Source organism: uncultured Cetobacterium sp., from assembly GCF_947072685.1.
Taxonomy (GTDB): domain Bacteria; phylum Fusobacteriota; class Fusobacteriia; order Fusobacteriales; family Fusobacteriaceae; genus Cetobacterium_A.
Genome location: NZ_CAMTIK010000020.1, coordinates 1 through 41,388 on the forward strand (window position 1 = coordinate 1; position 41,388 = coordinate 41,388).

The window sequence follows — 41,388 nt, forward strand, 5'->3', positions numbered from 1 at the left end:
TAGATTTTACAAAACTAAAAAAGCTGACCTCTATGGTCAGCTTTTCTCACTTTACATCCACTCTATTTAAATGCACATCCATCTGCGGATATGGGATACCTATGTTCTCTTTATCTAAAACCTCTTTTATTCCGTTCAAAACCTCTTTATAAACTGTCCAATAGCATTCATTCGTTGTCCAGCCTTTCAAGGCGATATTTATTGAACTGTCCGCGTACTGATCCACATGGCTATACACCACTGGATTTGTTAAAACTTTTGGATTCTCCCTCAAAAGTTTTTCTAAAGCTTCCCTAGCTACATTTAAATCTGCATCGTATGAAACCCCCACTATAAACTTCAATCTTCTCAGTGGCGTTTTAGTATAATTTATAACTTTATTTGAAACTATTAACCCATTAGGAACTATTACCAAATCATTGTTATGGGTTCTTATTGTTGTTGAAAATATATCTATATCATGAATATATCCCATTTCAGAAGCTATATTCACCTCATCTCCAACTTTATATGTTTTAAATATCAATACAATTAATCCCCCTGCAAAGTTTGAAAGATTATCTTTTAAAGCCAAACCAACACCGATTCCCAAAGTTCCAAAAAATGCTAGTAAACTGCTCTCCTTAACTCCCATTATCAACAAGCAAAATGTTATTAAAATTGCATGTAATCCAATATTTAATATCGATGTTATAAAACTTCTTAAAGATTCATCTATCACCTTTTCATTTGAAGCTTTTCCAAACATCGGTGTTATCTTTTTTACTGCTTTTAAAACTACATAATAGATAACTATACAGATTATTAATTTAATCATAAAAAATACGATATCAACTGTAAAATTTACAAAAATATTCTTCCCCATAAGTTTTTCAATAACCTCTTCTAAAAAACTTTGTGATTGCACATCCATTCAAAACTCCTCCATATTTTAAAGCCCTCTTCTGGGTTTTCCCAGTAAATATCCTTGAACATAGTCCACTTCAATCCTTTTTAAAAATTCAAGCTCTGACTCCTCTTCAATCCCTTCGGCTACAATTTTTAAATTTAAACTTTTTATCATTCTTGTGAGAGCTAAGTAAATCGCCTCTCCTTTTTGGGAATCACCCTTTAAAATCAATATCAAAGATCTATCAAATTTCACAACATCTATTGGTAAAGTTGTTAAAAGTGCAACTGTTGAATGCCCTGCTGTAAAATCATCTATTGAAATTTTTATTCCCAACGATTTTAAACGGTTTAATTTTTTAAGTATATCCTCTATATCCGCTAAAATCATACTCTCTGTTATCTCAACCTCTATATATTCACCCGAAACTTCATATTTTGTGAGTAAAGACTCTATTTTTTCAACAGCATCTCCTCTTTTAAAAGTTTCTGCTGAAAAATTAAATGATATTCTAAAATCTGATAAAACAGAATTTCTCATCAAATAACTCTTCAAATATTTGATTGTTTCCTCCGCCATCTTGTAATCTATTCTATGGACAATTCCAATCTCCTCTGCCAGTGGAATAAATTCTACAGGTGATACAAATCCCAACTCTTTGCTCTCCCATCTAGCCAAAGTTTCAGCCCCTGAGAGCTCACCTGTCAAAACTTTATATTTAGGTTGAAATACAGGATGAAATTCATCTTTTATAGATTCTTTTAAATATTGTTTTATCCTCTCTTTTCTATCAGTTTGATTTATAAAATCTATATTGGCTTCCTTAACCTTATATATCTTGGATTTTTTAGCATCATACATCGCCATATCAGCATACCTAAAAGCATCCTTCATCCCTATATTTTTATCTTTAATGAAATATCCCAAACTAAATCCTACATTGTTTCTTTTTATTATAGGTATGTTTCTAAACACTGTTTCAATCTCTTTAAGTTTTTTTTCAAACTCTTTATTTTCTGCAAATATATAAAATTCATCCCCAGATATTCTAAAGATATAATCTCTTTTAAATACACTCTTTAAACAGTTTGAAAAAGCTACTAAAACTGCATCTCCAACCTCATGACCATAAGAATCATTTATAACCTTAAACTTATTCAAATCAATTACAACCGTTATTCCAAAGATATAATTTTTATTCAAACAAAACTCTTCAAACACTCTTCGGCTCAAAAGTCCTGTTAAAGAGTCTTTTAAAAGTTCTTTATTCTTTCTCTGTTGTTTTATAATTCTATAGGATTGTATAGTTAGAATAAATAGTACCAAAATTAATATCGACAATATATTGTTATATTTTATACTTTTTTTCTCCATCATTTCGAGTTCATAATTTTTATTCTGTATCTCTGATTTTTTCAATATTTCTTTCTTATCAACAACATTATCTATAGCCTTGTTGATAATATCTCTCAAAATATAGTCCTCTTTTTTTAAAGCTAAGTTTATAGGGACCACCTCTAGTAGTTCTAGAGTATATTTTATTTTCTCCAAATCATTTAACTCAAATACAGCTACAGATGATATTTTACGCTCTTTTAAATCCTTAAGCATGCTCTCTCTATCTGTATATGTAATCACAGCGTCATCTAAAAAATATTTTCTGACAACAATCTCTTCAATTCCGTCCTTAATTACCCCTATCTTGTTGTCACTATTTTTTCTCAAGTTGGAAACTATATAGGTATTTAAATCAAATAATTTCTTAGTAAAAATATGTTTTTTCTCTCTTTCACTATCTCTAGACATGGGGATAACATCTATAAAGCCATTCTCAAATTTAGTGTATTTTTGCTTCCACTCCTCATCGACAATTGATTTATCCACAAGTAATACATCCATCCCTTTAAATAATATCGATAGTAGATTGGGAAGAAGCCCCTCATATTGCCTACTTTTTATGGAATAGTAGCTCAATACTCCTGAGCTCTCATAAGTTATCCCTATACTTTTTAATCCCTTTAAGTATTTTTTTTCCTCTTCAGTCAAAGATTTATAAAAATTCTTTTGAAATAGATTAATTTTTTTATCTTCAATCCATTTATTTATAATTTTTTTATATCTCTCATCTAGGGCTCTATTTATTATTGGTATTAATTTTTCATATTTTTTAGAAACTGCCATTGCTCTATCTGGCAATCTTCCAATCTTCATCTTATTTTCTATATCTAAAATATTGTGTTCAGACTCCAAAAAATAATAATCTCTATATGGGAGGTTATCCTCTATAAAAACTTTTTTTATATCCAAATTATTCTCTTTTAAAAACAGATCTAAATATTGAATATATATTGATTCTTTGGTCAAATAGAGAACTTTATTTTTTATATCCTCTCTACTGTTTATTTTATTTGTTTTTGAAGCTATATACAGACTTTCTCCAAACAATGGTTTTGTAAAACCAACAAACTTTTTTCTTTCTTTTGTTTGGGTTAAAACATTTAAAATATCTGTCTGTCCATTTTTAAAATGAAGATATACCTCTTCCCAACTCCCTTTTTCAACCTTTATATTCAGCTGAAGATAATTTTTTAACATATCCTCTATTATATCATTTAGTGAGACCCCATTAACTTTTTCATCTGTGAAATCATTTTTTAATACTCCTACTCTTATCTCTTGTTTTCTAAAACTATCTAAGATTTTTTTTTCTTCCTCATTTTTAGAAAGATATACTGTTTCTGCAAATGTTATCTGTGAAAAAATAATCAATAGTAACAAAAATTTTAACATGCCCCCTCCATATTCTATACTTGTTGTTCTGTGTAATTTTGCGGAATTATCCCCTTAGATTTCCACTCCTCCATCGGAACTACAATCTCTTTTATTTTTCCATGTCGAATATCCAAAATCCATCCATGGATTCTAGGATATTTTCCACTCTCTATTCTATTTTTTATGATTGGGAGTTCAAAAATATGTTTCAGTTGCTCCAAAACATTTAGTTCAGTCAACCTATCTATTCTTCTCTCCACACATTCAATTTTATCTAACTCCTCTCTATTTTCAAGCTCTATTTTTTTTATCGGCATCAACCAACTTGATATAACAGAAGAGTTCGTACACTTCTCGTGGGCCGTTCTTATTCCACCACACTCGTAGTGTCCCGATACAATTATATGCTGAACCTCAAGTTGCTCGACAGCATACTCAAGTGTCGCTAAAAAATTCATATCATTTCCAAAAACTTGATTTGCTATATTTCTATGGATAAAAAAACTTCCTGGTTCACTCTGAGTAAAAGTGTCTATTGGCATTCTACTATCTGAACATCCTATGTATAAAAACGGCGGTTTTTGTCCCTTAGATAAATTTTTAAAATAATCTTTATCCAAAGATAGTTTCATCTCTACCCATTCTATATTTTCCTTTAATAAATCATCATAATTTTGCATTTTTTCCTCCTCAATTAAACTAGAGTATTATTCTATATTTTACTCTATTTTATTTATTTTTTCTACTTTTAAAGCATGTTTTTTAATTAAGTTTCATATGTGGAACAATTACACACAATATACTCTTGTTTATATCTCTATTTTTAACTAGAATTAAACAAAAATATCAACTTTATATCGGGAGGATTTTTATGTTAAAAAAACACAAAATTATAGATAGCATTTTAGAAACTGGGGTGGTTGCTGTTGTTAGAGCAGAAAACCTAGAAGAGGCTAAACGTATTTCAAATGCTTGTATTGCTGGTGGAGTTAACGCTATTGAAGTAACTTACACAGTTCCTGGAGCAACTGAAGTTATATCTGAACTTTCTAAAGAGTTTCCAGGGGATGATTTTATAATTGGTGCTGGAACCGTTCTTGACAGCGAGACTGCTAGACTAGCTATTTTAGCTGGAGCTAAATATATCGTCTCTCCTGGATTTGATGAAGAAACTGCAAAACTTTGTAACAGATATGCTGTTCCATATATGCCCGGATGTATGACTATCACAGAGATGATTAGAGCTATGGAACTTGGGTGTGACATCATCAAACTTTTCCCTGGAAGCGCTTTTGGACCTGATTTTATAAAAGCTGTTAAAGCTCCACTTCCACATGCCAACATTATGCCTACTGGTGGAGTTTCTTTAGAGAATGTTGATAAATGGATTAAAAATGGGGTTTCTGCTGTTGGTGTTGGAGGAAAACTTGCCACTGGTCCGAGTTCTGAAATAACTGAAACTGCTAAAGCTTTTGTTGCAAAAATTAAAAAGGTTAGAGAGGAGATTTAATCATGGGAAAAATAGTTACTCTCGGAGAGATCATGCTTCGTCTATCCACTGAAAACAATAATCGTTTCATACAGAGTAGCTCTTTTAGAGCTGACTATGGTGGGGGAGAAGCCAATGTTGCCATTTCTCTTGCTAACTTTGGTATTCCAACTGAATATGTTACAAAACTTCCAAACAACCCTCTTGCAGAGTCTATTTTTAGATATCTTAAAGGGAATGGTGTGCAAACTAAAAATATTGTCATCGGTGGCGAAAGGTTAGGGACTTACTACCTTGAAGTTGGAACAAGTATCAGAGCTTCATCTGTAATTTATGATAGAAAGTTCTCATCTTTTTCAACTTTAAATTTTCAGGAATTGGATATAGACAATATATTTAAAGATTGTGATATATTACATCTCTCTGGTATAACACCCGCTCTTTCTGAGAACTGTAATATTTTGATGGAACTCATCATTAAAAAAGCAAAATCTTTGGGGATTCTTATAAGTTTTGATTTTAATTATAGAAGTAAGCTTTGGTCTCTACAGAAAGCTTCAAAAGTTTTGACAAGCTATCTCCCATATATTGATATCTGTTTTGCTGGAAGTTTAGATGCAGAACATATAATGGCTTTGGGTTCTAATAAAACTCTACTGGAATATTACAAGGAGATTGTTTCAAAATATCCCAATATCAAATATCTACTTTCTACTAAAAGAGAGACTCACTCTGTTAATGAAAACTCTCTGACTGGATTTATATTTGAAAATGGAAACCTTCTATCTTCTAATAGATATAAATTTCAAATAGTAGATAGAGTTGGGGGTGGGGATGCTTTTGCTGCCGGTGCTCTTTGTGCGATATATAATGGCCTGTCTTCTCAGGATATTGTTGACTTTGCAACTGCTGCTTCAGTTTATAAGCATACCATCAGAGGGGATGCCAATCTTGTTTCTAAAGATGAAATTCAACATATTATAAAAAATGGAATTTCAACTGTTTCCAGATAGCAGTTCCATATATGAAAAAAAGCTGATTTAAGATTTTCTATCTTACAATCAGCTTTTTACTTATTTTAAAACCTATTTAAATCCTCTTCAACAGTTGAAATTGTTCCAATATTAAAGTTTTCAATCAAAACTTTCAACACATTTCCAGATAAAAATGCTGGAATTGTAGGTCCTATATTGATATTTTTAACTCCTAAATGAAGCAATGCAAGTAAAACTATCACAGCTTTTTGTTCGTACCAAGCTATGTTATAAGCTATTGGCAACTCATTGATATCATTTAATTCAAACACCTCTTTTAACTTTAAAGCTATCAATGCAAGTGAGTATGAATCATTACACTGCCCAGCATCCAAAACTCTTGGAATTCCACCAATGTCCCCTAAATTTAACTTATTGTATTTATATTTTGCACATCCTGCCGTTAAGATAACTGTATCTTTTGGTAAATTAGCTGCAAATTCTGTATAGTAATCTCTAGATTTCATTCTTCCATCGCAACCTGCCATAACATAGAATCTTCTTATAGCTCCACTTTTAACTGCATCTACAACCTTATCTGCCAAAGCAAAGACTTGATTATGAGCAAATCCACCAACAATCTTTCCAGTTTCAATCTCTGTTGGTGATTTACAAGTTTTAGCTAATTCAATCACTTCTGAGAAATCCTTTTTTCCACTCTCGTCCTCTTTAACTCTCGTCCAACCTGGGAATCCTGTCGCATTGGTTGTAAATACTTTCCCTTCATATGAAGCCCCAGCTTTTGGAGGCACTATACAATTTGTTGTAAAAATAATCGGTCCATTGAATGTTTCAAACTCTTCTTTTTGTTTCCACCAAGCATTTCCATAGTTTCCAACCAGATGTGAATACTTCTTTAACTCTGGATAGTAGTGAGCCGGTAACATCTCTGAATGAGTATATATGTCTATACCTGTTCCTTCTGTTTGCTCAAGAAGTTGAACTATATCATTTAAATCATGACCAGATATTAAAATCCCTGGATTATTTTTTACTCCAATACTCACCTCTGTTATCTCTGGATTTCCAAATTTACTAGTGTTTGCTGAATCTAGAAGTCCCATAACGTCCACTCCAAATTTACCAGTTTCTAAAGTGAGAGCTATCAATTCATTTACAGACAAAGTGTCATCTAAAGTTGAAGCAAGCGCTCTTTCAATAAACATAACAATCTCTTCTTTTTCATATCCTAAATTAACAGAGTGCTCATAGTATGCAGCCATACCTTTTAACCCATATACAATCAGTTCTCTCAAAGATCTTATATCCTCATTTTCTGTAGCTAAAACTCCTACAGATAGAGCTTTCTCATTCATATCAACAACTGTATCAACCATAAATGTCACTGCATCGTGATCTTTTAATCTTTTAATTTCAATATTTTTTTCTTCAATTTTATTTTTTATTATATCTCTAATTTTTATTCCCTCTAATATTTGAGCAGATATTGCATCATCGTCAAAATTTGCATTTGTTATTGTTGTGAAGAGAGAGTTTGTTATAAAATAATCGATCTCTGAATTCAATTTTTTCTCAATCTTTCTCTCTTCTAAAGATATATTTTCTCTATAGATTGATATTCCCTTCACCATATATATCAATAGATCTTGAAGATTTGATGTTGTCGCCTTTTTTCCACATACCCCTACAACAGAACATCCTTTATTTCCTGCTGTCTCCTGACATTGGAAACAAAACATTGGTATTTTCATATTTGACATATTTAAACTCTCCTTTTTTAGTATTCTATTGATTTATTATAGCAATCTTTTTTAATTTAGTATGTAACATATGTTACATACTAAATTATTTTTTTTATAAAAAAAGAATTCATAAATTTTTTATGAATAAATAAAAAACAAACAACATATAATAAGGAGGATGAATATGGGAATTTTATCTTGGATTATTCTCGGTTTACTTGCTGGTGCTCTAGCTAAATTTTTAATGCCTGGAAGTGACAGTACTGGACTTGTTGCCACTATGTTACTAGGAATTGTTGGGGCTCTTGTCGGAGGATTTATCGGTGGAATAATTGGATTTGGCTCTGTTCACGGATTGAATATCGGTAGTATTATAACTGCAACTTTGGGTGCGTTTGTCGTTCTATATCTATTCAAAAAATTTAGATAGTAAAAAAGCTGAGAAAATCATTCTCAGCTTTTTTTATAAAAATATCTAACGATAATTATAATCATATTTACACTTTGTTTTAAATGGTATATTATATCTATATACATAAACTCCTATTTTTAAGAGAAAGGATAAAATATAATGAAAAAATTAGTTCCATCTATGGAAAAAATAGATAAGATCTTCAACTATCTTTATTTGAAAGAAAAAGCTACTCAATCAGAGCTTTCTAAAGCATTAGATATTCCTAAAGCGACTACCAACAGAATTTTATATACTCTAGTAACTATGAGTTATTTAAATCAACACGGTAAAGAATACACTTTAGGAAATAAATTTGAATATTTTGCCGACAAAAATCAAAAATATAATCTTATTAAAAATATATCCTTTCATTATTTAGAAGAGCTTTCTTTAAAATTTAAAGAAACTTTTAAGATAAGTGTTTTAGATAAAAATAAAATTAGAGTTATTGCCAGTGTTGAAAGTAATGATTTTTATAAAATTACTGTGCCGGAGAATGCTATTTTCCCTCTCCATGCTGGGGCAGCAAGTAAGCTTCTCATCTGTCAGCTCTCTGAAAAAAAATTAAACTCTCTACTTCCAGAAGCTCTACCTAAATATACTGAAAATACAATTGTAGATAGAGATGAGTTGAAAAAAGAACTTTTTAAAATAAATATAAAAAAAGTCTCTTTCGACAACATGGAACACTCCAATACTATATCTGCTGTGGCAACTCCAATATTTAACAGTCAAAACAAAATTATTGCATCCATCAGTTGTCCATTTTTTAGCAGCCATCAAAATGATGAACATATAAATGAGATTGTTAAAGCCATGAAAGAGATAGGAAACAATATATCTTTTACACTAAAAAACATTCCTCACTAAAAAAAATTAAAACTTTTGAAGGAAAAAACTAAATTCTTTGAATAATAAAAGCGAAGTATTTAAAATAAAAGTTTTTTAACTCAAAGGAGGATTTTTTTATGGAAAATAAAGATCTTGTATTTCAAATGAATAAATTTGTAGGGGACTTACATGTATTTAAAACTAAGGTTCACAATTTTCACTGGAATCTTGTTGGGGAACATTTCTTTGTAATTCATCCTATGTTAGATGGGATTATGACTGAAATTGATACTCAAATTGACAGTGTTGCTGAAAGAATCCTTATGATTGGTCATAGACCTTTCGGTTCTTTAGAGATTTATTTAAAGCATACAGTTTTAGGTGAAGCTGAAACTAAAGCTTATACTGCTAAAGAAGCTGTTAAGCACATTCTTGAAGATTTTAAACTTCTTTTATCTGAGATAAATATTATTTTAAAAATTGCTGAAAAAGAGGATGATCAAGAAACACTTACTCTTATGACAGATATTGCTGCTTTGTATCAAAAACATATTTGGATGTTTGGTGCTTGGTTAGCATAGTTTAATTAACTCCTTCCTAAATTAAAATTCCCTCTAAACCTGATTAGAGGGAATTTTTTTATCAATTAAAACTCAAAAATAATTTTAAGAGCACAAACTGGAGGAATATAATGAAGAGAAAATTATATATTCTTGGAATCATTTTAACTGTTTTGATATCAATTCTTTTTTTTCTTTTTTTTAAAAAAAATATTATTCCAGCTATAAAGATAAAAAAAATTGATTATACTGAAAAAATTCTTGTTACAGGGACTATCCAATCTAAAAAATTTTCTACTCTCACTTCCGGAGTCAATGGTATTGTTGAATCAATATATATAAGAGAGGGTGAAAATATCTTGAAGGGCGACGTTATAGCTAAACTGGATACCCAAGAAATCGAAGCTGATATTGCTCGAAGTAGAGCTCTTTACAAAAAATCTATCTACGATTTAGAAGTAATAAATACATTCAATCTTGAAAATATAAAATCTCAACTCAAATCTGCTCAAATTAACTACGATATAGCAAAAAATGAATATCTAGATTTTCAAACTCTATTCGATAAAAAATATATCAACAAACTAGATTTTTATATCAAAAAAAATAATTTTATTAACAGCGAAACTCAATTAAAAAATATTGAAGCTCAACTTAAAAGCACTGAAGCTCAAGGTGCTACAAATAAGGTTGCAATTGAAAATGTTAACGCCGCTAAAAATGCTTTTATTTCACTCCAAAAGACTCTTTTAAAATACTATATTTTTGCACCTTATGATGGTTATATCATAGTCAGAAATGTTGAGGTGGGACAAACTGTTGCACCCTATACACCTATGTTTGAAGTTTCGTCTAGCAGTGATAAAATCGTCAGTATAAATTTAGACGAAAAATATATTGGTAAAGTATCTTTAGGATCTCCCATTAAAGTCTATCCATATGCGGATATAAAGAAGTACTCCACAGGAAATCTATATTTCTTGGGTATAAATATTGATAGCTCATTTGGAACTCTAGAGATTAGAGGTAATATTGAGACTCCACTTCCTGAGTTTGTTTTTAATAGTACCGCAAATGTAGTTATTGATGGGCAAAAATTTCAAAATAGTATTTTACTCCAAGACATATATACAGTCCTTAAAAAGGATAAAATTTTTGTTTATATTTTAAAGAACAACAAATCAAAACTAATCGAAGTATCTGGCACTCCTGTTATTGATGGTTTTATTATTACCGATGGACTTGAAGACGGGGATATTGTTCTCTCTCCCAAAAACCTTATAGAAGGAGTTAGAGTGAAACCTAAATTTGACTAACAAAATATATTGTTAAAGGATGATTAAAATGAGATATGAGTTTAGAATAAGTATTAATTTTATGACTCACAACAAAGGGCAAACAATATTTATAGTTTCTGCTATCGCCCTTGGAGTTGCTATTCAAATTTTTATAGCTTCTCTAATAGTTTCACTTCAAACCAGCCTTATTCAAAGAATTTTAGGTGATTCGTCTCATATATCTATTGAAGATGGAAATATGAGGGATAGGCTTCTTCTTTTAGATAACAGTCCCACTATATATGGTAATTTCTCTACAACACGAAACAAGATTCAAGATTTTTCTGATATAATTAACTATATAAAAAATTATGATGATGTTACAGTCGTTGTTCCAACTATAGAAGGTAATGCCATCTATAGCAGAGGTGAAAAAACTACTTCTCTAACTGTTCGGGGTATCGATTTAAAAAGTGGCGATCGACTCTATAATATAACTGACCGAACTGTTCGAGGGGTTCCTTTGATTGATTCTGAAAATATATTGATAGGAACTCGTCTTGCTAAAAACTATTATCTCAATCCTGGAGATATTATGCAGCTCACTCTATCTTCTGGAGAAATTGAAACTGTTCGAGTTGCAGGAATTTTTGATTTAGAAAACTCTTTTTCAAATAGTAACTTAGTTATTATGGATTTTGACCGTGCTCAAAGACTTTTTAATAAAAAAGGTTATGCTACTAATATAAATCTACAAATAAAAGATGTTTTTAAAGCTCCTAATTTAGCTGAAGATTTTCAAAAAAAATATCCTTATTTGGAAGTTATTCCTTGGACTAGAGATTCCGAGAACATATTAAAAGCTTTAAGATCTCAAACTGATACCAGTATCATAATTCAAGTGGTAGTTATGCTCGCAACATCTATGAGTATAGCCAGTGTCCTTCTTGTCACTGTACTTCAAAAGATGAAAGAGATTGGCATTTTAAAAGCTATGGGTGCCCTGGACAAATCAACTGGGTATCTTTTCATTATCCAAGGTACCTTAATTGGATTTTTAGGTTCAATTGTAGGAGTTGTTCTAGGTATCCTTCTTATAGAAATTTATGTTTTTTTTGCACAGCCATCTTTTGATATCCTTGTCCGTCCACAAAAATTAGCATTGATAATTTTTATATCGACAATAGCTGGAACTCTTTCTGGAATTATCCCTGCTAAAAAATGTATGAAACTGAGTCCTATAGAGGTGATAAAAGGTGAGTAATCAAAAAAATATAATCTTACAACTTGTTGACATTGATAAATCTTATGGTGATAAAGTTGTTACAAAAGTTTTAAACAATATAAATTTAACACTTTACGAAGGCGAATTTATTGCAGTTATTGGGAAAAGCGGAAGTGGAAAAAGTACACTTTTGAATATTCTTGGAGCGCTTGATAAACCCACTCGCGGAAGTATTTTATTCCGTGGAAAAGATATCTCTAATTTTTCTCGAGATGAGATGGCTAATTTTAGAAATCATTCCATTGGTTTTATCTTCCAATTTCACTACCTTCTACCAGAGTTTACCGTTTTAGAAAATGTTCTCATTCCCACTTGGATAAAAAGTGGAAATGATACTGAGGATCAAAAAGAAAAGGCTTTAAATATTTTGGAGTATGTAGGATTAAAAGATTATAGCGATAGAAACTCTTCCAATCTTTCTGGTGGACAACAGCAAAGAGTAGCTGTAGCTAGGGCACTCATAAATAATTCTGACGTTATTTTGGCTGATGAACCCACTGGGAATTTAGATTCTGAAAGTAGCAAACAAATCTACACTCTTTTAAGAGAGATCAATATTAAATTTAAGACCACATTTATTATCGTTACACATGACACTCGTATTTCTAGTCTGTGTGATCGTGTTATTGAAATAGTGGATGGGAAAATTGTTAAAGATGAATCTCAAACTCCAAAATTTTAATAAATTTTAATAAAAAAGTCCCTCACAGTGAAAATTGTGAGGGACTTATATTTTTAATTCATTTTAAATATCATATCAAATTTTTCATTATATTTAAGAAATATATCTACAACTTGGGGGTCAAAATGTTCTCCCCTTTCACTTTCAATTATCTCTATCGCCTTTTGGTGTGAAAACCCTTTTTTATAGACTCTTTCCTGTCTAAGGGCATCATATACATCGGCCAATGCAACAATTCTAGCTTCTAAAGGTATTTTTTCTCCCTTTAAGCCCACAGAGTATCCCTTTCCATTATATTTTTCATGATGGTAAAGTGCAATATTCTCCGCTATTTTTCCTACCTGCATTTTTTTAATAAGCTTGTATCCTAAAACCACATGATTTTGCATCTCATCAAACTCTTCTGGAGTCAATTTCCCTGGTTTTTTTAAAATTACATCCGATATCCCTATCTTTCCTACATCATGAAGAGAGGCATAAGTTGAGACCTCTTGAATAAATTTTCGAGAACATCCCAACATCTCCGCAATAAGCTTTGAATATAGATTCACTCTCAATATATGATTTCCTGTATCCTCATCATTTAATTCATTGGCTATCTCAAAGCTTTCTACCAAAGCTTTCGTTATTCTTTCAGCCTTATATTTTTCACCTTGTGCTCGAAGCAGTAAAAAGTACATGACAAAAATTATTATACTTGAGATTACAACTACTAAAAACATATATTTATAGTCTATATATGGGGTTTCATATATCTCAAAATGACTTGAAAGTATATGGAAAGCTGTTGTGTGATTGGGAAGTATTTTCTTTAAAGTTTTAGCCAAATAAATATCTTTCGGATTTATTCCAAATCCAACATTAGTTTTTTCATTGTAAAAACCTATGATTTTTATCTTTTTATCCAAATGTTTTCTTGATATCGATAGTGATGTTATTTTAAAATCTCCCATCAAAACATCTATATCTCTTTCTAAAATTGCTTTAAATGCTTCTTTATTTGTGTTGTATCTCACTACTTTTTCAGTACCATAGACCTCTTTAAAATCCAAGTTTAATTTTTCATGAGATACATATCCCAATTTTTTACCCGATAGTCCTTCATGTAGATCTAAGTTTTCAGAATCTATATTTGAAAACAGCGTTATATTGCTTTCATAATACGGTATAAAATATTCAGTTTTTTCTTCAAACAAGTGGTAATCTACCGCTTTTATATTATAGTCCTCACCCTCTTTATACGGCTTTAAAATAACTGGAATTTCCAATATTTTACTGAGTTCTTCCAATCTATCTGGTATATATCCAAAATATTTTCCATTTTTTTTATAAAAAAAAGACGGAATTTCATCCACAGCTGGCATCGATACTATAATCTCTTTATATTTTTCCTGTATGCACTTTATATTTTCATCATTCATCAATAGTTGTTTATAAAATATTGGTCTTTCAACTTTTAATGAATTCATAAACATTTTATCGGCAAATTTCTTTTGATACTTTTGAATAATACTTGCCAGTTCAGGCTCTTTTTTACTGACTATCATCTTTATACTTTTTTTCGCTATTTTATCTAGCATATGAAAATTATAAACTTTAAATACATCGTTGCTACTTTTCCCTAAGTAAGTATCAATTTCCCCTGAATTTAACTTTTCAAATCCATCATTTGAATTAACTACATACACTATTTTTTTTGTATTCCTATACTGTTTTGGATAATTTTTTTTGAAAAGCTCTTCCTCCGTGCTCCCCTCTATAATCCCAACTGTCTTTTCATGAATATCATTTAAATTTATACCCTTTATATCTTTTGTATAAAATCCTATATAATAGTTATTTAAAGTTGGTAGATATGTATAGCAGTTTTCTCTTTCTAAAGTTCTTGAAGCATTGATGACTATAGTTGCCTCATTCTTTTTTATACTCTCCTGTAATAATTTTGTATCCATATATCTAAAATTAAATCTAATTCCTGTATCCGCTTCCAAATATTTAAAAAAATCTTTTTGAACACCTCTAAAATTTCCCATACTATCCTTATATAGGAATATTGTCAGTGGTCGTAAAGAATCTACTTGATATACTCCACCTCTATTTTTAGAAATCCATGCTTTTTCCCCAATAGACAGGTCTATTGAAAACATATTTGTGAATGTAATAATAAAAATAATTAAAAAACTTTTTAACAAAATCTCACACTCCATTTTAATTTGAACATTTATTATATCATATTTTTTGTACAATAGAAATAAAAAAAGCCAAGATCACGAAGCTTCTTGGCTTTTACTAATTAAATCTAACTATTTATTTTCTAAATCAAATAATCTCTTGTTCATTTTTATCATTTTTTTTATTAACTCTCTCTCTGATAGAGCTGTCATAAGGTGATCTTGAGCATGAACAAAGACCATTGATAGTGGAACCTTCTGTCCTCCAGCTTCTTTTTGAATCATATCAGTTTGAACGTGATGAGCTTTTAACACTGCAGCATTACACTCCTTCATACACTCTTCAGCCTCTTCAAATTTTCCCTCTTCTGAAAAAGCCAGTGCTTGATGCGCACATCCTTTAGCTTCTCCTGCATATGCAACTATTGAAAATATTATCTCTTCTAACTCATCCTCTGTAAAATCTACCATTTTTTATCCTCCTAAAATTTTGCATTTTTCTACTCTATATGTTTTAGTTTTTTATTTTTATCTTAAATTTTTGCCATGGTTTTATACTATCTAAAAGACCCATATATTCAGATTTTATTTTCCCAACAACACTTGTTTTTCCTGTGTTTTTCATATCTTTTCTGGCGATATGTAACTCACCGGCATATTGTCCATAAAGTGATGATTCAATAAGAACATCCCCTTTTTTTATATTCACAGGGTTAAATAGTTCAAAATGGGTTCCCTTGTATTTCACTCTTGATTGTGTTGATCTAACAACATATTCTCCCACATCTCCACGTTGAAAATGTAGCTCTTTTTCCACTATAGCTCTTTCAACCTCTCCAACACCTTCATAAATTTCACACTCTAACTCTAACATCTCTTTATTTATCTCAGCAAGAGCCCTCAATTCATCCTCACTTGGAAAGCAATTGGATATGATTACAACATCTATTCCCTCATTAAAAAGCTCTCTACCTTGAACCTCAATAGGTAAATCTCTGTGCTCCTCTAGAGTACAAAGACCATCATTTACTGGCCAAGGACCAAACGTTCCTGTTTGAGCCGTTACAAAGGCTGCTGTTGTAAGTGAAAATCCTTTGAACCTTTTGTTGCAGCTTCTAAAATGTTCTCTTGAAAGTCCAGTATATCTATGTGGATAAAAATTATGACATCCAACTAATCTCTCTTGATTTGGCATATAATCTATGATTGTATTGACATAGTTCGTATCCTGACTCATATTAATCTCAACCACAAGCCCATGTTCATTGAAAGTCATTATACTCTCTTCATTCCCTGAAAATCCTAAATCTAACCTAACCCCATAAGCTCCAATCTCTTTAAAAAAAGATAAATCCTCATAACTTATTCCCAACTTATTAAAAATTGATGGAGCTACATCGACCATAACTTGCATTCCAAATCTGTTTGCGTGAGCTATTGTTTCTTTAAATTCATTTATTATAGCGTCTTTATCCCCTTCAACTGATAATAAACAAGTAAAAACTCTTCTATATCCATATTTTGCTGCCATCTCTATATAGTTTTTATTCTCTTCTAAAGTAGCGTGAAATGGATAGATTGAAATTCCTAACTCTCTCATTTATAACTCCCTCCTGAAACCTTTCGTTTCCTAGGTTTTACTAGAAAAACAAATTTAAGTCAAGAACTAAAATTTTGGGAATATTCAAAGTTATTTTTTCGTCTAATCAACTCAACACTTATAACTATTTATCTATTTCATATGAGATTAAACGGGCGAATTTATTTTTTTTCTTGTGTAGCATTCTCAGCAAGTTTATATATCTCAATTGTACTTTCTCTACCTTTATCTAGATATAATATCTCAATTTTATGTCTTTCATCTTTATATTGTAGCAGTTCCCCTATTTTCATATTTCTCAAAGTTTTTAAAAAATTGTAGTTGTAATAAAACTTACATTTTAGTAACTCTTTATAAAGTCTTGATTCAAATATAAATCTATTTGAAAAAATATCTGTAGTTTTGTTCACAAGAATATATCTCTCTTGAGTTTCTATATTTGGGTTTTCTTTCAGTGCTAAAGAGATAGCTTCATCTAAAGATCCTGAAATTCCCTTATCCAAATGATATAAATTATTTCTTACAAAATCTATCCCCTCTTTTAGCAGGGTCTCCTCTATAATTTTACTAACTTTTGCGATGGAATCCACTCTATCTCTAAGAGGCAACAAAAGACTATCTATCTCACTAGCTATAATCGGTGAAAGTTTATGATTAAAAACAAATTCAATCTCCATAATTTTACTCGTGAACCCTTCACTATTCTTTATTTTTTTATAGTCTATATTATATTTTGTAAGTTCGTTTATATCGTTTAAAGCTGGTCTCAAAATAGTTTTTTCAAAATCATAAAATCTCTCGTAGTTCTCTTGAGCTACACCTAAAAGCTCTTTCAATTGATCTCTAGTTAAAAGAAATTTTCCCTTAGTCCTATTTTTTATCATTGCTAAATAAAGTTGAAAACTTTTTTTCTCCTTGAATAGCAGTATTAAAAGCAGATCAATATCATCAAATATTCCACTTTCTTTCAAAGATTTTAAAGATCTCGATATATATATACGATACTCCTCTCGATTTTTCATATAGAAGTCAAATATTGAAAAAGATGAAAAAAATATCTCCTCTCCCTTTTCAATCAATCTCAAGTGTATTCTTCTCTTAGAAAATTTATCTAAAAACTCCTCTATCGAGCTCCTATCTTTTACTATATTTCGAAGTTCTTTTTCATTAAAAGTTATATGTTTTTCATTTTTACCTTTATATTTGTCTCTTATTACTTCCAAAAATTCTCTTTCTTTTTTATTAAGCTTTTTATCAGTATCTATAAAAATATCATTTTTAGAAAAATCAAATGCTGTTTTTTTCATTTTTTGTTCTCCTTTTTTAAGATTTTTTTAAGATTTTTTAAACTTTTTTAAAAAAAATAAAATTATTTTGTGATTTTTTCTTGATTTTTTTTAAAAATTAGACGATTTTATAACGCTTTTTTTTCGTCTTTTTTAAAGAATACAATATTTGTCTCTTATTTTCAAGTTTTTTTTATTTTGTTTTATTGTTATTCGACGAAAAAAGTCTTGTTTTTGTCAAATTTGACTTTTTTTAAAACACATTTTATAATAATTTCATAAACATATTGAAAAGTTAAAGTAAAAAAACTTCAGACTTTTAAAAAGGAGAAATTATTATGAAAAAAATATTATTACTTTGTTCTGCAGGAATGTCAACGAGTATGGTTGTTAAAAAAATGGAAGCTGCTGCTGCCGCTGAAAATATAGAAGTTAAAATTGATGCTGTAGGACTAGAGCAATTCCATGATCTATTACCACAATATGATGTATTCTTACTGGGACCACAAGTTAGATTTAAAAAAGCTGAGCTTTCTGCTCTTGCTGCCGCTGCTGGAAAACCACTAGACGTTATAGACACGATGGCATACGGAACTTTAAACGGAAAGAAAATTTTAGACTTTGCTTTAAATATGTCTAAGTAAAAATAAAGAATTTTTTTATAAAACGGGAGGATAACAAATGAAAAAATCACTTTACTTATTAGCTGCTTTATCATTATTAGGAACAAACGTTTTTGCAAAAGAGGTTGTGGCTACACCAATAACTTCAACTGAATCTAATGCTATCGCTGGAGAGATAACAGAAGAGAGAGTTAACGAAGAGACCGAAATTTTGACAATCGTTGAAGTTCCTGAAGATAAGTGGACTTTTGCTGGAAGAATGTATTTAGAAACTGAGGATTTTGATAATGGCTCTGCACTTAGATGGCAAGCGCCTGGAGAAGTTATTGGGGATGATGAGGATGGAACTTTCTGGGGGACTGGAATTTCAGCTTCAAAAGGAAAGCTAACATTAGACTTAAATGTTGAAAAAAGATTTGGTGGAGATTTAGGACTTAGCAGTACTGATGCTGAATGGGAGGCTACAAGAGTTGATTGGAAAGTTAGATACCAACTTTTTGCTAACCAAGGGTTCCATTTAAAATATAGAAATGAAGAAAGAACTAGGGATTACTCTAGAAATACATACCATTCTAACTGGACAAGAGATAGATATGAATTAGGAACAGACTTCAACCACTTCGATGGTCTATTAGCGGGATGGTTAGTTGCTGGTATTGATAAAGATAAATCTACTGAACTTACTGGAACTACAAGAGATAACGGTTGGTATTGGGAAGGAGATTTTGGACCTTCATTTAAGTTAACTGAAAAATTATCTTTAAATCCAACTGTTTATACTACTGGAGAATTCTATGACTCTTATGAGATGGTTGAAACTCAAATCAGAGTTATGATGCCATATAAAGCTACGGAAAAACTTACTATCATGCCTAGAATCAGATTTACTCTTGAAAGAACAGATGATGGAAAGTTGAATGGAGATTTCGTTAGAAATTATGAAAATAAAGCTGGATCAAGAGTTAGATATGAGTTGATGGCTAACTATATAATCAATGAGCAGTTCTCTACATTTGTTGGTGTTGCTTATGATGATAACACTAGAGATTATAAAAATGCTGATAAGTTTGGTGGAAACGAAGGTAAAAAAGATCTTGATATGTGGTGGTCATATGTTGGGTTAAACTATAACTTCAACTAAAATTATATAAACTCTTTATACAAATTATGGGGAGGGGAAATTTTTTCCTCCACCCCTTTCTGTAAAATTTGATATAATTAAATCAATTAAGAAAATGGAGGAAAATTATGAGTAAATTTATGAATTTAATTGAAGAAAAAATGATGCCCATAGCTGGAAAAGTTGGGCAAAATAGATATTTAAATGCAATTAAGGATGGTTTTGTTTATACGATGCCGTTCCTAATAATAGGATCTTTTATACTTTTGATAGTGAACCTACCTTTTACTGATCCTAGCAATGTTTTATATATGGAGTGGTACGCTAATCTTATGGGTGCTTTTAAAGCCGATTTAGTACAACCCTTCTACGTAAGTATGGGAATCATGTCCCTTTTTGTTTCTTATGGAATCGGTATGTCACTATCTAATAGTTATGGACTTAATGGTACAACTGGTGGATTCTTATCAATGTATGCTTTCTTACTTACATCTGCTAAACTTGATTGGTTACCTGTAGGTCAAGCAGAGGGTGCTAGTGCTCTATTCTTAATTCCTGACGGTGGATGGATGCCTGTTATGGATGCTAGATATTTGGATGCTAAAGGACTATTTACAGCTATAATTGGAGCTATTATCGCAATTGAAATTTTCAGACTTCTAGTTCAGAAAAAGTTTGTTATTAAACTTCCTGATTCTGTGCCACCTGCAATAGCAAAGTCTTTTGAACTTTTAATCCCGATTGTATTTGTTACTATAATCTTCCATGCAGTTAACATCTTTGCAATGAAGAGTTTAAATATTATGGTTCCTGAGATTATATTAAAAGCTTTTGCACCACTGTTAAATATGTCTGATTCATTGATCTCTGTAATCTTTATAATTATAATAACTCACCTTTTATGGTTTGCTGGATTGCACGGAACAAATATTGTTATAGCTATCATTAACTCAATCACTTTATCTAACCTTGCTGTTAATCAAGCTGCACTACAAGCTGGGGATACTTTACCTAAAATATTTGCTGGTGGATTCCTGGATGCTTATGTTTACATCGGTGGAGCTGGAGCAACTTTAGGACTTGCCCTTGCCATGTCTGTAAGCAAAAATGCACATATCAAATCAATTGGAAAACTTTCAGTTATTCCAGCTGTATTTAATATAAATGAACCTATTATGTTTGGAGCACCTATCGTGATGAATCCGTTATTATTTATTCCTTTCGTTGGAATACCAGTTTTTAACGCTTGCATTGCTTGGTTTGCGACAAAGTTTAATTTAGTTGGTAAGATTGTAACTCTTGTTCCTTGGACAACACCTGGACCTATTGGAGCGTTCTTAGGGACAAACTTCAGCATTACCGCTTTCCTATTAAGTTGTGGACTTGTAGGAGTTTCATTCTTCTTATACCTTCCATTCTTAAGAGTTTATGAAAAATCTCTTAATGAAGAGGAAGTTGTAGCTTAATATATAAACCTCACAGTTTAAAATATAAAAAAAGTGCTAATAATAAAACCCCTAAGGATTTATATCCCTAGGGGTTTTGTTATTTACAACTATTTCGTTAATTCTATAAATTCATCCTCTGTCAATATTGTAACTGTTTCTAGTTCTTGAGCTTTTTTCAGCTTACTTCCAGCATCTGCTCCAACTATAAGATAATCCAATTTTTTACTCACAGACGACATATTTGTTCCACCCAAAGATTCAATCAACTCTTTAATCTCCTCTCTTTTAAACTTTTCTAACTTTCCTGTAAATAGAAATGTTTTTCCAGAGAAAGGTCCCTCTCCAGAAGTATCTTTTTTCTTTTCTTGACTGAAGTTAATTCCATACTCTTTAAGCTTTTTTACAATCTCCATAGATTTTTCATCTCTGAAGAATTTATATACAGATTCGGCTACTTTCTCTCCAACACCTTCAATTTCTAAAAGTTCTTCTTTTGTCATAGATGAAAGCTTATCAATATCCCCACTCTTTTTAGATAGAACTGTTCCTAAGAATTTTCCCACAAATGGTATTCCAAGAGCGTAAAGAGTTTTTGAGTACGGTCTTTCCTTACTCTTCTCTATTGAGGCAAAAAGTTTCTCGACACTTTTTTCTCCCATCTTATCTAATTTCTTCATCTCTTCACCATATTTTGAAAGTTCATATATATCTGTTATATCTTGTATATAACCTAACTCTAGCATTCTTTCTACAATTTTACTTCCAAACCCACTGATATTCATTCCATCACGAGATACAAAATACTCTATGCTTCCCTGTATTATAGCTGGGCAAGTGGGATTAACACACTTTAAATCCACTAACCCTTCCTCTTTCTCCAAAAGTGATTTACAAATAGGGCAGTGTGTTGGCGGAACTACAATTTTCTCGCTTCCATCTCTCACTTCTTTTACAGAGCTCACAACTTGCGGTATTATTTCCGCAGCTTTTTCTATAAAAACACGATCTCCTATTCTTATATCTTTTCTAACTATCTCATCCATATTATGTAAACTTGCTCTTTTTACCCTACTTCCAGATAGTTCTACCTCTTCTAGTTCCGCTACAGGTGTAACTTTTCCTGTTCTTCCAACCTGCCAAGTTATCCCATTCAATTTTGTTGTTACCTGTTTTGCAGGAAATTTATATGCTATTGCCCATCTTGGACTTTTAGTTGTGTATCCCACCTCTTCCCAAAGACCTATATTATTTAATTTTAAAACCAATCCGTCTGTTTCATAATCCAATTTTTCTTTAGCTTTCTCCCAATATGCAATACGTTCTTCCATTATAGACATTGAGCTAATAACTTCTGCAATTCCTGTCGTTTTTATTCCAATTTTACTTAAATATTCTAAACTTTCTTTATGAGTTTTCATACCATGATCTTCAGGATCAACTAGATAATAAAAATATGCATCTAGCTCTCTTTCTTTAACAACCTCTGCATCTAGCTGTCTTAAAGTTCCACTAGCTGCATTTCTTGGATTGGCAAATATCTCCTCTCCATCTTCTAATCTTCTCTGATTAATTTCTTGGAATCTGCTTAAAGGTAATACAATTTCACCTCTTACCTCTATCGATATATTTTCTTTTAGATAGTTAGGAATACTTTTTATAGCTAAGATGTTTTCTGTCACATCCTCTCCCTCTATCCCATCTCCTCTTGTTACTGCTTTTACAAGTTGTCCATCTTCATACTGCACACTTATACTCGCTCCATCTAATTTTAGCTCTAAAACATATTCCAAATCTCTATGAGTTCCATCCAAGTTTTTTTCAACTCTTTCTGCAAAGGCAATTACATCCCCAATGTTATATGAGTTATTTAAACTTAACATCGGTTTTTTATGCACAACTTTCGTAAACTTTGATTCTTTCAAATTGCTCGCACCCACATTTACTGTTGGAGAGTTTAAATCTCTATATTCTGGATAATTGTGCTCTAATTCCTGTAGCTCTTTTAAAAGTACATCAAACTCCATATCCGATATCAAAGACTCATTTTTCGTATAATAGTAGTAGTTATAACGTTCTATCTCTTGCTTTAACTTCTCTATTCTTTCCTCAGGCTTTTCTTTTTCATCTATATCAAATAGTTTTAACACCTGTCTATCACCCTACCTAATTTTTTACTTAATTATACCACTTTTCTATTTACAATTTAAGCTTTTAATGGTAATAGATAATATGACAAAAATTTGTCAATTAAGTTCATAGGAGGATTTTAAATGGAGAACATTATTTTATCGCCAAGCAAATATATTCAAGGTTCTGGCTCATTAAAAAATATAGCTAAGTATGCCAATAAAAATGCCTTTATCATTGCCGACGAGTTTGTTATGAATCTCACCAAAGAGATTGTTGAAAAAAGTTTTCAATATCATAATTTAGAGGCTTTCTTTGAACAGTTTAATGGGGAATGCTCTAAAATTGAGGTCAATCGTTTAATTGATATTATGAAATCTAAAGATGTTGAAATGATTATTGGAGTTGGTGGTGGAAAAACTCTTGATACCGCTAAAGCTATTGGTTACTATTCTAATTTTCCTGTTTTAATCGTTCCTACAATCGCTTCTACTGATGCTCCTTGTAGTGCTCTATCTGTTTTATATACCGAAGATGGCGTATTTGATGAATACCTTCTTTTGCCCAATAATCCCAATATGGTTCTTATGGACACTGAGATTATAGCTAAAGCTCCTGCTAGACTCCTTGTCAGTGGAATGGGAGATGCTCTTGCTACATATTTTGAAGCTAGGGCATGTGAAAGATCTGGAGCTCTTAATATGGGAGGAGGACTCCCTACAAAAGCAGCTATTGTTTTAGCTAAGCTTTGCTACGACACTCTTATAGAGGATGGAGAAAAAGCACTGTTTGCTGCTCAAAAAAATGTTTGTACTAAAGCTGTTGAAAATATTATTGAAACAAATACATATCTCAGTGGGATTGGATTTGAAAGTGGAGGACTTGCTGCAGCTCATGCTATCCACAATGGATTGACTGTTTTAGAGGAGTGCCACCATCTATATCACGGTGAAAAAGTTGCTTTTGGTACCTTAGTTCAACTTTTTTTAGAAAATGCTCCACTAGAAGAGATAGATGAAGTTTTATTCTTCTGTAAAAATGTTGGTCTGCCTACGTCTTTAGAGGATATGGGAGTTACAACTATTGATCACAATAAAATTATGGAGGTCGCTAAAATTTCATGTGCTCTTGGTGAAACAATTCATAATATGCCATTTGAAGTTACTCCCGAAAAAGTTTTTGCTGCGATATTGGCTGCAGACAACTACGGAAGTTATTAATATAAAAATCCCACCACTATTGCAATAGTGGTGGGATTTTTATATATTTTTACACTTTATTAGGGACTAGAATGTTGCTTTCATTCCTACAAAAGCGAATGGTTGCCATCTCCAATCAGCAGCTGAACTTTGAGCTGTTCTATCCCAGTTTCTATACTCAGCAGCGATTCCTCCATTAACTGTTAAATACTCATTTACTTTATAATCATTTTCTAAAGCAAACTGTGCATATAAACTATAAGTTGTTTTTTCTGATTTAGTAATCTTCTTAGTATCCTTGTCTTGAGTGTATTTGTCATACTGACCAAATTTATACGGATCATATCCTCCCTCAAATTTTAGATCAAGTGCATAGTTTTCAGTTGCATATAGAGCAAATGTTCTATATAAATAGATCTCCCACTCGATGTTAAGTTCTTTATCCTTATTTCCTGTTAAATCACTGTTTGTGTGGAAATCTTGGTTATAGAAATTTTGGTTTATATAGATTGTACCGTCCCAAGTAAATCCTAGTGGTAAATTACCTGCATAATCGATATCCATACCGATAGTATTCATGTAGTTTCCGCCACCATTTGCAGGGAATGTGTGATATAATTTTGGTGCAAGTACTAATTTATTCAATAGTGCCCCTTGATTTTTGTACACTGTAAATCTTGCTTGATACTCTAAGTTTTGAGATTCATCCTCTTCATCTCTGTATTGAATTCTTGAAGTGAACCAGTCATTGTGCTTGTAATAAGCTCTCAATCTTGTTTCAGTTCCATCTCTTCCGTTATCTTTTGTAGAATCATTTCTTTCTAATTCACTGTAGTCTCTAATTCTTCCTTCTAATGAGAAGTTCTCTGTTGCTTGAATTCCAAAAGTTGTTTCAAGTCTAGAGTATTTATTTGATCCTCTATTCCAAGTATCTTGATTGTCATCTGGTGTATTTTGTGATTGAGTATTTCTTATGCTATCTCCTTGTCCCTCAGTATCTCCATATGCTCTGTACTGAACTCCTAAGTATCCACTTGGTCTAAACGACGGTGTAATTACTTCCACTACCTCTTCAGCTACAACTACAACCTCTTTTGAAACCTCTACAGGTGCTACCACTACTTCTTTAGCTTGAGCTGCTGTTCCAACTACAAGTAAAGATCCTAATAAAAGTGCTAATTTTTTCATAAAATCCCCTCCGAGCATAATTTAGTTTAGAGAAAAATTTTTTTTCAAGTAAAAATTCAATCCCCACATTAGTTAGTTTATACTACATTTTTGACAATTTGTAAACAATATTTTTCTAAGTAAATTTTAAAAAAACACTTTTTTTACAAACAATTCTTTTATTTATAAGGCTTTTTGAACATTTTAAGAAGAATAATATTTTTTTACATTATAAAATATTTACGCATAAAAAAAGACTTAAAATAACCAAGGTTAAATTTAAGTCTTTGAAATCTATTCTATCTCACTCTTTTCTCTCTCATCTAAATTATTTATATGATAGTTATAAAAAACATAGTTTATAGCTAAAAATGATGCCGAAAACTCAGCTTTATCTAAACTTGTATCCAATATAACTAATTTTTCATGTACCTCAGCTAACTGAAACTCCTGTAAATACATTTTTAAATAACTTATAAACAACTGACTTTTAAAGATTTTTCCAGAAAGAAAAAAAGTATCCAAAGGTAATAGATTATTATGATTTATAATAAGTATTGAAATATACTTCGCAACTTTTCTAAGAACTTTACACTCTAAAATCTCGCCCTTTTCGGCTCTTTCTATAAATTCATCAAACTTCATATTTTCATACAGAAGTCTTATACGCTCCGAATTATTATTTTCCTTTAAAATTTCTTTAAATAAATATTTTGGCGAAACCATTGTTTCAAAACATCCTCTTTTTTTACAGATATCACAATAAACCTCAGAGTTTGGCTCAACTATAAAATGTCTATTTCCCATCGATCTATAGTGACTAACTACTGGATTTATAAGTTTATTGTCCACTATAATTGAACTTCCCCTTGTATTAGCATATCTCACTAAAAAAAAGTTTTTATACTCTGGATTTAAAAAAGCTTCATAGAGAGCTAACGCCCTAATCTCACTCTCTATATAAACTTTTTTCTTTAAATGATATTTTACAAGTTTTTCAATTTTTGAAAACCTATCCTCCTTAAATAAAGATATAGAGTTGTCAGTTATAAAATCATTTGATACAACAATTCCCACTCCCAATATTTCATCTAGTGAAATTACACTGTCTTCAATTATTTTTTTTATCTCCAAAACTATAATCTCTGAAAAGCTTTCAAAATTATTTTTATAATCATTTTTTATAACAAATTTTTGAATAATTTCATTTTTTAGGTTTGTTATATTTATTTTTATTTTTTTTAACTCAATTAAAACACCTATAGAATAAAATCTCTCATAATTAATTAATAAGATATTTTTTTTACGACCATTTTCATCTATTTTTTTTTGCTCTAATAAAATATTTTCCGCAATAAGTTTTTTCGATATCTTTGTTAATGCTGCTGGAGAAACCATTATATTTTCTGCTATCTCTAACTTATTGGACCCCTCACTAGAATTAATAAATTTCAACAAATTGGTAATATTTTTATTCTGACTTTTTAAATCCATCCCCGTCTCCTTAATTTTTTTATTGACAAATAAACAAATTTGTTATATATTTTTACTAGATAAAACATTTTTTAATTAACTTAACATTTTTTTAAACCAAGTTAAAAAAATTATAAAAATATTTACTACTAAATTATATCATATTTTGATAATAAGGTGCTAAACTTATTATATAATAACCAATATCCTCCAGGTATTTGGTTAGAAACCCGTTTAAAGAGGAGGCATTCCCGTTGCCTCCTCTTTATATTTTAATTGCTTTTTTTTTTTATTTTTGATAAAGTTTTAAATAAGTAAATAGAAAAGGGGAGGCAACAATGAAAATAAGACCTATCGGAAAAAGAGTTTTGGTTAAACCTATCGCTATTGAAGAGAAAACTACTACTGGTATTTTACTTATTCAAAATAACGAGGAAAAAAACTACAGAATTGGACAAATCATCGCCCTCAGTGATGATGATGAAGTTTTAACTACTTTTAAACTTAAAGATCATGTTATTTTCTCTAAAAAAACTGGTATCAAAATTGAAAGGTTTGGAGAAAACTTCATTCTTTTAGAATTGGAAGAAATTTTAGGAATTATCGAAGACTAGTTATCTAACCATTAAAAAAAAGCCCACACTCAGTGCAGGCTTTTTTTGTTAAAACTCTTTTCCACCAGAAACTTTAATATCTACACTATATTTTTTTAAAGCTGCAACCGCACACTCTAAAGCTTTTGTTATAGTGCTAACTTCCATATAAGGCATATTTTTCTTATCCACAACTTGCTCCGTTATATATGGTACATGTATAAATCCACCTTTTATATCCAGTTTATTTTTAGATATATAATAAAGCAAAGAGTACATTATGTGATTACATACATATGTCCCCGCTGTATTCGAAACAGAGGCTGGAATTTTTACATTTTTTATCTCCTCTACAATCCCTTTTATTGGAAGAGTTGCAAAGTAAGCGTTCTCTCCATCCTCAAAAACAGATGTATCTACCGGTTGATATCCATCGTTGTCTGGAATTCTTCCATCATCCATATTTATTCCTACTCTTTCTACAGATATATCAAATCTTCCACCAGCTTGTCCTATACATATAACAGCGTCCGGTTTGTGCTCATCTATTCCCGCAAAAAGTTTTTCTGCCGATCTTTTAAAAACTGTAGGTATTTGTAATTTTATAACCTCGATTCCTTCTATACTATCCTTCATCGCTTTTACTGCTTCCCAAGCTGGATTTATACTTTCTCCTCCAAATGGATCAAATCCTGTTATTAAAACTTTCATAACTACCTCCTAATTAAAATGCTAATAAATACATCAACGCAATATGAATTATAAGAAGTGGTAACGCAACTCCCACTTGCTTTAGTATAACACCATTTTTATTCTTCATTTCCAATATTGATGCCGGAACAATATTGAAATTTGCTCCCATTGGAGTCAATAAAGTTCCACAATATCCAGCTGTTAATCCCATTGCACCAACTACTGCTGGATTTCCACCTTGAGCTATCACAAAAGGATATCCAATTCCTGCTGTAATAACTGCAAAAGCTGCGAAAGCATTTCCCATTATCATAGTAAATATTGCCATAGATAGGCAATATACTGCCACACCAGCTAAAATATTTCCTTCTGGCACTACACTTCCCATTATTCCAGCAATAACCGTTCCTACTCCAGCTTTAGCAAAAACTGATCCCAAAGAACCTAGCAGTTGTGGAAGAATAACTGTTGGCCCCATCTGTTGTAAAATTCTGCTTGAATCATATGGAATTTTATCCAGTTTTTCCTTTGTTACAACCATTGTTACACCAAGAGAGATTATAGCCCCTAGACCTAAACCTACAAGACCTCCTAGCTTAGTGAATTGAGCTATAGAAAAAGCTATAACCCCTATCAAACCAGCTGGAATAAACAATGTATTTCCTATTTTAAGAGCTTGCTTCTCTCTAAACTCATCCGTACTTGTAGTAAAAGTAGCCAGAGATACAGATTTAGTAGCACTCAGAACTCCCATAACTAAAAGTAATCCTCCAACTATTGCTGGATTCACATGTGGTCCACCTATAAATAAAAATCCAAATATCATCCAAAAAGCTGCCGATCCAAATCTTTTTGGATTTTTTTTATCTAAATATGAATATACTCCACTCACAAGTAAAACAACTCCGCAAAGTATATACATGATCTCTAATAACGTTTTAACATCCACTAATTTTCCCTCCTACTTTGCTCTTGATTTTTTTATCTCTTTATCCAAACGATAATATTGAATAAAAGCTAATACCAATGTCACTAACGCTACAGGTATTGAAGCTTTTGAAACCGCATAAGCCTGAACATCCACTCCTAACTCTTGAAGTGTTCCAACAATCAAAAGAACTCCTGATGAAGCTACAAATACATTTTGTCCAAAGAAATTTGCATAGTTTTCAGAGGCGTTTGTTATTCCCTTTAAATCCTCATCTAATTCATCGCTTACAGGTCCGTCCTTAGCTATAGCACCTTTTGCCATAGGATATATCAACGGTCTTATAAACTGAACGTGACCTCCCAGTCTCATAGATAAAACTGCTGCTAACATTCTAACAACAACATAGATCGATAAAACCTTTCCTGCTGTAGCTCCCTTCAATTTTGATATACAGATAGAAGCTCTCTCTCTCAATCCATTTCTCTCCAATATTCCTACAACTGCCAATGTTAAAAGCAGTAGTGTCATATATCTTGTTTGAACAAAAGCAGCTCCTAGAATACTTAAAACCTCTACAAAATCTATTCCCGCTACAAGACCTGTTGCTAGTCCAGCTATTAAGACAACCGCTATAGTGTCTAATTTTATAATAAATCCTATAAGTATTATCAATACCCCTATCAATTTAATCATAGTATCTCTTCCAACTCCTCTCTTTTAAATACATAACTTTTTCCACAGAAATGGCACTGTGCCTCAACTTCACCCTTTTCAGCAAGAATTTCCTCTATTTCACCCTTACCTAAAGTTATAATACCTTTAAAAAACTTCTCTTTGCTACAATCACAACTGTATTTTATCTCTTTTGAATCCAAAATTTCATAGTCCTCTATCAGCTTTTCATGTTCCTCATCGCTCATATCCTCATAGATTAGATGTAAAATTCTTTCTAAATCCATTCCACCTTTGAACAGTTCTGATACTCCTCTAATAGCAGCTATCTTTTTTTCTAATTCAACTATAAATGTTTCCTCAGCTCCAGGTAGAAGTTGAATCATATATCCACCTGCTGATTTTACTATTTTTTCATTCTCTAACTCCACTCCCAGAGCAATAACTGTTGGTGTTTGCTCCGAAGTTACATAGTAGTAAGCTATATCATAAGCTATCTCTCCACTCGTTATTGTTGAAACTCCAATATATGGATCTTTCAATCCTAAATCTTTTATAACATGCAGTGTTCCCTGTCCCACTAAGTTTTGAACATCTGGTTCTCCGTTTGCTTTAGATGGTAAATCCACTTCTGGATTAGAGAGATACCCCTTCACTCCATTTTTATTCACTGTGGCCAACATATTTGATAACGGTCCATTTGTTGTTGTTCTCAATGTCAATATATCCTCACCTTTTAAAGTTGCTCCCATTATTATAGCAGCGGATAAAAGTCTTCCAAATGATGAGATAGCTGTTGGGCTACACTTATGTATATCCAGTGCTTCTTGCACTATATCCTTTGTATCAACAAGAACAAATCTGGCATTTTTACTAACCCCTCTTATTAATCTACTCATTTCAATTTCACCTCTTTCAATATTCTATGTAATCTTTTAAATCCTCATATCTTTTTTTGGAAATTATTTTTTTTATTTCCAAATTACTTCTTATTTTCCCATCTTCGTGGTATTTTCTGATATTTTGTATTTCTTTTTTAGACAAACCATAATAGATTAAAGTTTTATCATCCACTTTATTTATATTAAATTTATTTAACTTTACTTTCTCAACCTCTTTAAATTTTCCTTTTAGTTTTTCAAATGTTTTCTTTCCAATCCCATCAACTCTTACCATATCTTTTAAATTTTCAAATCCACCGGTTATAGCTCTATATTCTAAAAGTTTATCCACATAACCTTTTGATATCCCAGATCTTAACATCTCTGATTCTGTGGCTGTATTTATATCTAACAACAGATTTTTTGAATCTAAGGTATTTTTGCTCTCAATAACTTTAAACTCACTCTCTATCAATGAATATGAAAATGTTGTTAAGGCAATCAATAGAATTGATATAAATATTTTTTTCATAACATCTCCTCTTTATGAGAAAAACTTTATTTTTTTTATGTGTCTATCTCTCATCTCAGCTATATAAAGTGCTGGATCCTTAGGGTTCACAAGTCTTTCTATCTGATCGATATACTCAGTTTCTTTGTGGATAGATTTACTTATCGCACCTCCACCAAGTCCCATAGTCTGCTGATTTTCTTCAATCATTTCAATATTAAATCTAGATTCAAATCCTGGGATAGAATAACCCACATTTTCTCCCCAATCCAAACTATTTTTTTGACGATACATGTAATATGCTTCCATTCCTTTTTCTTTGATAATTTTAGATATTTCTCCCTCAACTAAAACTCTTTCTACTTCAGATTCTTCAAAGCTTTCTCTATAGAGTGTCGAACCTTTCTTTTTAGCTAAAGAATGTACAGTTAAATTCTCCATCTCATATTTTCTAAGCTCATTTAAAGTGTTTAAAATATCCTCCACACTCTCTTCAGGCAGCCCTAAAATTATATCCATATTTAAAATAAATCCAAGTTCTTTTATATCCCTATAAACTTCATCAAAGTGTTTTCTATCAAAAGTTCTATTTAAATTTTTTAGAGTCTCATCTTTAAATGTCTGAGGGTTTAAACTCACTCTATCTACACCATATTTTTTTAAAACTTCTAACTTTTCTCTGGTGATAGCATCCTCTCTTCCAGCTTCAAATGTGAACTCTTTAATATTTGAGAGATCTATATTCTCGTGTATTGCCTTTAGTACTCTTTCCGTATCCTCTAAAGTTAAAGTACTTGGTGTTCCCCCTCCTATGTATAGAGATTCATACTTGAAGTTTTTTTCCTCAGAAAGCTTCCCTACAAGTTTTATCTCCTCTAAAAGAGTTTCTACAAACTTTTTATAAAATCTTCCTAAAGCACTTCCAATTTCATAAGATGCAAAAGAACAGTATCTACATTTAGATGGACAAAATGGAATACCTATATACATATTCATAGCTTGCTTATTTAAAAGCTTTTCCTCTGTCTCTATAACTTTCATTATAAGGTCTATTTTCTCTTTAGTAGCGAGATACATATTATTTAAAAGTTTCTCCACTCTCTCCTTTGAAAATCCCATTTGGAGAAATCTCCTGGTCATCTTAGTTGGACGAACACCTATCAAACTTCCCCATGGATACATTTTTCCATAAGCCTTTAAAAGAGCACCTTTTAACATTATAGTCCCTTGATCCTCCACTATATGCTCCAAATTTTCCTCTTCTAAAAAAGCTACTTTTCCATCTATACTAACACTTACTTTTATTCTATCTTGTGAGTAGCTTACCTCACCTTTTATATCCTTACCTATTCCTTCAGGCAATAACAGCCTTACAAACTCCTCTACGCTTTTTTCACTTAGAGGAAAGTTAGTAACTATACTCACTTTTTAAACACCACTTTCTATTTCATCAACAATAAAACTAAAATTCCTAAAATGATTCTATATATTCCAAAAGCTTTAAAAGTTTTTTGCTTAATATATCCCATAAACCACTTTATAACCACATAAGCTACAACAAAAGATACAATCGATCCCAGTGCTAAAAGTTGCCATTCTACCGAGGTAAAGTTAAGTCCATTTTTCACAAGCTTAAGTAAAGTTGCTCCTGCCATTGTTGGAATAGCTAAGAAAAATGAGTATTCAGCCGCAACAGATCTAGATACACCCAATAGAAGAGCTCCTATTATTGTTGCTCCTGAACGTGACGTTCCCGGTATCATTGCTAAACACTGAAAAAAACCTATTGTGAAAGCTAATCTATACGACATCTCTTTTATTGAACCTATTCCACCTTTGAGATTCTTTCTCTCCACTAAAATGAATATTATTCCATATAATATTAACATTGATGCCACTATTGTGGTATTATCCATAAAAAATTTAGATATATAATCATCCGCTAAAAGACCTATTACTCCAGCTGGTAACACACCTACAATTATTTTTGTCCAAAGAGAAAACTTCTCTTTAAACTCCTCTTTTGTTTTTACAAATGGGGTTAAATCCTTCCAAAAATACGCTACTACTGAAAGTATCGCTCCAAATTGTATTATTACTAAAAAATTTTCCATAAAGGCTTTTGAAACTGACGGAGAGTTTATAAATCTCTCCACCAAAATCATATGACCTGTACTACTCACAGGAACAAACTCTGTCATCCCTTCAACTATACCTAGTATTATAACTAGTAAAAATGGATTCATTATTTTTTTCCTCCTTACAGGTAACTATCCTCTTGTTTTAAGTATTTCACATAGTCTGCTACGCCCTCTTCTAAAGAGTAGAAACTCTTGTCATATCCAGCTTCTCTTATCTTTCTCATAGAGGCTTCTGTAAAGTATTGATATTTCCCTCTTAAATCCTCTGGCATAGGAACAAACTCTATTACATCCTCTGTTTTAAGATTGAAATCTCCACTTGCATTTTTCATTGTCTCCATAGATAGATCGTGGAAGCTTCTAGCTTCTCCAGTACCAATATTATAAACACCTGATGGAACTTTATTAAACATACAGAAATAAAGCATATCCACAACATCTTTTATATATACGAAATCTCTTAACTGTTCCCCATCTCTATATCCCTCTTTATGAGATTTAAATAGTTTTACTCCTCCGTCCACATTGAACTGGTTAAATGTATGAAGCACCATAGATGCCATTCTTCCTTTATGGAACTCTTGAGGTCCATAAACATTGAAGAATTTAGCTCCTATCCATTGTTTTGGTGCCTTTTCTTGTTTAAAAGCCCAATCATCAAAGAATTTTTTTGAATAACCATACTTATTTAAAGGCAATAGTTTCTTTAGCTCTTCTGGAGTACCTTCATCGCTATACCCTTGCTCTCCAGCTCCATATGTAGCTGCTGATGAAGCATAGACATATGTTATATCTCTTTTAGCACAGAAGTTCCACAATCTCTTTGAATACTCATAGTTATTTTTCATAAGTAGATCTCCATCTTTTTCTGTTGTTGCTGAGATTGCTCCCATATGTAAAACTGCGGTTATTTTTTTAGCATTTTCTTCTACAGCTAACCAATCAAATAACTCATCTCTATCACACCAATCAGCATAGTCTCTTTTTCTTAAATTTAGCCATTTGTCCTCAAATCTCAACTTATCAACAGCTAAAATATCGTTTATCCCCATCTCATTTAACTTCCAAATATATGCACTTCCAATAAATCCAGCAGCACCTGTCACTATAATCATAAATTCTCCTCCTTATTTTTTCCTCTTTCTAATAACTCTTTTATCTCCTCTTGTGAAATACAAGCATAACCTATATCTACACCCACTCTATTTCCACCATGAAAATCTGAACCTCCAACCATGAGAAGATTTTTTTTCATAGCTAACTCTTTGTAGTATTTTTTTTCTTTTGATGTATATGAACTATATTCAACTTCCAATCCATCTAGACCGCTCTCTTTTAAAACTTCAATTATTTTTTCAACTTTTTCTCTCGATACAGATACTAAGCTCGGATGAGCTAGTGCTGAGACACCACCACACTTTTTTATAAGTTCTACTATCTCTTTTGGATCTGAATTCCCCTTCTCCACATAAGCGACACCATTTCTACCTAAATATTGTTTGAAAGCTTCTCCCTTTGAATAAACAAACCCCTTGTTCATCATGACATTACATATATGGGCCCTGCTAACTATTGTTCCAGTAGCTTCTCTTTCAACCTCTTCAAGAGTTATTTTTAAACCTCTATCATTTAACTTTTTTATCATTTTTATATTTCTTTCTTTTCTAGCTTTTTTCAAATCAATCAGTTTATCTTTCAACTCCTGACATCCTTCATCTAAAAAATAACCTAGAATATGTATTTCCAATCCATCTAAAGCACATGAAAATTCAATTCCAGGAATGAAGTCTAAATCCAATAGTTTTGCTATCTCTTTTCCTTCCTCAATTCCTTCCATCGTATCATGATCACTTATAGCAATACCTTTTATTCCTAAAACTTTGGCTCTTTCTAAAATCTCTTTTACTGTAAATGTTCCATCTGAATATGTGGTGTGAATATGTAAATCATAACATCTATTTAAATCTTTCATAGTTCCCCCCATTTAAGTAAATATGGCACCTTAGTTAAAAGGTGCCACAATTTTTTTAGTCATCCCACTTTTCTAACTCTGAAAAATACTCTGAATAAGCAAGGTATAAAGCCTTTGCATTTACATTGTTTCTCTCTAGCTTAGTTTTATCTGTTTTTTTATAGATATTGTTTACCTCTATCATTCTAGGAGAAACCTCTACAAAATACCAAGTTCTTGAATCAAAAAATTCACTTCTTTTTATAAATTTATTTAAAAGTTTTCTAAATCTTTTAATCTCTTTTTCTGTTAAATCCTGCTTTTTAGAGAATCCAACAATCTCTGCCCACTCCTCTTTTGTAGCCACTTCATTAGCTATAAAATTAGAGGGATTTGAAATTCTTAAATATGATTGATTTACCATATATTTGGCAAGCCCATTTGGATCTTTAAAATTTTCATCCTTTAAGTAATACTCTCTTGGAAGTTTTTTTACAACCTTTTCAAGAATTTTATTAAACTCTTCTTGATCAGCTTCAGTTATTTCAGATTTTGTTTTTAAAGAATCTAAAAATTTAACTTGTTTTTGATCCAATTTTTGGTTTTTAGCTAAAAATCCTATCGGTTCTTCTGCTCCATACCAATCTTCTAATTCCGATTCACCTACCACAACTGTAGTGAATGTTTGTTCCCAATTTTTCATAGCGACATTATCTATTTTATACTTCTCTTGAATATTTACACCATTTTTTACAGAACTACATCCCATCAATGTAACTAATAAGGCTAATACAACAATCTTTTTCATTATTCCTCCCTATAATCTCCCGCAACATTTTCCATATACTTTTCCACTTCCACATCTACAAATATCTTCTAAATCAAGATCCTCTGTATCTTGTGGCTCTATAACTTCTTCTTCTGGATTTTTAATAACAACTTTAAACATATATGATGTTGTTTCCACTTTAATAGTAGATAGCATTCTAGAATACATGTCTCCTGATATTATTTTATACTCTACAACTGGATCCTTTTGTCCATAAGATCTCAGATAAATCCCCTCTCTCAGAGCATCTAAAGCTTTTAAATGTTCTCTCCATCTAGCATCTACAACTTCAAACAGAACATATTTTTCCACTTTTCTCATTACATCTGAACCTAATTCATTCTCTTTTATCTGATACTCTTCAGATATAGCTTGATATAATTTTTCAACATATTCCTCTACAGTCAAGGCTTTATACTCTTCTAAATCAGTTATTTCATAGTTATATTTTTCTAAAATAACCTCTTTAACTCCAGCAATATCCCATTCTTCTTTGAACTCTCCTACAAATCTTTCAACTATGATATCTGAAATACTAGACTTTAACATTCCTAAAATAGTTTCTTTTAAATCATCCTTTTCAAGAGCTTCATTTCTACTATCATATATTGCTTCTCTTTGTTTGTTCATAACATCATCAAATTCAAGTAGATTTTTTCTTATACCAAAGTTTCTAGATTCCACTTTCTTTTGAGCGTTTTCAATAGCTTTATTGATCATTTTATGTTGAATTGATTCTCCCTCTGGAAGTCCCAATCTTTCCATAACCCCTTGAATTCTTTCAGAACCAAACAGTCTCATCAAATCGTCCTCCAAGCATAAATAAAACTCTGATGCTCCTGGGTCTCCTTGTCTTCCTGCTCTTCCTCTTAGCTGGTTATCTATTCTTCTAGATTCATGTCTTTCTGTACCTAAAATAAATAGTCCTCCTGCTTCTATAACCTTATGTTTTTCTACCTCACATTCAGCCTTATATTTATCTAAAACCACTGGATATTCAGCTGCATCTCTAGCTCCTATCTCTGCTACCGCTCTAAATTCAGGATTTCCTCCCAACATTATATCTGTTCCTCTACCTGCCATATTAGTTGCGATTGTTACCGCTTTATATCTCCCTGCTTGAGCCACAATCTCAGCCTCTTTAGCATGTTGCTTAGCATTTAGTACGTTGTGTGGTATTTTTTTCTCTTTTAATATCTCTGACAGCTCCTCAGAACTCTTTATTGTTACAGTTCCCACAAGTACAGGCTGACCCTTTGTATATAGCTCTTCTATTCTTGCTACAATAGCATTCGTCTTTTCTGTTTTTGTTTTATAAACTAAGTCTGGAAAATCAGTTCTTCTAACAGGTTTATTTGTTGGGATAACTATTACCTCTAATCCATATGTATGCATAAATTCAGCAGCTTCAGTTTCCGCTGTTCCTGTCATTCCAGCTAACTTATCATACATTCTGAAATAGTTTTGAAGTGTTATTGAAGCTAATGTTTGATTTTCTCCAGCAACATTTACACCCTCTTTAGCTTCGATAGCTTGATGAAGACCATCTGAATATCTTCTTCCTTCCATTGCTCTTCCTGTAAACTCATCTATTATTATTACCTCTCCATCTCTTATAAGGTAATCTTTATCTTTTATGAATAACTCTTTTGCTTTTAAGGCTTGATTTAAATAATGTGTTAACTCTACATGTTCAGGTGAATATAGATTATCTATATTTAAAAGTTCTTCAACTTTTTTTATTCCTTTATCAGTCAAAACTATATTTCTAGCCTTCTCGTCAACTTCATAATCTCCCCATTGCTCATCTGGGATATTCATCTCTTTTTTCTGTTTAGCATCTTTTATTTTTTCTGTTTCAAAACTTCTATCAAGCCTAAAAGCTACTTGACAGAAAATAGAATACCACTTTGTAGTTTCAGAAGCAGCACCCGATATTATTAAAGGTGTTCTCGCTTCATCCACAAGGATGGAGTCAACCTCATCTACAATACAGAAATGAAGAGGTCTTTGAACTTTATTTTCCACTCTATTGACCATATTATCTCTCAAGTAGTCAAATCCAAACTCTGAATTCGTACCATATGTTATATCAGCTTCATAGGCTGCCTTTCTATCCTCATTTTCCATTCCATTTATAATTACTCCAGAAGTCAATCCTAAGAAATCATAAACTCTTGCCATAAGCTCTCTATCTCTTTGAGCTAAGTAATCATTTACTGTTATTACATGAACCCCTTTGCCTTCAAGAGCATTTAGATAAACAGGTGCTGTAGCCACTAGAGTTTTTCCTTCTCCAGTCTTCATCTCAGTTATTTTCCCCTCATGAAGTACAATTCCACCCACTAGCTGTACATCATAATGTCTCATTCCATGTACTCTTTTAGAGGCTTCTCTCACAACAGCAAAAGCTTCAACTAAAAGATTATCTATAGTTTCACCTTTCTCTAATCTCTGTCTAAACTCATAAGTTTTACCTTTAAGCTCTTCATCTGAAAGCTTTTCTATCTCTAGCTCTAGTGAGTTTATAAGTGTAACTAATTTTTTGATTCTTTTAATCTCTCTGTCATTTCTTGTACCGAAAATTTTCTTTAATAAATCTCCAAACATTCCTACATCCTTCCTAGCTTTTTTTTATGTTTATTATTATTCCATATATTACCATAATTAGGTTTAATAGTCAATTTATACCCCCTCTCTCTCAGTTTTTGACTCGTGATTCAAAAAGTTCTTTTAATTTTTTGAAAAATATGGTATATTGTAAAATAAATAACAAGCTTTTTTAGGAGGTAATTAATTTGAATTCTATAAAATCAACACTTCCAGGACTAATACTTTGTATAATCCTCGCTCAACTCGGGATTTTTCTTGGGAAATTTATCCCTAGCATTGGTGGTGCCCCACTCGCTATTTTCCTAGGACTTATTGCTGGAAATACTTTTGCTAAATCAAAAAAATTTGCAGATGGTTCTAAATTTTCAGAAAGCGATCTTTTAGCTTACTCTATTGTTCTTCTTGGAGGAACATTAAGTATAAAAACAATTCTACAACTTGGAGTTTCAGGAATAATTTTTATTTTTTTACAGATGCTAATAACTATAGTTATTACAATGTTCATAGGTAAAAAACTTGGATTTTCAAAAAAATTCTGTGCCTTAATGGCAAGTGGTAACGCTGTTTGCGGTTCCTCTGCTATAGGAGCAACCTCTCCAGTTATAAAGGCTGAAGATGCAGAAAAAGGTATCTCCATAACGATAGTTAATTTAACAGGAACTTTACTTATGTTTGCTCTTATTCCTATTGCTAATTTTTTCTTCAATTTTGAAACTGTGCAGACCTCGGCTTTATTGGGAGGAGTACTTCAATCTGTTGGACAAGTTATTGCGGCAGGAAGTATGGTCAATCACGATGTTCTAGAAATGGCTACTATTTTTAAAATAGTTAGAATTGTATTTTTAGTTTTAGTTGTTCTTTGGTTATCTAAAGAGTTTAAAGTAAAGCAACTTGAAAATAATACTGAATTTGCGCTTGAACAGGAAGCTTATAGTAAAAAGAAAAACAAAATATCTATTCCTTGGTATATCGTTGGCTTCTTTATCTTGTGTGCTCTTTTTTCTCTGGGAATTATTCCACCCTCTATTTCAAAAATTTTCAAACTTATTTCATCTAAATTTGAAATTGTTGCCTTAGCCGGAATTGGTATGAGAGTTAAAATTGCTGAACTTTTAAAACAAGGACCAAAAGCTTCATTGTATGGGTTATTTGTTGGTGCTTCACAAATTGTTGTAGCACTGTTACTTATAAAAATTTTCATTTAAATTTAGTCTAAAAAAGGAAGCTGGATCTCAGCTTCCTTTTTTCATATTAATTTTTTAATTATCTTGGCTACTTCTAGAAGATCTTCAGCAACAGGGTACTTCCCCTCATATTTATCCACGATTTTGTTTCCATAACCGGTCTTTACTAATATCGATTGAACTCCTGCATTTTCTCCGGCTTCTAAATCGCTTCCCTTATCTCCAATCATAAAAGAGCTATCTATGTCTATATCATATTTTTTAATCGCATCTTTCAACATACCTGGATTTGGCTTTCTACACTCACATTCCTTTTTGTATATTCCAATACCTTTCTCTATATGATGAGGGCAATAATAACACTCCAAAATATCTATTCCATGATTATTCAATTCTTTTACCATAGAAGCATTCAATTTTATTAAATCTTCCTCTGTATAATAGCCTCTTGCAATCCCAGATTGATTTGTTACAACTATAAATTCATATCCCAATTCTTTTATCGCTTTTAAGCCGTCAATAACATTTTTTTCAAATTCAAAATCTTCCCATCTATGAAGATATGATTTTTCAACATTTATTGTCCCGTCTCTATCTAAAAACACTATTTTTTTCATCTATAGAATCTCCTTTTTATTTAAAGTTTTTCTATATTATATCATTCTTTAAAGGATTTTTTACTTTATTTGGAATATCTTTGAAGTGTAAGTTAATATTAAGGGGGTATTTTTTATGGATTTAAAAGACATTTTTTCAGCAATCGGCTCTTTAGCCTTTATTTGTGCTATCTTAGCTGTTGCAATGTTTATCATCAACTATAAGTTTAAAGATTTAGTTAATACAATTTCCCAAGGAAAATTTAATCATTTAAAATTTCATAAATTTTTGGGTATTTCTACTGTTATTTTAGCCACTGTTCATGGTTTAGGTATGATCTATATATCCACTAAAACGCTGACATATCTCAAAGGACAAAGTGGATTTTTTACCCTTATCATATTTTGGATAATTGGTACAATTCCATTTTTAAATAAAAAAATACCTATAAAATATAAACGAAGTTTTTTTAAACTTCATAAAATTTTAGGTATCCTGGTTTTTATTTTTATCCTTATACATGTTTCTCTTTAAAATATTTCCTTAGAAAATAAAAAAAAGATTGGCAACTTCCTATCCTCCCAGAGGGCTGCCCCCCAAGT

General features: G+C 31.5%; 38 protein-coding genes. 15 read left to right on the forward strand and 23 right to left on the reverse strand.

Translation table 11 applies throughout. The features are described from left to right. Positions 1 to 46: 46 nt before the first annotated feature. Genes Q0V67_RS07780 through Q0V67_RS07790 form a run of 3 tightly spaced genes read right to left on the reverse strand, consistent with a single transcriptional unit; the run spans position 47 to position 4,341 of the window. Positions 47 to 913, reverse strand: a complete 867-nt coding sequence (locus Q0V67_RS07780) for a mechanosensitive ion channel domain-containing protein (protein ID WP_297598447.1) — start codon at positions 911 to 913, stop codon at positions 47 to 49. A gap of 18 nt (positions 914 to 931) precedes the next feature. Further along, the gene (locus Q0V67_RS07785) at positions 932 to 3,679 is read right to left on the reverse strand and encodes an EAL domain-containing protein (RefSeq protein ID WP_297598448.1); all 2,748 of its coding nucleotides are present in this window, start codon (positions 3,677 to 3,679) and stop codon (positions 932 to 934) included. Between the two features lie 14 nt (positions 3,680 to 3,693). After that, on the reverse strand, positions 3,694 to 4,341 hold the full coding sequence (locus Q0V67_RS07790; protein ID WP_297598449.1) for a carbonic anhydrase: 648 nt from the start codon (positions 4,339 to 4,341) through the stop codon (positions 3,694 to 3,696). A 191-nt stretch (positions 4,342 to 4,532) separates the two neighbouring features. Here Q0V67_RS07790 and Q0V67_RS07795 point away from each other — a divergent pair, with 191 nt between their 5' ends. Together Q0V67_RS07795 and Q0V67_RS07800 are read left to right on the forward strand one after the other, a co-directional pair. Further along, positions 4,533 to 5,171, forward strand: a complete 639-nt coding sequence (locus Q0V67_RS07795; protein WP_297598450.1) for a bifunctional 2-keto-4-hydroxyglutarate aldolase/2-keto-3-deoxy-6-phosphogluconate aldolase — start codon at positions 4,533 to 4,535, stop codon at positions 5,169 to 5,171. Positions 5,172 to 5,173: 2 nt separating this feature from the next. Beyond that, positions 5,174 to 6,163, forward strand: a complete 990-nt coding sequence (locus Q0V67_RS07800) for a sugar kinase (protein WP_297598451.1) — start codon at positions 5,174 to 5,176, stop codon at positions 6,161 to 6,163. Between the two features lie 65 nt (positions 6,164 to 6,228). Here Q0V67_RS07800 and hcp read toward each other — a convergent pair whose 3' ends face one another. Continuing rightward, positions 6,229 to 7,896, reverse strand: coding sequence for a hydroxylamine reductase (gene hcp, locus Q0V67_RS07805; RefSeq protein ID WP_297598507.1), 1,668 nt, complete (start codon positions 7,894 to 7,896; stop codon positions 6,229 to 6,231). 175 nt (positions 7,897 to 8,071) lie between these two features. On the opposite strand from hcp, the gene Q0V67_RS07810 reads away from it, so the two are divergent. From Q0V67_RS07810 to Q0V67_RS07835, 6 genes are all read left to right on the forward strand, one after another. After that, complete coding sequence (locus tag Q0V67_RS07810; RefSeq protein WP_297598452.1) at positions 8,072 to 8,317, forward strand: GlsB/YeaQ/YmgE family stress response membrane protein; 246 nt, start codon at positions 8,072 to 8,074, stop codon at positions 8,315 to 8,317. A gap of 141 nt (positions 8,318 to 8,458) precedes the next feature. Further along, positions 8,459 to 9,211, forward strand: a complete 753-nt coding sequence (locus tag Q0V67_RS07815) for an IclR family transcriptional regulator (protein ID WP_297598453.1) — start codon at positions 8,459 to 8,461, stop codon at positions 9,209 to 9,211. 98 nt (positions 9,212 to 9,309) lie between these two features. Further along, the gene (locus Q0V67_RS07820) at positions 9,310 to 9,753 is read left to right on the forward strand and encodes a DNA starvation/stationary phase protection protein (RefSeq protein WP_297598454.1); all 444 of its coding nucleotides are present in this window, start codon (positions 9,310 to 9,312) and stop codon (positions 9,751 to 9,753) included. Positions 9,754 to 9,863: 110 nt separating this feature from the next. Then, the gene (locus Q0V67_RS07825) at positions 9,864 to 11,048 is read left to right on the forward strand and encodes an efflux RND transporter periplasmic adaptor subunit (protein WP_297598455.1); all 1,185 of its coding nucleotides are present in this window, start codon (positions 9,864 to 9,866) and stop codon (positions 11,046 to 11,048) included. 28 nt (positions 11,049 to 11,076) lie between these two features. Beyond that, complete coding sequence (locus Q0V67_RS07830; protein ID WP_297598456.1) at positions 11,077 to 12,273, forward strand: FtsX-like permease family protein; 1,197 nt, start codon at positions 11,077 to 11,079, stop codon at positions 12,271 to 12,273. Further along, the gene (locus tag Q0V67_RS07835; RefSeq protein ID WP_297598457.1) at positions 12,266 to 12,976 is read left to right on the forward strand and encodes an ABC transporter ATP-binding protein; all 711 of its coding nucleotides are present in this window, start codon (positions 12,266 to 12,268) and stop codon (positions 12,974 to 12,976) included. Before Q0V67_RS07830 ends, Q0V67_RS07835 begins: the two co-directional genes overlap by 8 nt. 53 nt (positions 12,977 to 13,029) lie before the next feature. Here the strand turns inward: Q0V67_RS07835 and Q0V67_RS07840 are convergent, their stop codons facing one another. The 4 genes from Q0V67_RS07840 to Q0V67_RS07855 form a co-directional block, all read right to left on the reverse strand. Further along, positions 13,030 to 15,168: an HD domain-containing phosphohydrolase gene (locus tag Q0V67_RS07840; RefSeq protein ID WP_297598458.1), complete on the reverse strand. Its 2,139-nt coding sequence runs from the start codon at positions 15,166 to 15,168 to the stop codon at positions 13,030 to 13,032. A 111-nt stretch (positions 15,169 to 15,279) separates the two neighbouring features. Further along, complete coding sequence (locus Q0V67_RS07845) at positions 15,280 to 15,618, reverse strand: PTS lactose/cellobiose transporter subunit IIA (RefSeq protein WP_297598460.1); 339 nt, start codon at positions 15,616 to 15,618, stop codon at positions 15,280 to 15,282. A 43-nt stretch (positions 15,619 to 15,661) separates the two neighbouring features. Then, a complete protein-coding gene (locus Q0V67_RS07850) occupies positions 15,662 to 16,747 on the reverse strand; it encodes a MupG family TIM beta-alpha barrel fold protein (RefSeq protein ID WP_297598461.1) in 1,086 nt (361 codons plus the stop codon). Positions 16,748 to 16,908: 161 nt separating this feature from the next. Further along, entirely contained in the window at positions 16,909 to 18,054 is a 1,146-nt protein-coding gene (locus tag Q0V67_RS07855; protein ID WP_297598463.1) for a replication initiation protein, read from the reverse strand. 317 nt (positions 18,055 to 18,371) lie between these two features. On the opposite strand from Q0V67_RS07855, the gene Q0V67_RS07860 reads away from it, so the two are divergent. From Q0V67_RS07860 to celB, 3 genes are all read left to right on the forward strand, one after another. Next, positions 18,372 to 18,677: a PTS sugar transporter subunit IIB gene (locus tag Q0V67_RS07860; RefSeq protein ID WP_297598465.1), complete on the forward strand. Its 306-nt coding sequence runs from the start codon at positions 18,372 to 18,374 to the stop codon at positions 18,675 to 18,677. A 37-nt stretch (positions 18,678 to 18,714) separates the two neighbouring features. Further along, positions 18,715 to 19,797 (forward strand): hypothetical protein, encoded by a 1,083-nt coding sequence (locus Q0V67_RS07865; protein ID WP_297598467.1) that lies wholly within the window; start codon positions 18,715 to 18,717, stop codon positions 19,795 to 19,797. A gap of 107 nt (positions 19,798 to 19,904) precedes the next feature. Then, positions 19,905 to 21,242, forward strand: a complete 1,338-nt coding sequence (gene celB / locus Q0V67_RS07870; protein ID WP_297598469.1) for a PTS cellobiose transporter subunit IIC — start codon at positions 19,905 to 19,907, stop codon at positions 21,240 to 21,242. A gap of 89 nt (positions 21,243 to 21,331) precedes the next feature. Here celB and ligA read toward each other — a convergent pair whose 3' ends face one another. Beyond that, a complete protein-coding gene (gene ligA / locus Q0V67_RS07875; RefSeq protein ID WP_297598471.1) occupies positions 21,332 to 23,371 on the reverse strand; it encodes an NAD-dependent DNA ligase LigA in 2,040 nt (679 codons plus the stop codon). Positions 23,372 to 23,494: 123 nt separating this feature from the next. On the opposite strand from ligA, the gene Q0V67_RS07880 reads away from it, so the two are divergent. Beyond that, entirely contained in the window at positions 23,495 to 24,571 is a 1,077-nt protein-coding gene (locus Q0V67_RS07880) for a glycerol dehydrogenase (RefSeq protein WP_297598474.1), read from the forward strand. A 66-nt stretch (positions 24,572 to 24,637) separates the two neighbouring features. Here Q0V67_RS07880 and Q0V67_RS07885 read toward each other — a convergent pair whose 3' ends face one another. Together Q0V67_RS07885 and Q0V67_RS07890 are read right to left on the reverse strand one after the other, a co-directional pair. Continuing rightward, positions 24,638 to 25,738, reverse strand: a complete 1,101-nt coding sequence (locus Q0V67_RS07885) for a hypothetical protein (protein ID WP_297598476.1) — start codon at positions 25,736 to 25,738, stop codon at positions 24,638 to 24,640. Between the two features lie 273 nt (positions 25,739 to 26,011). After that, positions 26,012 to 27,211, reverse strand: a complete 1,200-nt coding sequence (locus tag Q0V67_RS07890; protein ID WP_297598477.1) for an ROK family protein — start codon at positions 27,209 to 27,211, stop codon at positions 26,012 to 26,014. Positions 27,212 to 27,528: 317 nt separating this feature from the next. Here Q0V67_RS07890 and Q0V67_RS07895 point away from each other — a divergent pair, with 317 nt between their 5' ends. Next, on the forward strand, positions 27,529 to 27,804 hold the full coding sequence (locus tag Q0V67_RS07895) for a co-chaperone GroES (RefSeq protein ID WP_297598479.1): 276 nt from the start codon (positions 27,529 to 27,531) through the stop codon (positions 27,802 to 27,804). Positions 27,805 to 27,852: 48 nt separating this feature from the next. Here the strand turns inward: Q0V67_RS07895 and pcp are convergent, their stop codons facing one another. From pcp to secA, 11 genes are read right to left on the reverse strand one after another with little or no spacing between them, the layout of a single operon-like run. Continuing rightward, on the reverse strand, positions 27,853 to 28,494 hold the full coding sequence (gene pcp / locus Q0V67_RS07900; protein ID WP_297598481.1) for a pyroglutamyl-peptidase I: 642 nt from the start codon (positions 28,492 to 28,494) through the stop codon (positions 27,853 to 27,855). A gap of 13 nt (positions 28,495 to 28,507) precedes the next feature. Next, positions 28,508 to 29,425, reverse strand: a complete 918-nt coding sequence (locus Q0V67_RS07905) for a DUF979 domain-containing protein (protein ID WP_297598482.1) — start codon at positions 29,423 to 29,425, stop codon at positions 28,508 to 28,510. 12 nt (positions 29,426 to 29,437) lie between these two features. Beyond that, the gene (locus tag Q0V67_RS07910) at positions 29,438 to 30,100 is read right to left on the reverse strand and encodes a DUF969 domain-containing protein (protein WP_297598484.1); all 663 of its coding nucleotides are present in this window, start codon (positions 30,098 to 30,100) and stop codon (positions 29,438 to 29,440) included. Continuing rightward, positions 30,097 to 30,978, reverse strand: a complete 882-nt coding sequence (gene hslO, locus Q0V67_RS07915; RefSeq protein WP_297598486.1) for an Hsp33 family molecular chaperone HslO — start codon at positions 30,976 to 30,978, stop codon at positions 30,097 to 30,099. Before hslO ends, Q0V67_RS07910 begins: the two co-directional genes overlap by 4 nt. 16 nt (positions 30,979 to 30,994) lie before the next feature. Beyond that, entirely contained in the window at positions 30,995 to 31,492 is a 498-nt protein-coding gene (locus Q0V67_RS07920; protein WP_297598487.1) for a helix-hairpin-helix domain-containing protein, read from the reverse strand. A gap of 12 nt (positions 31,493 to 31,504) precedes the next feature. Beyond that, complete coding sequence (locus tag Q0V67_RS07925; protein WP_297598489.1) at positions 31,505 to 32,896, reverse strand: coproporphyrinogen III oxidase; 1,392 nt, start codon at positions 32,894 to 32,896, stop codon at positions 31,505 to 31,507. A 17-nt stretch (positions 32,897 to 32,913) separates the two neighbouring features. After that, a complete protein-coding gene (locus Q0V67_RS07930; RefSeq protein WP_297598491.1) occupies positions 32,914 to 33,717 on the reverse strand; it encodes an undecaprenyl-diphosphate phosphatase in 804 nt (267 codons plus the stop codon). 14 nt (positions 33,718 to 33,731) lie between these two features. Then, complete coding sequence (gene rfaD / locus Q0V67_RS07935; RefSeq protein ID WP_297598493.1) at positions 33,732 to 34,727, reverse strand: ADP-glyceromanno-heptose 6-epimerase; 996 nt, start codon at positions 34,725 to 34,727, stop codon at positions 33,732 to 33,734. Then, positions 34,724 to 35,584: a PHP domain-containing protein gene (locus tag Q0V67_RS07940; RefSeq protein ID WP_297598495.1), complete on the reverse strand. Its 861-nt coding sequence runs from the start codon at positions 35,582 to 35,584 to the stop codon at positions 34,724 to 34,726. Before Q0V67_RS07940 ends, rfaD begins: the two co-directional genes overlap by 4 nt. Before the next feature lie 55 nt (positions 35,585 to 35,639). Next, entirely contained in the window at positions 35,640 to 36,371 is a 732-nt protein-coding gene (locus tag Q0V67_RS07945) for a hypothetical protein (protein WP_297598497.1), read from the reverse strand. Positions 36,372 to 36,380: 9 nt separating this feature from the next. Next, complete coding sequence (gene secA / locus Q0V67_RS07950) at positions 36,381 to 39,002, reverse strand: preprotein translocase subunit SecA (RefSeq protein WP_297598499.1); 2,622 nt, start codon at positions 39,000 to 39,002, stop codon at positions 36,381 to 36,383. A gap of 188 nt (positions 39,003 to 39,190) precedes the next feature. On the opposite strand from secA, the gene Q0V67_RS07955 reads away from it, so the two are divergent. Further along, positions 39,191 to 40,210: a putative sulfate exporter family transporter gene (locus tag Q0V67_RS07955; RefSeq protein WP_297598501.1), complete on the forward strand. Its 1,020-nt coding sequence runs from the start codon at positions 39,191 to 39,193 to the stop codon at positions 40,208 to 40,210. Between the two features lie 41 nt (positions 40,211 to 40,251). Here Q0V67_RS07955 and gmhB read toward each other — a convergent pair whose 3' ends face one another. After that, positions 40,252 to 40,806, reverse strand: a complete 555-nt coding sequence (gmhB, locus tag Q0V67_RS07960; protein ID WP_297598503.1) for a D-glycero-beta-D-manno-heptose 1,7-bisphosphate 7-phosphatase — start codon at positions 40,804 to 40,806, stop codon at positions 40,252 to 40,254. 115 nt (positions 40,807 to 40,921) lie between these two features. Here gmhB and Q0V67_RS07965 point away from each other — a divergent pair, with 115 nt between their 5' ends. Further along, positions 40,922 to 41,320, forward strand: coding sequence for a hypothetical protein (locus tag Q0V67_RS07965; RefSeq protein ID WP_297598505.1), 399 nt, complete (start codon positions 40,922 to 40,924; stop codon positions 41,318 to 41,320). Positions 41,321 to 41,388: the final 68 nt, after the last annotated feature.

Coding starts and splice junctions, on each gene's coding strand:
- Q0V67_RS07920 (WP_297598487.1), bottom strand. CDS start 31,492: ATGAAAAAAATATTTATATCAATTCTATTGATTGCCTTAACAACATTT.
- secA (WP_297598499.1), bottom strand. CDS start 39,002: ATGTTTGGAGATTTATTAAAGAAAATTTTCGGTACAAGAAATGACAGA.
- Q0V67_RS07830 (WP_297598456.1), top strand. CDS start 11,077: ATGAGATATGAGTTTAGAATAAGTATTAATTTTATGACTCACAACAAA.
- Q0V67_RS07795 (WP_297598450.1), top strand. CDS start 4,533: ATGTTAAAAAAACACAAAATTATAGATAGCATTTTAGAAACTGGGGTG.
- Q0V67_RS07780 (WP_297598447.1), bottom strand. CDS start 913: ATGGATGTGCAATCACAAAGTTTTTTAGAAGAGGTTATTGAAAAACTT.
- Q0V67_RS07940 (WP_297598495.1), bottom strand. CDS start 35,584: ATGAAAGATTTAAATAGATGTTATGATTTACATATTCACACCACATAT.
- celB (WP_297598469.1), top strand. CDS start 19,905: ATGAGTAAATTTATGAATTTAATTGAAGAAAAAATGATGCCCATAGCT.
- hslO (WP_297598486.1), bottom strand. CDS start 30,978: ATGAGTAGATTAATAAGAGGGGTTAGTAAAAATGCCAGATTTGTTCTT.
- Q0V67_RS07930 (WP_297598491.1), bottom strand. CDS start 33,717: ATGAATCCATTTTTACTAGTTATAATACTAGGTATAGTTGAAGGGATG.
- Q0V67_RS07810 (WP_297598452.1), top strand. CDS start 8,072: ATGGGAATTTTATCTTGGATTATTCTCGGTTTACTTGCTGGTGCTCTA.
- Q0V67_RS07865 (WP_297598467.1), top strand. CDS start 18,715: ATGAAAAAATCACTTTACTTATTAGCTGCTTTATCATTATTAGGAACA.
- pcp (WP_297598481.1), bottom strand. CDS start 28,494: ATGAAAGTTTTAATAACAGGATTTGATCCATTTGGAGGAGAAAGTATA.
- Q0V67_RS07890 (WP_297598477.1), bottom strand. CDS start 27,211: ATGGATTTAAAAAGTCAGAATAAAAATATTACCAATTTGTTGAAATTT.
- Q0V67_RS07910 (WP_297598484.1), bottom strand. CDS start 30,100: ATGATTAAATTGATAGGGGTATTGATAATACTTATAGGATTTATTATA.
- Q0V67_RS07880 (WP_297598474.1), top strand. CDS start 23,495: ATGGAGAACATTATTTTATCGCCAAGCAAATATATTCAAGGTTCTGGC.
- Q0V67_RS07860 (WP_297598465.1), top strand. CDS start 18,372: ATGAAAAAAATATTATTACTTTGTTCTGCAGGAATGTCAACGAGTATG.
- gmhB (WP_297598503.1), bottom strand. CDS start 40,806: ATGAAAAAAATAGTGTTTTTAGATAGAGACGGGACAATAAATGTTGAA.
- Q0V67_RS07850 (WP_297598461.1), bottom strand. CDS start 16,747: ATGAGAGAGTTAGGAATTTCAATCTATCCATTTCACGCTACTTTAGAA.
- Q0V67_RS07855 (WP_297598463.1), bottom strand. CDS start 18,054: ATGAAAAAAACAGCATTTGATTTTTCTAAAAATGATATTTTTATAGAT.
- Q0V67_RS07945 (WP_297598497.1), bottom strand. CDS start 36,371: ATGAAAAAGATTGTTGTATTAGCCTTATTAGTTACATTGATGGGATGT.
- Q0V67_RS07825 (WP_297598455.1), top strand. CDS start 9,864: ATGAAGAGAAAATTATATATTCTTGGAATCATTTTAACTGTTTTGATA.
- rfaD (WP_297598493.1), bottom strand. CDS start 34,727: ATGATTATAGTGACAGGTGCTGCTGGATTTATTGGAAGTGCATATATT.
- Q0V67_RS07785 (WP_297598448.1), bottom strand. CDS start 3,679: ATGTTAAAATTTTTGTTACTATTGATTATTTTTTCACAGATAACATTT.
- Q0V67_RS07820 (WP_297598454.1), top strand. CDS start 9,310: ATGGAAAATAAAGATCTTGTATTTCAAATGAATAAATTTGTAGGGGAC.
- Q0V67_RS07965 (WP_297598505.1), top strand. CDS start 40,922: ATGGATTTAAAAGACATTTTTTCAGCAATCGGCTCTTTAGCCTTTATT.
- Q0V67_RS07885 (WP_297598476.1), bottom strand. CDS start 25,738: ATGAAAAAATTAGCACTTTTATTAGGATCTTTACTTGTAGTTGGAACA.
- hcp (WP_297598507.1), bottom strand. CDS start 7,896: ATGAAAATACCAATGTTTTGTTTCCAATGTCAGGAGACAGCAGGAAAT.
- Q0V67_RS07800 (WP_297598451.1), top strand. CDS start 5,174: ATGGGAAAAATAGTTACTCTCGGAGAGATCATGCTTCGTCTATCCACT.
- Q0V67_RS07895 (WP_297598479.1), top strand. CDS start 27,529: ATGAAAATAAGACCTATCGGAAAAAGAGTTTTGGTTAAACCTATCGCT.
- Q0V67_RS07815 (WP_297598453.1), top strand. CDS start 8,459: ATGAAAAAATTAGTTCCATCTATGGAAAAAATAGATAAGATCTTCAAC.
- Q0V67_RS07790 (WP_297598449.1), bottom strand. CDS start 4,341: ATGCAAAATTATGATGATTTATTAAAGGAAAATATAGAATGGGTAGAG.
- Q0V67_RS07845 (WP_297598460.1), bottom strand. CDS start 15,618: ATGGTAGATTTTACAGAGGATGAGTTAGAAGAGATAATATTTTCAATA.